Source organism: Streptomyces sp. NPDC052079 (assembly GCF_040680275.1).
GTDB lineage: Bacteria > Actinomycetota > Actinomycetes > Streptomycetales > Streptomycetaceae > Streptomyces.
Window position 1 is genome coordinate 869,218 of sequence record NZ_JBFAWL010000001.1, and the last position, 44,738, is coordinate 913,955.

Genomic DNA, 44,738 nt, shown 5'->3' on the forward strand with positions numbered 1-44,738 from the left:
CCATGTCCCGCCAGCCGAGGGCGGTCGACAGTTTGTTGCGGACGTCGCCGTGGTGGGCGACGTAGGCCTGGGGGTCGACGTGCACGGGCCGCTGCGGGGTGATCGGCACCTCGAGCACCCCTCCGTGGGCCATCACGGCGACGGAGCCGTGCCCCTTCAGCGACGTGGTGAACAGCCCCTGCCCGGTGACCTGCCCCCGGACCATGCCCATCACCCCGCCCTGGGAGCCGAGGAACACCGTCCCCTGCTCCAGCGTGCCCTCGAAGGCCAATAGCCGGTCGGCCTCGACGTACAGCGTGTCCCCGGCGAGGTGGATCACCTGGATATGGTGGCCGCCGTGCCCGAACAGCACGGTGCCGCTGCCCTCGACGGTCATCAGGGGCGTGTCCTCGTTGGCCACGCGCCGGCCGATCATCGACATCACTCCGCCCTGGCCGCCGCGCAGGTTCGGGGTGAAGCTGACCTCGCCCCGGTACGCGAGCATCGCGCCGCGCTGGCTGAACAGCCGCTGACCGGGCGCCACGGTGGCCTCGATCATCTTGGGGTTGATCTCCCGGAAGCCCATCTCAGACGTCCCCCGCGATCGTGTTGCGCTCACTCGGCTGGACGTAGACCACCCCGTCGCCCTCGAAGCGGATCTGGAAGGCCTCGCCGCCGCCCTCGCCCATCAGCGTGCGGAAGGTCACACCCGACTGGAAGGACTGCCGCAGATTCCCCTGATGGGCCACATAGGCTCCCGGGTCCACCGTCAGCGGGTACTGCGGGCTGACCCGGAGCAGCACGGCCGGACCGTCCGACATGATCGCCGCCTGGCCGTGCCCCTCGATCGTGGTCGTGAACAGCCCGTTGCCCTGCGAGGCCCCACGCAGACCGGTGAACGTCGTCCCGGTACGCAACCCCCCGTCGGTCGCCAGCAGATTGCTGGACTCCACGTACAGCTTCTCGCCCTGCAGCCCCACCAGATTGATCTCCGAGGCCCGGTCCGCGAAAAAGCAGGTCCCGTGCCCCTTCACCTCCATCAGTGTCATCTGCTCACCCGTGAGCCGCCGGGTCACCATCCCCCGCAGGCCCTCACCGCCACCGCTGAGTTTCTTGAAGGCCATCTCGCCGTCGTACGCGACCATGGAGCCGTTCTTCGCCTTCACGGCATCCCCGGTCATGTCGACGGCGAGCACCTTGCTGCTCTGAAGTCGGAACATCGCCACGCTTGCGACGGTAGCGGCCCCTTTGCCCCGCCGACAGATCCTCAAGGCGGAGTCACACCCCGAGGAAACCCCGATGGCCCCCCTTGCGGACCCCCTCCCGTGATCGCGTACGGGGTTTGCCACAATGGACGCGCGCTTGTGCGTGTGTTCACAAGCCGTCCCAACCGTCGACGCCGACGTCTCTCCCACCGAAGGTGACCCGTGGACATCAAGACCGCCACCGCCCTCCGCCGACTCCGCCTGGTCTCGGGCCCCGAAGCGATCTCGTTCCTGCTGCTGCTCGTCTGCTCGGTCCTGAAGCGGACCACGGAGTTCAACGCCGTCCCGGTGATGGGCGCGGTCCATGGTTTCCTCTTCGTCCTGTACGTGCTCTTCTGGGCGGACGCCTGGAACCGCGCCAAGTGGCCGCTGAAGACCGCCGCGTTCTACTTCCTCATGGCGGTCCTGCCCACCGGCGGCTTCTTCGCCGACCGCCGGCTCAAGCGTGAGGCCGAGGACGCGGTGATCGCCTCCCGCGCGCGCACCGAGGGAGTGGTGAACGCGTGATCGTCGCCTTCTCCGTGACGCCGCTCGGCGTCGGCGAGGACGTGGGGGAGTACGTCGCCGACGCCGTTCGGGTGGTCCGCGAGTCCGGGCTGCCGAACCGCACGGACGCCATGTTCACCTCGGTCGAGGGGGAGTGGGACGAGGTGATGGACGTCGTGAAGCGCGCGGTGGCCACGGTCGAGGCACGCGCGCCCCGCGTCTCACTGGTCCTGAAGGCCGACATCCGCCCCGGCGTAACGGACGCCCTGACGTCCAAGGTGGAGACGGTGGAACGCCATCTGGCCGAGTAGCCGGCTGCGGGGGGCATCCGTGAGACCCAGGGCACCGGTGTCCGGTGCCCTGGGTCTCGTCGTGTGCCCCGGCGTCGTCGGCCGGACTCCGTGCCCGCCGAGCGTCCGATCGTGCGGTCTCGACCAGTTCGGCCTTGAAAACGTCGGCCAGTCGCGACGCTCGGGGTATGGAACTCGATCGCTCCGTTCCCGTCTGGCCCCAGGTGGCCGCCGACCTCCGTCGACGTCTGGATGCAGGTGAGTGGAAGGCCGACGAGCGCTTCAGAAGGCCGTTGTCGCCCTTCGGGAGGAGGGCCGTCTGCGTACGGTTCTGGGGGCGGGGAGCTACGTCTTGCGGTGACGGGCGTCCGGTCCATGGTGAGCCGGTCCCGCCGACCGAAAGGCGAGACGGGGCTGACCGATATATGACCGGCCGGTAGGGTCGGCTCCGTGCCGAAGCCGCTCAGTCTCTCGTTCGATCCCATCGCCCGCGCCGACGAGCTCTGGAAGCAGCGCTGGGGAAGCGTGCCGTCGATGGCCGCGATCACCTCGATCATGCGGGCGCATCAGATCCTGCTGGCCGAGGTCGACGCGGTGGTCAAGCCCTACGGGCTCACGTTCGCGCGGTACGAGGCCCTGGTGCTGCTGACCTTCTCCAAGTCGGGTGAGCTGCCGATGTCCAAGATCGGCGAACGGCTCATGGTGCATCCCACGTCGGTGACGAACACCGTGGACCGCCTGGTGCGGTCGGGTCTGGTGGCCAAGCGCCCCAACCCCAACGACGGCCGCGGCACCCTCGCGACCATCACCGACAAGGGCCGCGAGGTGGTCGAGGCCGCCACCCGCGACCTGATGGCGATGGACTTCGGCCTGGGCGCCTACGACGCCGAGGAATGCGCCGAACTCTTCGCGATGCTCCGGCCCCTGCGGCTCGCGGCGGGGGACTTCAAGGAGGAATGACCCCCGCCAAGATCTCCCGGAACGGCCCGTTACGCTCGACTCCATGAAGAAGAGCGTGCTCACCCGCTACCGGATCATGGCCTATGTCACCGGTGTCCTCCTCGTCGCGCTGACCTTTGGCATGATCGGCAAGTACGCGCTCGACATGGGCGGGGCCGCCGACTTCACCCAGGTGGTCAGCATCGCCCACGGCTGGCTCTACGTCGTCTACCTGATCTTCGCGTTCGACCTCGGTTCCAAGGCGAAGTGGCCGGTGAAGAAGCAGCTCTGGGTGCTGCTGGCCGGCACGGTTCCCACGGCCGCGTTCTTCGTGGAGCGCAAGGTCAGCCGCGAGTTGGAGGCCAAGGTCGCCGACGAGGCCCCCGCGGTCGCGTAACGCCTCTCACCGCCGTACGGAGCAGCGTGCGGCGGTCTCCCATCGACAGGTACTTGGACGTCCTAGTAAATTTGAAGCATGGACGCTGACGCCATCGAAGAAGGCCGCCGACGCTGGCAGGCCCGCTACGACGCCGCACGCAAGCGCGACGCGGATTTCACCACGCTCTCGGGCGATCCCGTGGAGCCGGTGTACGGTCCCCGGCCCGGGGACACCTATGAGGGGTTCGAGCGGATCGGCTGGCCCGGTGAGTACCCCTTCACCCGCGGTCTGTATCCGACCGGCTACCGGGGGCGGACGTGGACCATCCGACAGTTCGCCGGGTTCGGCAACGCCGAGCAGACCAACGAGCGCTACAAGATGATCCTCCGCAACGGCGGAGGCGGCCTCTCCGTCGCCTTCGACATGCCGACGCTCATGGGCCGCGACTCCGACGACCCGCGCTCGCTGGGCGAGGTCGGCCACTGCGGGGTGGCGATCGACTCGGCGGCCGACATGGAGGTGCTGTTCCGGGACATCCCGCTCGGTGACGTCACCACCTCGATGACCATCAGCGGGCCCGCCGTGCCCGTCTTCTGCATGTATCTGGTCGCCGCCGAGCGCCAGGGCGTCGACCCCGGCGTGCTCAACGGCACGCTGCAGACGGACATCTTCAAGGAGTACATCGCGCAGAAGGAGTGGCTGTTCCAGCCCGAGCCGCATCTGCGCCTCATCGGCGACCTGATGGAGCACTGCGCCGCCGGCATCCCCGCGTACAAGCCGCTGTCGGTCTCCGGCTACCACATCCGCGAGGCCGGGGCGACGGCCGCGCAGGAGCTGGCGTACACGCTGGCGGACGGCTTCGGGTACGTGGAGCTGGGACTCAGCCGCGGGCTGGACGTCGACCTCTTCGCACCCGGGCTGTCCTTCTTCTTCGACGCGCACGTCGACTTCTTCGAGGAGATCGCCAAGTTCCGTGCGGCGCGCCGGATCTGGGCCCGCTGGATGCGCGACGTCTACGGCGCGAAGAGCGAGAAGGCGCAGTGGCTGCGCTTCCACACCCAGACCGCCGGCGTCTCCCTCACCGCCCAGCAGCCGTACAACAACGTCGTACGGACCGCCGTCGAGGCGCTCGCCGCGGTACTCGGCGGGACCAACTCCCTGCACACCAACGCCCTCGACGAGACCCTCGCCCTCCCCAGTGAGCAGGCCGCCGAGATCGCCCTGCGCACCCAGCAGGTGCTGATGGAGGAGACCGGCGTCGGCAACGTCGCGGACCCGCTGGGCGGTTCCTGGTACGTCGAGCAGCTCACGGACCGAATCGAGGCGGACGCCGAGAAGATCTTCGAGCAGATCAAGGAGCGGGGCCTGCGCGCCCACCCGGACGGCAAGCACCCGATCGGGCCGATCACCTCCGGCATCCTGCGCGGCATCGAGGACGGCTGGTTCACCGGCGAGATCGCCGAGTCGGCATTCCGCTACCAGCAGGCCCTGGAGAAGGGCGACAAGCGGGTCGTCGGCGTCAACGTCCACACCGGGTCGGTCACCGGCGACCTGGAGATCCTGCGGGTCAGCCACGAGGTGGAGCGCGAGCAGGTCCGGTTGCTCGGCGACCGCAAGGCCGCCCGCGACGACGCGAAGGTGCGCGACGCGCTGGACGCCATGGTCGCCGCCGCCCGCTCCGGCACCAACATGATCGAGCCGATGCTCGACGCCGTACGCGCGGAGGCGACGCTCGGCGAGATCTGCGGCGTGCTGCGCGACGAGTGGGGCGTGTACACCGAGCCGGCCGGCTTCTGAGCCCCGGCCACACCCGCACGGCAACCCGGCAGGCACGGTGTCGACGGACACGGTGCCTGCCGGCGGCGTTGTGGGAGGGCAGGGGCTCCCGGCGCACGCCGGAGTGGCCTGTGTACGTCGCCCGATGGGGGCCGCCGTTGCCCGTCGTGGGGCGGTGTCCGTCACGGCTTGCGGGCCACTGCCCCGTACAGCGAGATCACGGCGTCGGCGTCGGTGCTCTCGTCGAGGGCGAGCTCGGGATGCCAGTCGGTCACCTGGACCAGACCGGGCTGCACGAGGTCCAGCCCCTCGAAGAAGCGGGCGATCTCCGCGCGGTCGCGGGGTGCCAGAGTGACGCCGCCCGCCCGGTACAGCGCGACCCCGCGGCCGACCGCCTCGGGGTCGAAGTCGGCGGTCAGCTGGGACAGCACCAGGTAGCTGCCGGAGGGAAGGGCGCCGACGAGGCGCGCCACCAGGGCGTGCGGGTCGTCCTCGTCGCCGAGGAAGTGCGTCAGCGCCACGAGGGACAGGGCCACGGGCCGGGCGAGGTCCAGGCTCTCGCGGGCCCGGCGCAGGATGAACTCCGGCTCGCGCACATCCGCCTGGACGTAGTCGGTGACGCCCTCGGGGGTGCTGCGCAGCAGCGCCTCCGCGTGCTTCAGCACGATGGGATCGTTGTCGGCGTAGACCACGCGGGACTCGGGCGCGACGCGCTGGGCCAGCTGGTGCAGGTTGGGTTCGGTGGGGATGCCGGTGCCGATGTCCAGGTACTGCCGCACGCCCGCCGGGCCCGCCAGCCACCGGGTGACGCGCTGCATGAACCAGCGGTTGGTGCGCGCGATGTGCCGGGCCGTGCCGTCGAGGCTCATGATCTGCCGGCCCAGTTCCTCGTCGACGGGGTAGTTGTCCTTGCCACCGAGGAACCAGTCGTAGACCCGGGCGGGGTGCGGCCTGGAGGTGTCGAACCGTGCGGTGACGGGTCCGGTTCCGGTCATGCGCGCCCTCCCTGGCCGCTCGGTGTCCCGTATGTCCCGGTGGGGATGATCAGGATCCTCGCAGGGCGCGGAGGGCAGCGACAGGCAACTACCGGCCGACCGTGCCCGGGTCAGGGCCTGTCCGGCAGATCATGCCGGGGACGCGGGGTGTGGCGCCGCCCCTTTCCCCTGACTTGATCCGCCGGACAGGCCCTTGTGGCCTCGCGTGTCAGACGGCGCCGGATGCGGTGGCGAGGCCTGACAGCAGGACCCGGGTGAAGTCGTGCGCCCACTTCTCGTCGGCCGGCTGCGCGCTGACCAGCGTGCGGTGGACCACCGCGCCGGCCACCATGTCGAAGATCAGGTCGACCGTGCGGGCCGCCGCGTCCGGGTCGGGCTGGGCCGGCAGCTCGCCGCGCTCCTGGGCGCGGGCCCGGCCCTCGAGGACGAGACGTTTCTGCCGTTCGACGATCGAGGCGCGGATGCGCTCGCGCAGAAGGTCGTCCCGGGTGGCCTCGGCGACCACCGCCATCAGTCCGCTCCTGGCCTCCGGACGGGCCAGGATCGCGGCGAACTGGAGCACCACGCCCTCGATGTCGGCGGCCAGGGAGCCGCGGTCGGGCAGGCTCAGCTCGTCGAAGAGTTCCGCGACCGCGTCCACGACCAGTTCGTTCTTGCCCGCCCAGCGACGGTAGAGGGTGGTCTTCGCAACCCCGGCGCGCACCGCCACGTCTCCCAGGGTGAGCTTGGACCAGCCGAGTTCGACCAGAGCCTGACGGGTCGCGGCCAGGATCGCGGCGTCCGCTGCGGCGCTGCGCGGACGCCCGGTGCGACTGGCTGGGGTGCGGCTCTGCATGACACGACCATAACCGGCGGTTACCGGGCGGCCGGTGGTGAGGGAGATCACGGAGGCGGGGTGTCACGGGAGCCCCCGTCGGCATTACGCTACGGCTCGTAGCGAAAGCACGCGTGACCGGCGTGCCCGAGCGACGACCACCGGCGCGGGGTGGGGACCCCGCGCCAACACCACACGTATGCCTGGGTTTCCCGGGCGCTTTTCACACACACGCGCAGTACGGGGGAGGATAGGCGCATGCAGCCACGGAACATGTCCATGAGCGGAGTCGTCGACCTCGCCGCGGTGAAGGCGGCCCAGGAGGCCAAGGCGAAGGCGGAGCAGGCGCGCGCCGAAACGGCCCGGCAGGGGGGCGGGGGTGCCGTCTCCCCGGCCGATCTCGTCATCGACGTCGACGAGGCCGGCTTCGAGCGCGACGTTCTGCAGCGGTCCACCGAGGTCCCGGTCGTCATCGACTTCTGGGCCGAGTGGTGCCAGCCCTGCAAGCAGCTGAGCCCCCTCCTGGAGCGGCTCACCGTCGAGTACAACGGGCGCATCCTCCTCGCCAAGATCGACGTCGACGCCAACCAGATGCTGATGCAGCAGTTCGGGATCCAGGGGATCCCGGCGGTCTTCGCGGTGGTGGCCGGACAGGCGCTGCCGCTCTTCCAGGGGGCCGCGGACGAGGCGCAGATCCGCCAGACCCTCGACCAGCTGGTGCAGGTCGCCGAGCAGCGCTTCGGCCTGACCGGTCTCACCGTCGACCCCGAAGCCGAGCCGGGCGGGGCCGCCGCCGCCCCGGCCGAGGCCGCCGGGCCGTACGACGCCCTGCTGGAGGAGGCCGTACGGGCCCTGGACAGCGGTGACCTCTCCGGTGCGGTCCAGGCGTACAAGAACGTGCTCGCCGACGACCCCGGCAACCCGGAGGCCCAACTGGGTCTCGCGCAGGCCGAACTGCTCCAGCGGGTGCAGGGCCTGGACCCGCAGAAGGTGCGCCAGGAGGCGGCCGAGAACCCGGCGGACGGTGCCGCACAGATCGCCGCGGCCGACCTGGACCTGGTGGGCGGTCATGTCGAGGACGCCTTCGGCCGGCTCATCGAGACGGTGAAGCGCACCGCGGGCGACGACCGCGAGGCCGCACGCGTACGGCTGCTGGAGCTGTTCGAGGTGGTCGGCGCCGAGGACCCGCGGGTGATCGCCGCGCGCCGGGCGCTGGCGCGGGCCCTGTTCTGAGCGGCCCGGGCGCGGGTGCCTGATTCGGGCGGTTTTGCCGTCCGGCCGGGTGCGTGGTGCCCGAGTTGCGGATTCGCTCACGGAGGCCGATGCGGCCGCGCTTTACCAAATCTTGGTCATCGCGGCCGCTGTTACTGCAAGTAAGTGACAGGCGTTGATCTGTCGGATTCTGTCCAGTGATCAATAGTTTTGTACGGCCCCTTCGGTGCACCGAGCGTCGCTGAATGGGGCCAAGCGGTCGTCGCATGGTTATCCGGCCGTTACTAGCCAGTAACGAACCCCCTTGTGCGGGCGGCGAGAATGCACCACGATCGGCGACGCTCGGTCCATTAACCCGTGCCCCGACAGCCGGTCGGGCCGCGGGCACTCCTGGGTCCCCACCGAGCAGAACCGGCGGCAATGGCGCCGGTTCTTGGACAGGGGGGTCTTCGTCCACCCGGCGAAGCCTGTCCAGCAGGGTTGTGCGTGATGCGTGTCAGGCGCGACCAGTGGTTGTCGCTCGGGGGTGATCGCCGGTGATTCGAGCGCGTTGTACGTGTCGTCGAGTTCGGGCGCTCTCCTTCCCGAGGACGTAGCACTTCTCCCATCCCTGCCCGGCCGGTCCGCCGTTCATGGCGGCGAGTCAGGACAGGAGATGTACGTCCGAGAAGGAGGAAATATGGAGTCCCAGGTGCGTGGCGGGACCAGATGGAAGCGGTTCGCTGTGGTCATGGTGCCCAGCGTTGCCGCCACGGCTTGCATAGGCGTCGCTCTCGCGCAGGGCGCCCTCGCGGCGTCGTTCAGCGTGTCGGGCCAGTCGTTCAAGGTCACCACGGATGAGCTCGTCGGTACGGGCTTCTCCCAGTACGGTGCCCTCGACGAGGGGTACACCCTCTCCGGCAAGAAGACGGTTCACCCCGTCGCGGTCTCGGCGTTCAAGTCCGCGAGCATCAAGAACATGTGTCAGTCGGTCGTCACCCCGAACATTCCGGTGTTGGGGAACGTCAGCCTGATGCTGCATGCCGGACAGAGCAAGCCGGTCGAGGCCAAGAACCTGTACATCGACGTCGCCGACCTGAACGCCGATGCGACGTTCACGAACATCGACATCGGTGTGGCCGCCAAGGACGCCAACAAGGGTCCGGGCATGAAGGGCGGCGGCGAGCAGGCCAACCCCTACGGGTTCGCCCAGCAGGCGGACAAGGCCGTGCTGACGGACGTGAAGCAGACGGCGTGGGCGACCACCGCCGGAACCTTCAAGCTCAGCGGTCTGAAGATGTCGCTGTCGACAGGTGTCAAGGAGTGCTACTAAGCACTCGCTGACGGGCGGGGGAGCCGGTGGCGCCCCCGCCCGTCCACCTTCCCGCCGCGCCTTCACGCGCGGCGCACATCACCACCACAGCAAAGCCGTACCAGGGAGCTGTTTTCCATGAGCGCCGAGACTCCTGCCGCCTTCGGCCAGTTCACCCGCCGCAGGCAGCAGTTCCGCGCCTGGCGGGGCGCGCGGCCGTTCTGGGCCGGGCTGTTCGTCATGCTCGGCGGACTCCCCATCGCCTACTTCCCGTACGCGAACCTCCAGATCGGGCATCTGACGCTGGCCATGGCGACCACCGCGGGCGCCGGGTCCCTGATCATCGGTGTGCTGCTCGTCGTCCTCGGCGTCAGCCTCTGGTTCCAGAAGCACGTCCGGGTCTTCGCGGGTGTCGCGGCGATCCTGCTGGCGCTCGTGTCCATCCCTGTGTCCAACATCGGCGGCTTCCTCATCGGCTTCCTCTTGTCCCTCGTGGGCGGAGCGATGGCCGTGTCGTGGGCGCCGGGCGTCCCGCCCGCCGGGGAGTCCCCGGCGGACGGCGACGGCCACGGTGGGACACCGGAGGGCGCGACCGCCGACACCACGGTCCTGGACCCCGTAGACGGCACCGCGCCGATGGGCGATGAGGATCACTCCCAGGCCCCGAAGGTGCTGGGAGAGAACGATCTGTCAGGAACGAGCCCGGCGAACGGGGCGAACGGGAGGCACAGTGCCGGCTGACGAGGTGACCCACGGGACTGATGTGGACGAGTCCCGTGTGAGAACCGGGCCGCGCCACGCGGCACCCAAGAAGCCGCTGTTCACCAGGTTCCACATGCCCGCCGGGAAGGCGATAGCCATCGCGGCGATGCCGACCGCGGTCCTCATGGGGATGGGCTTCACCCCGACGCTCGCCCAGGCCGACGACCAGCCGTCGTCCAAGAACCTCACGGCCGACGAGTTCAAGGAGTGCCTCGAGGCCATCGAGAAGGCCGAGAAGGACGGCAAGGACGGGAAGAGGGACGCCACCGCGTCGCCCACACCGTCCGCCACGGCGAGCGACACGGCCTCGCCGGACGAGAAGCCCTCGGCGCAGCCCGCCCCCTCGGCCCCCGCGCAGGAGGCCCCGGACGCGGGAGCGGACAAGGGAACGGACAACGGCTCGGACTCTTCGCCGGATTCAGGTTCCGACGACAAGCCCGAGCCCGCGCCGACCCCCTCCGCGACCGCGGGCGGCCAGGCCGCCGAGGAGCCCGCGCCGGCCCCCTCGGAGACCGACAGCGGTCTGCTGGAGGGCGTCGGGGAGGCCATCAAGGACGCCTTCACCCCCGGAGACCAGGAGGAGGCGGCCCCGAGCCCCGCCCCGTCCGCCTCCGCCCCGTCCGCCGGCGACGCCGGCGAGACGGCCGCCGAGGCCGGGGAGACCGCCGGGAAGGCGGCCTCCGAGGCGCCGGAGGACACGGCGAAGGACGTCGTGCAGGACGCCGGCGACAAGGCGTCGCAGGCGGCCGAGGAGGCCGGGAAGCAGGCCGAGGAGCCCGCCGCGGAGGTGACCGGGACTCCGGGAGCCACCGCCTCGCCGAGCCCCTCAGAGACGCCCGGCGCCGAGCTCGAGGACTGCCCGGTCGCGACGGACGCCGAGGGCGGCGTCGACAACAAGGTCCCGCTGCCCGACGACCCGTGGTTCCTGAACGCCAGTTCGCTGCTGCTGAAGGGCGCCGACTACAAGGGCATCGTCAAGGTGCGGACGGCCAACGGCAGCGTCAAGAAGGTGCTCAAGTACGTCGTATCCGACGGAACCGACATCGGGGACCTGCACCAGACGGTCAAGGACGACCAGTCCGGCAAGACCTACCACGTGCAGGCCGCCAAGGGGTCGACGTCCACCATCCGCGGCGGCGACACCGTGATGTACACGGAGAGCATCTCCGGCAACCTGCTCGGACTGATCCCGATCACGTTCGACCCGGAGCACCCGCCGCCGCTCAACATCCCGCTGATCTACTTCACCAACGTGAAGGTGCAGCAGGCCGGCCAGTTCGGCGGAACGCTGCACGTGCCCGGGCTGCACCAGTTCACCACCGACTGAGCACCCGTCAGGCCCGTTCCGGGAGCCGCAGCGCCGAGGGCGCCCCCAGTCCGCTGGGGGCGCCCTCGGTGTCGTACACGCGCGGTGCGGGTCAGGTGGTCGCCTCGCCCAGGTGGTGCACCCGGACCATGTTGGTCGTGCCCGGGACGCCGGGCGGCGAGCCGGCCGTGATCACCACGATGTCGCCCTCGATGAACCGGCTCAGCCGGACCAGCTCCTGATCCACCAGCGCGACCATCTCGTCGGTGCTGTTCACGAACGGCACGACATGCGGCTCCACGCCCCAGCTGAGCGTCAGCTGGTTGCGGGTGGACTCCTCGGTGGTGAACGCCAGGATCGGCTGGGCGACGCGATAGCGGCACAGCCGCCGGGCCGTGTCGCCCGACTTCGTGAAGGCGACCAGGCCCTTGCCGCCGAGGAAGTCGGCGATCTCGCAGGCGGCGCGGGCCACCGAACCGCCCTGCGTACGCGGCTTCTTGCCCGGCACCAGCGGCTGGAGACCCTTGGACACCAGCTCCTGCTCGGCCGCCTGGACGATCCTCGACATGGTCCGCACGGTCTCGACCGGGTACGCGCCCACGCTCGACTCGGCGGACAGCATCACCGCGTCGGCGCCGTCCAGGATCGCGTTGGCCACGTCGGAGGCCTCGGCGCGGGTCGGCCGGGAGTTGGTGATCATCGACTCCATCATCTGGGTCGCCACGATCACCGGCTTGGCGTTGCGCCGGCACAGCTCGATCAGGCGCTTCTGCACGATCGGGACCTTCTCGAGCGGGTACTCGACGGCGAGGTCACCGCGGGCGACCATCACACCGTCGAACGCCATCACGACGTCCTCCATGTTCTCCACCGCCTGCGGCTTCTCCACCTTGGCGATGACGGGGACCCGGCGGCCCTCCTCGTCCATCACGCGGTGGACGTCGGTGACGTCCTTGGCGTCCCGGACGAAGGACAGGGCGACCAGGTCGCAGCCCATCCGCAGGGCGAACCGCAGGTCCTCGACGTCCTTCTCGGACAGCGCGGGCACGTTCACGGCGGTGCCGGGCAGGTTGATGCCCTTGTGGTCGGAGACGACGCCGCCCTCGATGACCATCGTCCTCACCCGGGGGCCCTCGACGTCCACGACCTTCAGCTCGACGTTGCCGTCGTTGATCAGGATCTGGTCACCGCGGGAGACGTCACCCGGCAGGCCCTTGTAGGTCGTCCCGCAGATCGTCTTGTCGCCCGGGACGTCCTCGGTGGTGATGGTGAACTCGTCACCGCGCACCAGCTCGACGGGACCCTCCGCGAAGGTCTCCAGACGGATCTTCGGGCCCTGGAGGTCGGCGAGGGCGCCGATGGCCCTGCCCGTCTCCTTGGCGGCGGCACGGACCCGGTCGTACCGGCCCTGGTGCTCGGCGTGCGTGCCGTGGCTGAAGTTGAAGCGGGCCACGTTCATGCCGGCTTCGATCATGGCGACAAGCTGCTCATGGGAGTCGACCGCGGGGCCGAGAGTACAGACGATTTTCGAACGGCGCATGGGGCGATCCTATCGGTTTGTTTCGCTACGGAATATTCCGTCTGGCGGAATATACAAATGAGAAAGTCCCTGCTCAGTTGTTCTTTCCGACCAGTGCGTAAGTCTGCTGTGCGATCTCCATTTCCTCGTCCGTCGGTACCACCGCGACCGTGACCCGCGCACCCTCGGGCGAGATCAGCCGCGGCCCGCCGCCGTGTACGGCGTTGCGCTCGTCGTCCACCGCCAGGCCCAGCCCCTCCAGGCCCGCCATGGCCGCCGCCCGCACCGGAGCGGCGTTCTCGCCGACCCCGGCCGTGAAGGCCACCGCGTCCACCCGTCCGAGAATGGCGTAATAGGCGCCGATGTACTTCTTCAGACGGTGAATGTAGATGTCGAACGCCAGCTCCGCCTCTTCGTCGCCCTCGTCGATCCGGCGCCGGATCTCCCTCATGTCGTTGTCCCCGCACAGTCCGACCAGACCGCTCTTCGTGTTGAGAAGAGTGTCGATCTCGTCGGCGGACATATGGCCGACACGCATCAAATGGAAGATGACGGCCGGATCCATGTCTCCCGACCGCGTACCCATCACCAGCCCCTCCAAGGGGGTCAGCCCCATGGAGGTCTCCACACAGCGGCCGCCCCGCACGGCCGAGGCGGACGCCCCGTTGCCCAGGTGCAGCACGATGACGTTGACCTCCTCGGGTGCCCTGCCCAGCAGCTTGGCGGTGGCCCGGGAGACATACGCGTGCGAGGTGCCGTGGAAGCCGTAGCGGCGGATGCGGTGCTTGTCGGCGGTGTTGACGTCGATCGCGTAGCGGGCGGCCGACTCCGGGATGGTGGTGTGGAAGGCGGTGTCGAAGACGGCGACCTGCGGCAGATCGGGACGCAGCGTCATGGCCGTGCGGATGCCGGACAGGTTGGCCGGGTTGTGCAGCGGCGCCACCGGGATCAGCCGCTCGATCTCCGCCAGCACCCGCTCGTCGATCACCGTCGGCTCGGTGAAGCGCTGCCCGCCGTGCACCACCCGGTGTCCGATCGCGGCCAGCTCGGGGGAGTCGAGGCCCAGTCCGTCGGCCGCCAGCTCCTCGGCCATCGCCTTCAGCGCGGCGTCGTGGTCGGCGATCTGCCCGGTCCGCTCCCGGGTGTCCCCGCCCGGCGCGAGCGGGGTGTGCCGCACCAGCGAGGTCCGCTCGCCGATCCGCTCGACCAGCCCGCCGGCCAGCCGGCTGCTGTCGTCCATGTCGAGCAGCTGGTACTTCACCGACGAGGAGCCGGAGTTGAGGACGAGGACACGGGACGGGCTCACGGGGCGGCTGCCTTCTCGCTCGGGGAACTCGGGGAACTCGGGTCCGGGGACTGGGCCTGGATCGCCGTGATGGCGACGGTGTTGACGATGTCCTGGACCAGGGCGCCCCGGGACAGGTCGTTCACCGGCTTGCGCAGACCCTGGAGCACCGGGCCGACGGCGATCGCGCCGGCCGAGCGCTGTACGGCCTTGTACGTGTTGTTGCCGGTGTTCAGGTCGGGGAAGATCAGCACGGTCGCCTGCCCCGCCACCGGAGAGCCGGGCAGCTTGGTCGCCGCGACCGACGGCTCCACGGCCGCGTCGTACTGGATCGGCCCCTCGATCAGCAGGTCGGGTCGGCGGGAGCGCACCAGCTCGGTGGCGGTGCGCACTTTGTCGACGTCGGCGCCGGAGCCGGACGTGCCCGTCGAGTACGACAGCATCGCGATCCGCGGCTCCACGCCGAACCGGGCGGCCGTCGCCGCCGACTGCACGGCGATGTCGGCGAGGTGCTCGGCGTCCGGGTCCGGGTTGACCGCGCAGTCACCGTAGACCAGCACCCTGTCGGCCAGGCACATGAAGAAGACGGAGGAGACGATCCGCCCGTCCGCACGGGTCTTGATGATCTCGAAGGCCGGCCGGATCGTCGCGGCGGTGGAGTGCACCGAGCCGGACACCATGCCGTCGGCGAGGCCCTCGTGCACCATCAGCGTGCCGAAGTAGTTCACGTCGGAGACGACGTCGTACGCCGGCTCCACGGTGACGCCCCGGTGGGCGCGCAGGGCCGCGTACTGCTCGGCGAAGGACTCCCGCAGCCCGGAGGTGGCGGGGTCGATCAGCTGGGTGTCGCCCAGGTCGACGCCGAGGTCGGCGGCCTTCTTGCGGATCTGGTCGACGTCACCGAGCAGGGTCAGCTCGCACACGCCCCGGCGCAGCAGCACCTCCGCCGCGTGCAGCACCCGCTCCTCGGTGCCCTCGGGGAGCACCACCCGGCGCAGATCGGAGCGGGCCTGTTCGAGCAGCTTGTGCTCGAACATCATCGGGGTGACGCGGTCGCTGCTGGGCGCGGAGACGCGCTTGGTGAGGTCCGCGGTGTCGGCGTATCGCTCGAAGAGGCCGAGCGCCCGCTCCGCCTTGCGCGGGGTGGCCGCGTTCAGCTTGCCCTCCAGGGAGAACAGCCGCTCGGCGGTGGGGAAGCTGTTGCCCGGCACCGAGAGCACCGGCGTGCCGGGCGCGAGACGGTCGGCGAGGGTGAGGACGCGCTCGCCGGGCACCTCGTCCAGGGTCAGCAGCACCCCGGCTATCGGCGGGGTGCCGGCGCTGTGCGCGGCCAGCGAACCGACGACCAGGTCGGCGCGGTCGCCCGGCGTGAGGACCAGGCAGCCCGGCGTCAGGGCGGCGAGGAGGTTCGGCAGCATGGCACCGCCGAACACGAAGTCCAGGGCGTCGCGGGCGAGCCCCGAGTCGTCGCCGAGCATGACCTTCGCGCCAAGGGTGTGGACGATCTGGGAGACGGTCGGGGCGGAGAGCGCCGGATCGTCGGGCAGCACGTAGCAGGGCACGGGCAGCCGGTCGGCGAGCCGCCCGGCGATCTCGTCCCGGTCCTCGCGGGCGACCCGGTTGACCACCATGGCGAGCACGTCGCAGCCCAGCGTGTCGTAGGCGCGGTAGGCGTTGGTGGTCTCGTCGCCCACCGACTCGGCGGTCTGCTTGCGGCCGCCCACGACAGCGATCACCGAGGCGCCGAACTCGTTGGCGAGGCGGGCGTTCAGGCTGAGCTCGTCCGGGAACTGGGTGTCGGCGTAGTCGGTGCCGAGGACGAGGACGACGTCATAGTCGCGGGCGACCCGGTGGAACCGGTCGACGAGGGTGGACACCAGTTCGTCCATCCCCTGCTCGGCCTGGAGCGCGGACGCCTCGTGGTAGTCGAGGCCGTAGACGGTCGCCGGGTCCTGGCTGAGCCGGTAGCGGACCCGCAGCAGTTCGAAGAGCCGGTCCGGACCGTCGTGCACCAGGGGACGAAACACCCCCACCCGCTCGACCTGCCGGGTCAGGAGCTCCATGACCCCGAGTTCGACGACCTGCCGGCCGTCGCCGCGATCGATGCCGGTCACGTACACGCTGCGGGTCACGCGCGCTCTCCGTTTCGTCGGGGCCGCAAGAGTCGCCGGCGGGCCGCATGGGCCATCCTGTGGCCACAAAAATCGCCCACCTGGGTGAGCAGATCTTTCTTGACAATACCTCTGGCGCTGGCTAAAAGGCCGGACCTTCCGGCCTCCGCACCGCTGCGGCGAACGTGAAACAATCGGCACTGGCTCACCGGTATCGACAGGGACCAGGAGACACAGCACGATGCGTATCGGAGTTCTCACCGCAGGCGGCGACTGCCCCGGGCTGAACGCAGTGATCCGGTCGGTCGTGCACCGAGCGGTCGACAATTACGGCGACGAGGTCATCGGCTTCGAGGACGGCTACTCGGGCCTGCTGGACGGCCGCTACCGCCCCCTCGACCTCGACGCGGTCAGCGGCATCCTGGCCCGCGGCGGCACCATCCTCGGCTCCTCCCGGCTGGAGCGCGACCGGCTCCGCGAGGCCTGCGACAACGCCTCCGACATGATCCGTGACTTCGGCATCGACGCGCTGATCCCGATCGGCGGAGAGGGCACACTCACCGCGGCCCACATGCTGTCCGACGCGGGCCTGCCGGTGGTCGGCGTCCCGAAGACGATCGACAACGACATCTCCTCCACCGACCGCACCTTCGGCTTCGACACCGCGGTCGGCGTCGCCACCGAGGCGATGGACCGCCTGAAGACGACCGCCGAGTCCCACCAGCGGGTGATGGTCGTCGAGGTCATGGGTCGGCACGCCGGCTGGATCGCCCTGGAGTCCGGCATGGCCGCCGGCGCCCACGGCATCTGCCTGCCGGAACGTCCCTTCGACCCGGCCCAGCTGGTCAAGATGGTCGAGGAACGCTTCGCCCGCGGCAAGAAGTTCGCGGTGATCTGCGTCGCCGAGGGCGCGCACCCGGCCGACGGCAGCATGGACTACGGCAAGGGCGAGATCGACAAGTTCGGGCACGAGCGCTTCCAGGGCATCGGCACGGCCCTGGCGCACGAGCTGGAGCGCCGCCTCGGCAAGGAGGCCAAGCCGGTCATCCTCGGCCACGTCCAGCGCGGCGGCGTACCGACGGCGTACGACCGTGTCCTCGCCACCCGCTTCGGCTGGCACGCGGTGGAGGCGGCGCACCGGGGCGACTTCGGCAGGATGACGTCCCTGCGGGGGACCGACATCGTGATGGTCCCGCTGGCGGAGGCGGTCACCGAACTGAAGACGGTCCCGAAGGAGCGGATGGACGAGGCGGAGTCGGTCTTCTAGGACGGCAGGGGCTCGACGGCGACGAAGTGCGTGGTGTCCTCGGGGACACCGGTGCGTTCCACGCCGTCGTCCTCGCGGTAGTGCCAGGCGAACGGCATTCCGCGTGCCGTCATCACGTCGGGGCCGTCCATGAGCTGGAAGTGCAGGTGCGGCTCGGACGAGTTGCCGGAGTTGCCGCACTCGGCGATCCTCTGGCCCGCCGACACCCGGTCGCCCACGGCCACGTGCAGCGAGCCGCGCCGCAGGTGCGCGAAGGCGGCGTACACGCCGTTGCCGAGGTCGAGGACGATGTGGTTCCCCATCAGGTGGCTCGGCCGGCCGAGACTGCGGACGAAGCCTTCCAGGTAGAGGAAGAGGAAGGCGGGGAGGGACATGCGCGACAGATGGTCCCGCTGTCGTTGCGCCGTCGCGACGACCACTCCGTCGGCGGGTGCGAGCAGCGGCCTGCCGTAGGTGGGGTAGCGGCGGGGACTTCTGGCGAGCGGCCAGAACCAGCGGAAGGGCGGGGCCGACGGCACGGCCCCTTCTTCGTCACCGTCCTCGGCGGGCACGTACTTCAGATCGATGGCGTACGTCTGCGCATGGCTGTGGGTGTGACTGGGGACCTTCGTGGCCGGTCCGTTGAGCGCCAGCCAGCGCCCGGTGACGGGAACGCGGAGGAGCACCGGTTCACGGTCCAGGGGCGGACGCTGGGTGCGGATCAGCGTCACACGCATGGTCTGACCGACGATCAGCAGCGCCACGCCGGTGTACCACAGAGGGCCGATTCCCTGCGCGTTCACCACAATGCACAGGGCGCCGGCGGCGAACACCAGGCCGTAGCGTTTCCACAGCATCGTGAGTATGTGCATGCGTACCTCTTCGCTGGCGGTTGTGGGGGTGTCCGCATCCTGTCACGCCGCAGCTGCGGGCTCCGGGGCGGCCGTCAGGAGGTGCCGACAGGGGTCAACTGCTGGCTGGCCAGGCGCCGGTAGGTGGCATCGCTCTCCATCAGCTCCGGATGGCTGCCGCGGGCCCTCAGCCTGCCGTCCTCCATGACGAGGATGTCGTCGGCGCTCGCGGTGGTGGAGATGCGATGGGCGATCGTGAGCACCTGACAATGGGCGCCGATGGTGGTGAGGGCCGAGCGCAGCGCCGTCTCGGAGTCGGAGTCGAGGTTCGAGGTGACTTCGTCCAGGAGGAGCACGGCAGGGCGGGTCAGCAGGGCACGGGCGATGGCCAGACGCTGCCGCTGACCGCCGGAGAGCCCGATGCCGCCCTCCCCGAGATCGGTGTCGAGGCCGTCCGGAAGGGCGGCGACGACGTCGGTGAGGTGGGCCGCCTCCAGCGCCCGGGTGATCTGTTCCGCCGTGGCGCCGGGCCTGGCGTAGACGAGGTTCTCGCGGACCGTGCCCCGCATGAGCGGGGAGTCCTGCTCGACCAGACCGATGCGGGAACGGAGCTCGGTCAGCGGCAGGCGGGACACGTCCTCGCCCATGATCCGGATCTGTCCCCCCTCCGGGTCGTGGAAGCGCTCGATCAGCTGGAACAGCGTGGACTTGCCCGCGCCCGACGGCCCGACGATCGCGGTGACACCGGTGGCGGGGAGCGTGAACGTGACGTCGTCGAGGGCGAGGGGCGCGGCGCCGGAGTAACGGAAGGTGACGTGGTGGAACTCGACGGCGGCGGTGCACTCCGCCCTGTCCCTGTCCCGGGCCGCCGCGGGTGCTGCCGGGGGCTCGACGGTCTCCTGGTCGATGACGGCGAGGTCGCTGACGCGGTCGATGGCGGCCCGGCCCTGCTGGAACTCGCCCAGCGACATGAAGAACATCACCAGCGGGGAGACGAGATAGAAGAGGTACATGATGAACGAGGTCAGGTCCGCGGCCGGGAGGGCTCCCGTGGCGGTACGGGCCATCCCCCAGGTGATCACCACCGCGAGGGACACCTGGGTGCCCACGTTCATCGCGGGCATCAGCATCGCCGACAGCCGGGTCACCCTGATCCCGCTCCCGCGTGCGGCCTCGGCCAGGGCCCCGATCCGTTCGGCCTCACGGCCCTCGGCGCCCGAGGCCTTGACTGTGGTGAGCGCGCCGAGGACCCGCAGGAGTCCGGAACCGTAGGCGCTGGTGTCCTCGCGGTTCTGGACGGCCGCCTTGCGGACCGCGCGGGCCAGGAACAGCGCGAGTGCGGAGGCTGCGCCGAGACAGCCCGCGGTGACCAGCAGCAGCCGCCAGTCGAGCCAGAGCATGACGGCGACGCAGCCGACCGTGGTGAAGCCGGCGGTGATCATCTGGGCGACGGACGAGGAGAGGGCGATCCGGGCGAGAGAGGTGTCCGACACGGTACGGGTGAACACGTCACCGTGCTCGAGCTTGTTGAAGGCCCGTATCCGGGAGTGGAGCAGACGCCCCGTCAGCGTCGAGCGCATGTCGAGGACGATGTTCTCGCCCGCCTTGCCGATCAGGTAGAAGTGCGTGGCGGCGAGCACCGCGTCCGCGACGAACAGGCCGGCGATGGACAGGATCGGCCAGGCCACCGACTCGTCGAGGGCGACGGCCTCGATCAGGTCGCCGATGAGGAGCGGCTGTACGAGGGTCGCGGCTGTGCCGCCGAGACCGAGGAGGATGCCGACGGCGAGGAGCAGCCGGTGACGTCCGACGATGGCGGAAAGGTTCATGACGCGCCCCGGCCGACGGCGATGGCCACGATCACCGCGATGCTCGTGGCGAAGACGATGCCCAGGGCCATCGCTCGTCCGGTGAGCCGTCCGTGCTCGCGGAACACCGCGGACATGCCCGGTGCGGCGATGGCGAACGCGACCGCGAACCACACCACGCGGTTAGCCGTCAAGACTGGTTCCTCCTTCGAACTGCTTGCTCACCTCTGCGGTGACGTCAGGCGCTCTTGGTGTACGTGGTCACGAACATCGGGTACTGCTCGGCGTAGGGGGTCAGGTTCCAGTCCGCGTAGCGGCCTTCGGGAGTGAGCCCGGCGGCCGTGGCGTATGCGTCGACCTCGTCGGGGACCGTGAGGCGTGCCAGTTCGGTGCCCACACGGCTGGTGCCGTCGGACTCGTACCAGATGTGGGAGCACTGCCATATCTCGGGAGTGAGCGTGGAATGGGTCTGGAGCCCCGTCCCCGGTTCGGGGTACGGCGTGAAGAGGGTGGTGCGCAGCCGGCCCTCGTGGAGCGTCTCCACCGCGGGCCGGTTGCCGGTCTCCACCACCAGCCGGCCGCCGGGGACGAGCAGATCGGCGGCGCGGCGCACCGCCTCCCGCTGGTCCTCGGGAGTGAGCAGCATCGACAGGGTCCCGCACACCATGTACACGAGGCCGTAGGCGCGGGTGTCGGTGTAGGTGCGGATGTCCGCGTGCACGGGGACGACCTCCTCGTTCCCCGGGGCAGCGGCCAGCTGGGCGAGCATTTCCGGGGACGAGTCGACGCCGGTCACCCGACCGGTCTTCCGGGAGAGCGGGACGGCGATGCGTCCGGTGCCGACTCCGAACTCGAGGGTTCCGGCGTCGGGGTCGGGGTGCAGGCCGGCCAGGGCGTCCGCCACGGCCTGGCCGGCGGCGCCTTTGGGAAAGACCCGGTCGTACCACTGCGCGAACTGTGTGCCGTAACCGATGTCTGGGACGTCGCTGGTCATGCGGGGTCTCACTTCCCTTTGGCGGAGTGCGGGTGCGGCGGGCCCGGGCGGTCAGGTGGGCCAGTAGCCGCTCTTGGTCTGCATCACGGAGCGGAGGAGCCGCACGCGTCCGTCGTCGGCGAACTCCCCGAAGGTGAAGACCTCCATCTCCCCCGCCCGGCGTCCCTGCGGTGAGGGCACCATGGAGTAGCGGGCCGCGAAACGGTTGCCCTGGGTGAGCACCGCGTGGATGTCCAGGGCGTAGTCGGGTCCGCGGCCGCGGGCCGCAGCGAGGGACTGCAGGACGGCCGGGCGCTGCATCGGCGTGCCGTTGATGTACTGGACCGAGTCGGGGGTGTGGAACCGGTCGAAGGCCTCTTCGAGGGGCACGTCCGGGTCGTCGGCCAGCTCGGCGAAGGTCGTGAGGTAGGCCGCGGGGTCCGTCGGCGCACCGTTGGGTGTGCCCGCGGACCCCGCGTCGCTGTCCCAGGTGGGGGAGTCGGAGCCGCCCCATCCGTAGGTCGACCGCGCGGTGGTGACGGTGGACGCGACACGTCCGTCGTCGGCGAGGTCGGCGAACATCACCGATTCGGTGTTGTGCCGCACCTGCATCACCAGGGGCTTGCTGATGGTGTAGCGGGCGGCGGCGCGGTTGCCGTCGACCACCACCTCGTGGATCCACAGCTCGTACGGCGTCCGGTCCGCACGCCACTGCTCGAGGTTCTTCAGTACGGTCGCCCGGTCGCACTGCTTCCGGTTGACCAGGTGGGTGGCGTCCGGGACGTGGTAGCGGTCCCAGACGTCTTCGAGGTTCTGCGTGGCGGCGAAGGCGTCGGCGGTGTAGGTGCGGAGATAGCCGGCGAAGTCGTCGGCGGGCCTCGGGGCGATGGTCATGGTGCGTTCTCCCACACTGGTGCTGGATGGTGCTCGGCGTGACGGCGGTGCTCAGGCCGGAGTGAGGTGAGGGCCGGCCGGGCGCATCGGGGTGTACGGGGAGATGAACAGGGGCTCGGGGTCCTCGCTGGTGTCATGCCCCGCGGCTCGTACGACCGCGAACTGGAAGCCTTTGACGTGTTCCGCGCCCCGCCGCTCCCGGACCGTCTTGCGGATGAACTCGGCGAGGACCCGGTAGGAGGAGGTCTTCTGCACCTCCGTCGCCCCGGACTTGGTGGCCTGCTGGAGGATGGCGGTGCACAGGTCGAACACCGACTTCTCCGGGCGGCGGGTGGCGAACCAGAACGCCTGGTACATCCTGCGGGGCTCGATCATGTCGATCTCGCTCCACTCGGACGTCCCGCCGGCGTGGTCGAGGGTGCGGTAGACGTAGTGGAAGTCGTGAGTCGCCGGGTTCGGGGCGAAGAACTTCCAGTTCGGGACGAAGGAGAACAGGTCCCTGGAGCGGACCCGGTCGAACGCCGGGTGCGGGTGCTGCGCGGCCACGGTCGCCACCAGCATGCCCGCGCCCACGATGCGCGCCAGGGAACCGGGACCGGTGAACGTGTCCTTGAACAGGGCCGTCGGGTTCACCTCTGTGCTCCTTCCCCGTCGGCGACGGACTCGCTGTGCCCGCTGCCGGTGGCGCGCAGGAAGTCGGTCATGTGCTGCACCGTCTTGTAGGCGAACAGCACATCGGTCAGCAGGGAGTCGTGGTCGGCCCCTTCGACGATCCTGACGTCACCGCGCCGATGGACCCGGGCGAGCTCGTTGTACATCAGAAGCTGCTCGGGGTCCTGGTCGACGGTCTGCTGAGCGGCGACGATCAGCGCAGGCGCCGCCACCTGCGGCATGTCGCCGTCGAAGGACCTGAAGTCCTCCTCCACCGCGGCCCATTCACGCTTGCCGGCCTTCCAGAGCCGGGCGTCGGTGTACTGGGCGAACACCTTGTCCCGGTAGTTCACCGGGAGCCTGTCGAGCCAGGCGGGGCGGCTCATGAGGATGCCGGTGCCCAGGGAGATGTAGCGGGCGGCGTGCGCGATGTTGTCCCGCAGATCCTTGGCCCCCTCGCTCTGGCGCTCGGAGCGCTGCAGTTCGGCGGGGTGGGACGGGTCGAGGTAGACGAGGCCGGCGATCCGGTCCGGGATCCGGGCCGAGACCCGGCGGATCAGCTCTCCGCCCAGGGAGTGGCCGACCAGGACCGCCTTGCGGTGCCCGGGCACCGTGGCGCGGATCAGGTCCTCCAGGTCGTCGACCGACTCGTCCAGCGTGAAGGGCGCGGTGGTCCGGCGGACGCTGCCCGCGTACCCGGCTCGCGCGTAGGAGAGGACCGCGCAGTCCGAGTCGTTCACGAACCGCTCGGTGATCCAGGCGAAGTGCTCGGAGGTCGAGGTGAGTCCGGCGCAGAAGACCAGCACCGGGGCGTCCGTCCCGTCGTCACGGCCGCCCGTCTCGTACACCAGCTCGTTGCCGTGCCGGGTGACGAATTTCCGTGAGGTGGGCCAGCCTTCGCGGACCACGGCGCGGCGCTGGGCGGCGACCACGGCGGCGGCCGCGACGCCCCCGGCGAGCAGGAGGGCGGCGGCCTTCACCGCGCGGTCGTCGCGTCCCGCCACCAGCGGGTGCGACCTGGGGGCCGTGGTGTAGGCGACCATGGGGTGCATGGCGGGGAACGCCGTCATGAAGCGCCCGAGCCCCATGACGAAGCCGTTGGCGACGTGGAAGCCACCCGCTGCCGCGATCATCGGGCGGGCGAGCCTGCCGCCGGCGAGGTATACGACGGGGAAGAGGCACTCCATCGCGAGCACGCTGTGCTGCAGGTACTTGGCGCTCCGCGGGTAGCGCTGGGTGAGCCGGTAGGCGCTCTCGAAGCCGTAGGTGCGGGTGCGCATCACCCCGGGAAGCGCCGAGCCGTCACGCCATTTCTCACCGAGGAGTTTGACCCAGCCGGAGGCCGCGTAGGACAGACTCGCCTGCATTCCCACGTACCAGAGGAACGCGTCCTTGGTCTGCGGATTCTTGGAGAGGCGAGCGAGGCCGGTGGCGGTCTGCACCAGATTGGCCACCTGGTCCGAACCGTCCGTGCCATAACGGTGGCGGGTCTGCAGCAGGGAGGTGGAGGCGGTGAGGAAAAGGCTTCCGGCCCCGCGCCATTTGCTGTTTCCCGGTGCCAGGAGTCCCACACTCACAGCCGCCCGGGCGGCGTGTATCGCCACCGTCACCTTTTTGCCGCTGACGGCCTCGGTAATTCGGCGGATCGTCGGATTCTTGGTCTCCGGCGCCTCCTTCATGATCTCCCAGTCGTTGAGACCACCGGGATCCATCTGCTTGTGCTGGTGTAGATATTCAAGGGAGGAAGAGAGGGTGGTGAGCGCGGAAAGTCGCTCGGATATGGCGAGGGCGCGGTCCCGGGATATGGGTACCGGGGAGAAAAGCGCCGAGACAAGTTTCTTCATTCGTCTCACAGGAGGTTCCTCACGATGAACCATGGGGTGAGCTAATATGTGAAAGCTGTCGGGCCGCGATTGCGGCGCGGCCCGACAGCTCGCCCGATGCCCGCAGATTTTCGCTCTCCGGGCGGGTTCAGAAGCCCACGCTCATGTCAGGGGCTGCTGACGGTGTTCCTACTTGCCGCCGGCGGCCCGGCCGAGCTCGTAGGCGCCGACCACGGCGGCGCCGGCCGCGAGTCCACCGCCCGCGTACGGGCAGGTGACGAGAACGGCGGGAGTGAAGGCGACGGGCATGGTGCGGGTGACCCGGTCCTTCTGGCCCTCGGTCAGAGCCGGCTCCGTGATCGCACGCACACTGTCGATGATGTGAGTCATCCTGATCCCCTCTTCGAATATTGTCGAAAGGCCTGGTGGCCGCTAGTTGACGACCCGGCCGGCGACGTACGCGCCCACCGGGACGGTGAAGGCGACGATGCCGGCCGTGATCTTGACGCAGACCGGCACCGCGACGGCCGGGGTGGCCATGACGGGAACACCGTTGGTGTTCGTCATACCGTCCTCGAGCGAGCCCATCTCCTGCTGGTTCATAAACGCAGCGATCTTGCCCATTTCATTCCTCCCGCTGATTCCAGTCGGATAAGGGGTAGGCTCACGAAAGGCCGCCCATGAAATGGGCGGGGCGCGAAATTCGCTGCCCGGCCGTTGCCTCGCCGGCGATCGATTGACTCCCCCTGATGGGCATCACTATACGAATATCCTGAAGCTTGGGATCAAGCACATTTCATGTGGCGTGCATCACACGGTGGCGCAAGACGGCGATGACATAAGTCATGCTTTTCTGCGCTGACCAGTGAGAACAAAGGTGGGGGTAAGGAATTCGGGTGGGTGTCTCTGGCTCAGGTATTTCGGTCAGGATTCAACCATGACAAGCGGGCGTACGGCTCAGGGCACCCTTGACCGCCGACGTCACGGCTGACGCGTAGGGAGAAAAGTCCGTTATTGTCGTGGGTTCAATTGCCGCTGTGCGGGCCCAGCGGCGGGGGCACACGGATGCCGTGCTCGTGACGCAGTGCGGAGAGCGCGGCCAGATAGCCGGACATCCCGTGCACGCTGGGACCCGGCGGAGTGGATGCCGAGCACAGGTACAGGCCGGGCAGCGGGACCCGGTAGGGATCCCATTGCGCGGCCGGCCGCAGCAGCGACTGGCGGACGGTCATGGCCCCGGCTCCGATGTCGCCGCCGACGTAGTTGGGGTTGTACGTCTCGTACTGCGCGGCGCTGACGCCGCGCGCGGCGATGACGGTGTCGCCGAAGCCGGGTGCGTACTGCTCGATCCGGCGACGGACGAGGTCGACGGGGTCCCGCGGGTCGCCGTGAGGAACGTGGGCGTAGGCCCAGATCGGACGCTTGCCGCCGACGGCCCGGCCGGGATCGGTCGCTGCGGGGTCGACGAGGAGCACGAACGGCTCGGGGTCCTGGATTCCGCGCGCGGCCGCCGACTCCGTGCGGAACATGTCGGCGCGGGTGCCGCCGAGGTGGACGGTGCCCGCTCGGCCGGTCGCGGGGTCGGTCCACGGGATGGGTCCGGACACCAGGAAGTCGACCTTGGACGCCCCGGGGCCGTACCGGAAACGCTCGAGGGCCCGGCGGTAGCGCCCGGGGAGCCGGTCCCCGGCGAGTCGGAGGAGCCCCTTGGGGCTGGTGTCGAGCAAAACCAGAGGCACGTCGCCGAGTTCGCGGAGGTCCTTGATCGGCTGTCCGGTGTGGATGCGGCCGCCCCGCGCGGTGATGTCGGCCGCGAGGGCGTCGGCGATGCGGGCGCTGCCGCCCCGGGGCAGCGGCCATCCCGTGGAGTGGGCGAGGTGCCCGAGGAGCAGCGCGACGGCGCCGGCGGCGAGCGAGGGGAGTCTGCCGACGGAGTGCGCGGCGACACCGGTGAGCAGGGCACGCGCCCGCTCGGTACGGAAGGGCAGCCTGGTGGCATGGGCGAGGACTCGGGGCGCCATCAGCAGCGGTGCCACCAGATCGCCGGGAACGGCGCGCTGACCGGACAGGATCAGATCGACCACGCCCTGACTGTGTGCGGCGAGCGGCGCCATGAGCCGCCGCCAGCGTTCGCCGTCCACGCCGAGTCCGGCGCTGGTCCGGGCGAGATCGCGGTGGGCGAGAACGGTGTCCTCGCCGGGGAGCGGGTGGGCGTAGGGGATCTCGGGCTGGAGCAGGTCGACACCGCGCGCGGGCAGATCGAACTCCCGGAAGAAGCGGGACGCGGCCGCCATGGGGTGCACGGCCGCACAGATGTCGTGCACCACATCGGCGTCGAAGAGCGGCTCGGTGCGCAGACCGCCGCCGTACGTGTCGTGCGCCTCGTACAACTCGACGCTCAGGCCCGCCCGCAGCAGCGTGACAGCGGCGGAGAGCCCGTTGGGGCCCGTGCCGACGATCACCGCGTCCGTCATGCGACACCTCTTCCGCCGGTCTCACGAAGACTCGGGCACAGGCCTCCGTCGGTTACACGCAGTGGATACAAACAGCCGCCGGGAGTCACCGATAGGGTGCGGATCACACCGGCAATCGGAGTTCCGCGTTCCGAACCGCTGACATCCGTCACCGTTCCCCCATGACGGTTGCCATCATGGCCCGTGGGGCAGTTGCCCGCCTCGATCCGCGCATCCGCCGCCGGAACCGGTGCGCGGGTGCGACCGGCCGGAGAAGTGTGATCGACGTCACGCCGTCTCGAGAGGCCACGCAAGGTCAGATCCAGCCCTGTTTCCGGGCCACATGGGCGGCCTCATGCCGGTTGGCCGCCTTCAGTTTGCCGGCGATCCTCGACAGGTGGTTGCGTACGGTCCCGGGCGTGAGGACCGCGCGCCGCGCCACCGTGTCGATGGGGGCCCCGTCCGCGGACAGCGCCAGAACGTCCGCCTCCCGCCGGGTCAGCGGGGACTCTCCCGCCGCGAGCGCCTGGGCGGCCGCGTCCGGATCGACGTAGGAGACGCCGCGGTGAACCGTCCTGATGATGTCGGCCAGTTCCTTCGCCGACGTCGTTTTCGGCACGAAACCCCGGGCTCCCGCGGACAGGGCCGAGGTGAGATAACCCGGCGCCGTATGGGAGGTGACCACCAGGCACCGCACGGAGGGCCGGGTCAGCCGCAGGTCGCGGATGACGCTGATTCCGCTCTTGTCGGGCATGCTCAGATCCAGGACGCAGACGTCCGGGACGAGATTCCTCGCCAGCTCGGCCGCTTCCACGCCACCCGCGGCCTCACCGACCACGTCGATGTCGTCCTCGGCCGCCAGCAGCACCGAGAACGCTCCCAGGACCAGTTTCTCGTCGTCCGCCAGGAGAACTCGAATGCTCACGCCGCCCTCCCCCGCGCGAGGGGAACGGTGACCACGAGGCGGTACGTGCCGCGCGGTCCGGGGCCGTGCTCCAGCCGTCCTCCCAGCGGTGCGACGCGTTGCGCCAGTCCGTCCATGCCCGTACCGGATCCCGGACGCGGGCCCGGAACATCGCGCACACCGTCGTTCACCACGCGCAAGGCGCACTCGTCCGCCTCGCCCGCGCCGGACCTGGTGAGCGTGATGGTGCAGGCCGTGGCCTCGGGGGCGTGCCGCATGATGTTCGTGGCCGCTTCCCGCACGGCCCAGCCGAGCGACTCCTGCACCTCCGGGGGCATGCTCGGGCCGCGGTTCTCCCAGGTCACCCCGCACCGGATGCCGCAGGCCCCGAGCAGGGAGCGCGCGCCGTCCAGCTCGTCGTCGAGCGACGTGGTCCGCGCGGCGTTCACCACCGCCCGCAGCTCGCTCTGCGACGCCCTCGCCAGCACCTGCAGCTGCTCTATCTCCTCCAGCTTTCCGGTGTGCGCGATGAGCTCGGACTTGATCGCGATGACGGCCAGATGCCGTCCCAGTGTGTCGTGCAGATCGCGGGACATCCGCAGCCGCTCGTCGGCCACCGCCTGCTGGGCGGCCACGTCCGCGGCGATCTCCAGCCGGGAGATGACGGTGACAGGCCGCATCGCGCTGCGAACGGCGGCGACGACGGCCAGGAACACTCCGCCGACGGTCAGGGCCGAGGCCATTGGCGCGTGCGGGGTGACGGCGGCGGCCACCGCGAGACACACGGCCACGGTGGCCGACCGGACGCGCAGCGAAGATTCGGCCACCACGAGGGCCACGGGCACGACGGCCATTCCGGCGAGCGGGACGACCTCCGTCCGTGCGAACGCACCGGTGTAGGGGAGCAGCCAGAGGCAGGCCAACCACAGGAAGGCGGGGGCGAGCAGGACGAACGGCGTGACCGGGTACGGGTGTCCGGTCCACACCGGACGCAGCAGCGCTCCCAGGTGAAGGGCGTAGAGGACGGACGCGAGGGCGAGGACGGGGTGCGGGTCGGGTACTTCCGCGAGCAGGATGAAGGCCAGAGGAGGCGCGGTCAGGCACACGGCAAGTCGCCGCCGGGTCTGTCTCGTGAGCTTCTCGGCGTCCTGCCGCATGGCGCGCAGTTGCGCGGAGCCCGGCGTAGGCCGGTGCGCCCCTCGGTGGGAGGGTGCGGCGGGCGGTGTCGTTGTCGTCCCGTGTGCCGGAAGGCCGTGGTGGGGGGAGTCGGGAGTCTCCGCGGGCGGGTGCCCCGAGGACTCGGAGAGGTAGGGCACGATGAGCCTCACAAGCTGGGTGCAGCGTGCAGGTACGTTTCGGCCGCCTCGCTGCGGCGACTGCGGGCAGGCAGTCGCCTACTCGGCTCCGGAGGCTGTGAGAGGCGTAGGGCCGCTCGTCCTGCAGCTGGGGGGAGGGTGGGGGGAGACCCCGCGGGCCGGCCGGTCGGCTCAACCGTGAGGAGGAACGGGCCGTGGTGGGACCGGCTGCGGCGCGGTGGTGCACAGGTGCGCCGACGGGTGGGAACGGCACCTCGGACAGGGCCCTCCGGTCTCGCGAGTCCGCGCCGCACGCAGCTCGCGAGTCGGAAAATTGCGTGCGGCCGTGCACGTTCGATTCGCATCATGCCCCCGTAGCGTCTGGACACCTGTGGTCTGGTCAGGGTCGCGACACAAATGATCCTAAGGCGGCCCGTCGACGCCGGACATGGGGGTGAACCCTTTGGCTGATTACCGACGTTGACCCGAGCGGCGAGTTCACCGGCTGGGGTCCTCGACCGCCGTCCAGAAGTGGTCGACGATGCGGTCGAGGAACTCGCGGCCGCTGTCCCCTGCGTCCCCGCGCCCGCCGCCCCAGCTGAGCGTGGCGGCCATGTGTCCCTGATAATCCTGGTGCAGGCGGTGCAACGCCTCCTCCAGCACGCGTCGTTCCAGCGAGGCGATCTTCGACACCGGACGCACATACGCCTGCCAGCGCGTCGTCGCCGCGCTGCGGAGCAGCTCCGCGAGCCGGTCCTCGCGGCCCGTGACGGTGATGACGTCGGCCAGGGAGAGGGCGAGCATCCGGGCCAGGGCGGCCGACTGCCGCTCGGTGCCGTGCCACTGGCCCGTCTCCTCCATCCGCAGATACGCGTGCAGTTCGTGGCCGACCGCGCGGGCGACGTCCTCGGGCGCCAGACCGCGCGCGACGCGGTGCTCGCGCAGGGTGCGCGGCCGCCCGATGAGGTCACCGGGCGAGCACCACAGCGCACCGGCCAGGGCGGTGAGTTCGGGATGGGAGGGGGCGGCGGTCCCGCGCTCCCAGGCGGCGACGAGCGCGGGGGTGACGTACGGCAGTCCGTACGAGCCGCGCAGGGCGCGGGCGACATGCTCCGGGCCCATGCCCAGGGCGGCCCGCAGCCGGCGGGCGGCGGGGGCGTTGAACGGCGGGGGTGGATGGCGGTCGGTGCGAGTGGAGGGTCGGTGCACGTCCCACAAGCTAGGCCCGGGCGCAGGGGGTGACTACGGTCTGTTCGGCCAGGATCACTGATTGTAGGAAGGTACGGCTACCGGCGAGTCGGTTCGCAGGGCGCCACCTTGCGGCGGGCGCGGGCCGGAAGATCTGGTACAGCTGCGTGCCCACGACGACTTCGCCGATCCCGACGTCGTCCTTCAGGCTGCCGGCGACCCGACGAAGAACACGGCCTCGGGACGGAGCCAGTTGATGAGCTGGGTGGTGAGGGCGGCGGCCCGGTCGGCGCCCATGCCGAGTTCGGCCAAGGCGACGTGCCAGGGAGTGCCGGGTAGTTGGCCCTGCTCGACTCGGGTTCCGTCGCGGTGCACCAGTTCCTCCCGCTCCTCGACGTGCGCGCGAACAGCGGCATATCGAGCGGAAGCGCGGTGAGGACCAGAACAGTGGGCCGGGTCTCCTGGATAGTCGTAAGTTACAACTGTGGGAAGGGGATCGAGTGGCGGAACAGGACCTCACCGTTGGGCAGTTGCTGCTCGCCGAGTACCAGACCGTGAAGGACGAGCAGAAGGCGAGGATCGGGTTCCGGGACAACCTCCTCTACGTGACGCTGGCCGTCGTGGCCGCCGTCATCGCCGCCGCGGCCCAGGCCAAGCAGCCTTCGATGCTGCTGGCGCTGCCCCCGGTGTGTGTGGTGCTCGGCTGGACCTACCTGGTCAACGACGAGAAGATCTCGGCGATCGGCCGCTACGTCCGGGACGATCTGGGGCCCCGGTTGGCCGCGCTTGTGCCGAGCGGGGGCGGTTTCACCACCTTCGGGTGGGAGGCGTACCACCGGACCGACACCCGGCGCCGGGCCCGCAAGACCGTTCAGACCGTGATCGACCTGACGGCGTTCTGTGCGGTACCGCTGGCCGCCCTGGTCGTGTTCTGGGTGAACGGCGACGGCGGCGGGCTGATGATCACCCTGTCGGTGCTGGAGGCGCTCGCCGTGGCGGGGCTTGGCTCACAGGTCGTGTGGTACGCGAAGGTTGCATGAACGTGCAGCGCAGGGATGCAGCGTAGGGAAGCGGCACACTGGCGGCCCTGGTCGAGGACGCGGAGACGAAGCCCCCAGGCGCGCACCTGGGCCGCCCAACCGGCCACCGCTCCCTTTCAACCGCCCTTCTCCACCCCCCGAACCCACCGGTACTGCAACTCCGGCCGTCCCACCGTCCCGTACTGCGGGCGGCGGGCCGCGCGGCCGGCATCGACCAGGTGTTCCAGGTAGCGGCGGGCCGTGATGCGGGAGATGCCGACCGCCTCCGCGACGCCGGCGGCCGTCAGACCCTCCCCGGCGTCGCGCAGGGCCACCGTCACCCGTTCCAGGGTCGGTGCGCTCAGGCCCTTCGGCAGGGCGGCCGGGCCGGGGGCGCGCAGGGCGGCCAGCGCCCGGTCCACCTCCTCCTGGCCGCTGGCCTCGCCCACCGCCGCGTGGAACTCCGCGTACCGCACCAGACGGTCCCGCAGGGTCGCGAACGTGAACGGTTTCAGTACGTACTGCACGACGCCCAGGGACACCCCCTCGCGGACGACCGCCAGGTCCCGCGCCGAGGTCACCGCGATCACATCGGCGTGGTGGCCGGCCGCCCGGAGGGAGCGGGCCAGCTGGAGACCGTGCACATCGGGCAGGTGCAGGTCGAGGAGGAGCAGGTCGACGGGTGTGCGCTCCAGCGCGCGGCGGGCCTCCGCCCCCGTGTGCGCCTTGCCGACCGCGACGAACCCCGGCACCCGGCCGACGTACATCACATGGGCGTCCGCGGCGACCGGATCGTCCTCGACCACCAGCACTCTGATCGGCTTGGCGGTCATACGACGCCTCCCGGACCCTCGGCGACCGGCTCCCCGGCGACCGGCCCCACGGAGGTCCGGTGCACGCCGACGCCCCCCGGGCCGGACGCTGCGGCCCGTCCGGCAACCGCGCCCAAGCCGGTGTCGCCGTCCCCCCGAGTGCCGTTCGCCGCGCCGCCGTTCCCGAGCGGCAGCCGTGCCTCGAATACCGCGCCGCCCTCCTCGCCCGAGGTCACCGACAGCGCGCCGCCGTGCCGGGTCACCGCCTGCTGCACCAGGGCGAGGCCCAGGCCCCGGCCGGCCGGGCCGGACGGCTTGGTCGTGAAGCCCCGCCGGAAGACCGCCTGCGCGTGGTCCGGGTCCACTCCCGGGCCGGTGTCGGAGACCCGCAGGATCAGCTCCGAGCCGTCCTCTCCCGTTTCCGTTAGTGCTGTCACCGTCACCCGGGACCGCAGCCCGCCCTGCGCCGCGTCCACGGCGTTGTCGATCAGGTTGCCGAGGATGGTGACCAGGTCCCGGGCGGGCAGGGTGTCCGGGAGGAGGCCGTCGTCCAGGCGGCTGTCCGCCGACACCACCAGCTCCACGCCTCGCTCGTTTGCCTGCGCGGTCTTGCCCAGCAGCAGCGCCGCCAGGACCGGCTCGCTCACCGCCGCGACCACCTGGTCGGTGAGCGCCTGCGCCAGCTCCAGCTCGGCCGTCGCGAAGTCCACCGCCTCCTCCGCCCGGCCCAGCTCGATCAGCGAGACCACGGTGTGCAGCCGGTTCGCCGCCTCGTGCGCCTGTGAACGCAGCGCCTGCGTGAAGCCGCGCTCCGAGTCCAGCTCGCCCATCAGCGACTGGAGCTCGGTCACGTCCCGCAGCGTCACCACCGAGCCGCGCCGCTGGCCGCCGGTGACCGGCGAGGTGTTCACCACCAGCACCCGGTCCGCCGCCAGGTGCACCTCGTCCACCCGGGGCTCCGAGGCGAGCAGCGCGCCCGTCAGCGGCGCCGGAAGGCCCAGCTCCGCCACCGACCTGCCCACCACGTCCTCCTCCTGATCCACGCCGAGCAGCTCCCGGCCGCCGTCGTTGATCAGCGCCACCCGGTACTGGCCGTCCAGCATCAGCAGCCCCTCGCGTACGGCGTGCAGCGCGGCCTGATGGTAGTCGTGCATATGGCTGAGCTCGGTGGCGTTCATGCCGTGGGTGTGACGGCGCAGCCGGGCGTTGATGACGTACGTGCCGACCGCGCCCAGCCCGAGCGCGCCGGCCGCGACCGCGAGCAGCGCGGTCAGCTGTCCCCGGGCGCGCTGGCTGATCTCCTCGACCCTTATACCGGCGCTCACCAGACCGACGATGCGGTCGCCCTCCCGGATCGGGGTGACGGCTCGCACCGACGGGCCGAGGGTGCCGGTGTAGGTCTCGGTGAAGGTGCGGCCGCGCAGTGCCGGGGCCGTGTGGCCCCGGAAGAGCAGCCCGATCTGGTCGGGGTTCGGATGGGTCCAGCGGATGCCCCGCGGATCCATGATCGTGACGAAGTCCACGTCGGTGTCGCGCACCACCGCCAGCGCGTACGGCTGGAGCCGCGCCGACGGGTCGGACGTACGGATCGCCTCCCGCACGGACGGCGAGTCGGCGACCGAACGGGCCACCGCGGTCGCCTGGCGGCCCGCCGCCTCCTCGGCCTGGCTGCGGTCGCCGACGTAGGTGAACAGCGCGTACCCGGCCACGACCACCGCGATGAGCACGGCCTGCATGGCGAACAGCTGCCCCGCGAGGCTGCGGGGCCGGGGGAGGGGGATGCGCATGACGTCAGTCTGCCTGGCGCTTCGACGATGAACTAAATGAACAGAAGGGTGACCGCGCTCACAAGGCACGACATAGTCACGGCAGTCCCCAGGGCCCGTCCGCCGGCCCTGACCGCCATCTCCCCGGACGTGAGCCGCACGCCGGTGATGCCGACGACGTCGTCAAGGAGAGCCGCCGTGACCAGCACTGCCGCTACGGCACCTGCCGCACCCCCAGCCAAGCGGGACCGCACGCACTATCTCTACATCGCGGTCATCATCGCGGTCGCCCTCGGTATCGCCGTCGGTCTGATCGCACCCGACTTCGCCACCGAGCTGAAGCCGCTCGGCACCGGATTCGTGAACCTGATCAAGATGATGATCTCGCCGATCATCTTCTGCACCATCGTGCTGGGCATCGGCTCCGTGCGGAAGGCCGCCAAGGTCGGCGCCGTCGGCGGTATCGCCCTGGGCTACTTCCTGGTGATGTCGGTCGTGGCACTCGCCATCGGCCTCGTCGTCGGCAACATCCTGGACCCGGGCACGGGCCTGGCGGTGACCGACGCGGTCAAGGAGACCGGCCAGGCGCAGGTCGACGCGGAGGCCAAGAGCACCGTCGACTTCCTGATGGGCATCATCCCGACCACGATCGTCTCCGCCTTCACCGCGGGCGAGGTCCTGCAGACCCTGCTGATCGCCCTGCTCTGCGGCTTCGCCCTGCAGGCCATGGGCTCCGCCGGACAGCCCGTGCTGCGCGGCGTCGAGCACATCCAGCGGCTGGTCTTCCGCGTCCTGGCGATGATCATGTGGGCGGCCCCGATCGGTGCCTTCGGCGCCATCGCGGCGGTCACCGGCTCGGCCGGCGTCGACGCGCTCAAGAGCCTGGCCGTGCTGATGCTCGGCTTCTACCTCACCTGCGTCCTGTTCATCTTCCTGGTGCTGGGCACGCTGCTGCGGGTCATCGCGGGCGTGAACGTCTTCTCGCTCCTGAAGTACCTGGGCCGCGAGTTCCTGCTGATCCTGTCCACCTCGTCCTCGGAGTCGGCGCTGCCGCGCCTCATCGCGAAGATGGAGCACCTCGGCGTCAGCAAGCCGGTGGTCGGCATCACCGTCCCGACCGGCTACTCGTTCAACCTCGACGGCACCATGATCTACATGACCATGGCCTCGCTGTTCATCGCCGACGCCATGGGCACCCCGATGTCGATCGGCGAGCAGATCCCGCTGCTGCTCTTCCTGCTGGTCGCCTCGAAGGGCGCCGCCGGTGTCTCCGGTGCGGGGCTCGCCACGCTGGCCGGCGGTCTGCAGTCGCACAAGCCCGCCCTGGTGGACGGCATCGGCCTCATCGTGGGCATCGACCGCTTCATGAGCGAGGCCCGCGCCCTGACCAACTTCGCGGGCAACGCCATCGCCACCGTCCTGATCGGCACCTGGACCAAGGAGATCGACCGGGACCGGGTGGACGAGGTCCTCGCGGGCCGTGCCCCCTTCGACGAGCAGACGCTCCTGGACGACCACGGCGGCGCGGGCGACGCGGACGGCTCCGCAGCCGAGCAGGCCGAGCCGGGCGGCGAGAAGGAGCTGGCCAAGGCCTGACGGCCCGCACCGCTTCCCGCAGACCCCGGGCGGCAGGGCGCTCCCCCGTAGCCCTGCCGCCCGGCACCGGAGGCCCGGCATGACCCTGCCGAGCCTCCCCCCACGGCCGGGCGGCCGGGCTCCTTCCCCCGTGAGCCCGACCGCCCGGCCCTTCGCTTCCGCTGAATGGGGGCGCCAATCCCGATACGACGCATGCGGACACGATTCCGACACAAATAAACCCCCGGCTAATTGCGCCCGGGGGTTTTCTTTGCGTATATTTACTGGTTCGCGACTTCGCAAGAAAGAAGTCACGGTGAAGTTCAGTGAGCACAGTATATCCGGGCGGGAGCGGAATTGTCAAACACCGAATTTCCGGACGATGAATTGCGGCAGGAACAGGAATTCATCGACGGACTGTACGCACGCGTGGACGCCCTGCGCGATGACGCCGAGGCCGGCGTCACGGACGCGCTCGCGCAGGGCCACACCCCCCGGCAGGCCAGGCTGGAGCGGGACATCCTGGTCGCCGAGCGCTCCGGGCTGCTCGCCGCGCTGAACGCGGTGGACGGCTCCCTCTGCTTCGGCCGGATCGACCTCACCTCGGGCGAGACCCACCACATCGGCCGCATCGGACTGCGCGCCGACGACGCCGAGCGCACGCCGATCCTCATCGACTGGCGCGCCCGGGTCGCCCGACCCTTCTACCTGGCCACCGGGCACACCACGATGGGGCTCAGGCGCCGCCGGCACATCGCCACCGAGGGGCGCAGGGTCACCGCCCTGCACGACGAGATCCTCGACCTCGGCGACGAGACGCGCACCGGACACGAGGACCCCACCGGCGACGCCGTCCTGCTCGCCGCCCTCAACTCCGCGCGCACCGGCCGGATGAGCGACATCGTGCGCACCATCCAGGCCGACCAGGACCGCATCATCCGCGCCCCGCACCGCGGGGTCATGGTCGTCGAGGGCGGCCCCGGCACGGGCAAGACCGCCGTGGCCCTGCACCGCGCCGCGTTCCTGCTCTACGAACACCGCGAGCTGCTGGCCCGCCGCGCCGTCCTGATCGTCGGCCCCAACCCCGCGTTCCTCGGCTACATCGGTCAGGTGCTCCCGAGCCTCGGCGAGACCGGGGTGCTGCTGGCGACCGTCGGCGAGCTGTACCCCGGGGTGAAGACCACCCGCACGGACACCCCCGAGGCCGCCGCCGTCAAGGGCGGGGCGCGGATGGCCGACGTCCTCGCCGACGTCGTACGCGACCGGCAGGCGCTGCCCGATCCGGTGATCGCGATCGAGCACGACCGCGAGATCCTCATGCTGGACGACGGCCTGGTCAACGTCGCCCAGGAACGCACCCGGGCCGCGAAGCTGCCGCACAACGTGGCCCGGGAGCACTTCGAGGGCCACATCCTCAACGCGCTCACCGACATGCTTGCCGAACGCATCGGCACCGACCCCTACGACGGCAGCAATCTGCTCGACCCCAGCGACATCACGCAGATCCGCGACGAGCTCGCCGACAACCCCGAGGTCTGGTCCGCCATCGACCAGTTGTGGCCCCGGGTCACCCCGGAGCGTCTGGTCGCCGACTTCCTCGCCGCCCCCGAGGGCTATCTGCCCGATGAGGACGCCGCCGCGATCCGCCGCCCCGTCACCCGGCACTGGACCGTCTCCGACGTGCCCCTGCTCGACGAGGCCGCCGAACTCCTCGGCGAGGACGACCGGCTCGCCCGCGAGCGCGCCGAACGCGAGCGGCAGAACAAGATCGCCTACGCCCAGGGCGTGCTGGACGTCTCGTACGCCTCCCGCACCTACGAGTTCGAGGACAAGGAGGATGACGACCCCGACTCCTCCGAGGTGCTGTCGGCGCACGACATCATCGACGCCGAACGCTTCGCCGAACGGCACGAGGAGGACGACCACCGCAGCGCCGCCGAACGCGCCGCCGCCGACCGCACATGGGCGTTCGGGCACATCATCGTCGACGAGGCGCAGGAACTGTCCCCGATGGCCTGGCGGCTGCTCATGCGGCGCAGCCCCACCCGCTCGATGACCCTGGTCGGCGACCCGGCGCAGACCTCGGAGGCGGGCGGGGTCGGCTCCTGGGCGGACATCCTCACCCCCTACGTCGAGGACCGCTGGAAGCACACCCGGCTCGGCGTCAACTACCGCACCCCGGCCGAGATCATGGACGTCGCCGCCGCGGTGGTACGCGCCGAGCACCCGGGGTTCGAGCCGCCCGGCTCCGTTCGCTCCACGGGCGTACGCCCCTGGGCCCGGGCCACCGACGACCTGCCCGGCGCCGCCGCCAAGGCCGTCGCGGAGCTCACCCCCGCCGAGGGCCGTCTCGCCGTCATCGCCCCGCGAGAGCTGCACAGGGCGCTGGCCGCACCGCTGGAGGGGGTCACGGCCGGCGCCGAGCCGGACCTGACGCAGGACGTCGTCCTGCTCGACCCGCGCCAGGCCAAGGGGCTGGAGTTCGACTCGGTCCTCGTCGTGGAACCGGGCCGCTACGGCACCAGCGACCTGTATGTGGCGCTCACCCGCGCCACCCAGCGGCTCGGCGTCCTGCACACCGAGCCGCTGCCGAAGCCGCTGGCCGAGGCCCTGGGCTGAGCCGAAGCCGCCGGCCGAGGGCCTGTCCTGAGCCGGAGCCCGCGCCTCAGGCCGGGCGCAGCCATACCGTCGCCAGGGGCGGCAGGGTCAGCCGGATGCTCGCCGGGTAGCCGTGCCACCCCTGCGGCTCCGGCTTGACCGGGTCCGGGTTCGTGATGTCACCGCCGCCGTAGCGGCCGGCGTCGGTGTTCACGGCCTCGTGCCAGGCGGGCAGGTCGTCGGGCACCCCGATCCGGTAGTCCTGCCGGACCACCGGCGCGAAGTGGGACACCGCGAGCAGGGGGGAGCCGTCGGCGTCGTACCGCAGGAAGGCGAACACGTTGTCCTCCGCCGCGTCCCCGGTCACCCACCGGAAACCGGACGGCTCGGTGTCGCCCCGCCACAGCGCCGGGGTGTTCCGGTAGACGGTGTTGAGGTCGCGCACCAGGTCGCGCACCCCGCGGTGGTCGGCCTCGGCACCGTACTGCGGGTCCAGCAGCCACCAGTCGGGGCCGTGCGCCTCCGACCACTCCGCTCCCTGCGCGAACTCCTGCCCCATGAAGAGCAGTTGCTTGCCGGGGTGGGCCCACATGAAGGCCAGGTAGGCGCGCAGGTTCGCGCGCTGCTGCCACCAGTCGCCTGGCATCTTCGACACCAGGGACCGCTTGCCGTGCACCACCTCGTCATGGGAGATCGGCAGCACGTAGTTCTCGCTGTAGGCGTACACCATCGAGAACGTCATCTCGCCGTGGTGGTACCGGCGATGGACCGGCTCATGGCTCATGTACTGCAGCGAGTCGTGCATCCAGCCCATGTTCCACTTCAGCCCGAACCCCAGCCCGCCGAAGCCGCTCGGGCCCTTGTGGTGGGTGGCCCGGGTGACGCCGTCCCACGCCGTGGACTCCTCCGCGATCGTCACGACCCCCGGCACCCTGCGGTACACGGTCGCGTTCATCTCCTGCAGGAACGCCACCGCGTCCAGGTTCTCCCGGCCGCCGTGCTCGTTCGGCGTCCACTGGCCCGGCTCCCGCGAGTAGTCCAGGTAGAGCATCGAGGCGACCGCGTCCACCCGCAGCCCGTCGATGTGGAACTCCTCGCACCAGTACAGGGCGTTGGCCACCAGGAAGTTGCGCACCTCGCGCCGGCCGAAGTCGAACTCCAGGGTGCCCCAGTCGGGGTGCGCGGCCCGCAGCGGATCCTCGTGCTCGTAGAGCGGCCGGCCGTCGAACTCCGCCAGCGCCCACTCGTCGCGCGGGAAGTGCGCGGGCACCCAGTCCATCAGTACCCCGATGCCGGCCCGGTGCAGGGCGTCGACCAGGTATCGGAAGTCGTCGGGGGTGCCGAGCCGGGCCGTGGGCGCGTAGAACCCGGTGACCTGGTAACCCCAGGAGCCGCCGAAGGGATGCTCGGCGACCGGCATCAGCTCGACGTGGGTGAAGTCGAGGTCCTTGACGTAGGCGGGGAGTTGCTCCGCCAGCTGACGGTAGGTCAGACCCGGTCGCCAGGATGGTAGATGGACCTCGTACACCGAGAACGGCGCCCGGTGCGCGGGCACCTCCGCCCGCCGCTCCAGCCACTCCGCGTCGCCCCACTCGTACGTGGAGGAGGTGATGACCGACGACGTCGCCGGCGGCACCTCGGTGCGGCGGGCCAGCGGGTCGGCGCGCAGGGTCCGGGAGCCGTCGGGGCGGGTGATCTCGAACTTGTACAGCTCGCCCTCGCCGATCCCCGGCACGAACAGCTCCCACACCCCCGTCGAGCCCAGCGACCGCATGGGAAAGCCGGTGCCGTCCCAGAAGTTGAAGGAGCCCGCCACCCGCACTCCGCGGGCGTTCGGCGCCCACACCGAGAAGCGGGTGCCGGTGACCCCTTGGTGCGTCATCGGGTGCGCGCCCAGCACCGTCCACAGCTCCTCGTGCCGGCCCTCGCCGATCAGATGCAGGTCGAGCTCGCCGAGCGTCGGCAGGAAGCGGTAGGCGTCCTCGGTCTCCTGGGTCGTCCCCTCGTACGACACCAGCAGCCGGTACGCCGGGACCTCCCGCAGCGGCAGCAGAGCCGAGAAGAACCCGTCACCGTCGTCGTGCAGTTCGACGGTCAGTCCCCCGGAGAGCACGGTCACCGCCAGGGCGTACGGCCGGAACGCCCGGAAGACGACCCCGCCGGGCACCGGATGCGCGCCGAGCACGGAGTGCGGGGCGTGGTGGGTGCCGTTCAGCAGCCGCTCCCGGTCGGCGGCGTCCACGGCGGGGGAGACGGCGATCTGTGTCGCCCGCTTCGTCGCCTTCTTCACCGCCTTCTTCACCGTCGTCTTCTCGGTCGCCGCCTTCTTGGCCGTGGCCTTCGCCGCCGCGGCGCTCTTCTTCGCCGGGGTCTTGTGCGCACTGTCCTTCTTCACGGCTGCCTTTTTCCGTGCGGGCGCCGGCGGCTCGGTGAGCCGCTGCTCGGCCGGCTGCTCCGGATGCGAACCGCTGGACTCGGGGCGGGGGGTCACTGGGCGAAGCCTCCTGGACGAAGGACGGATCGGATCGGATCGGGTCAGGTCAGGGAAGGTCGGCCGCGGCCAGCCGCCGCACCGCGGCCATCGGGACGGGGAGCCAGTCGGGGCGGTGCCGGGCCTCGTAGACCACCTCGTACACCGCCTTGTCGGTCTCGCACGCGCGCAGCAGCACCGGCTCCGTGCGCGGATCGCGGCCCGCGGTCTCCGCGTACCCGGAGCAGTACGCCGCCCGGCAGTGCTCGGCCCACTCCGGCTGCGGCGGGTCCACCGAACGCGCCGCATAGTCGAAGGAGCGCAGCATTCCGGCGACGTCGCGCACCGCCGGCTGCGGCATCCGCCGCTCGGCCAGCGGCCGGTCCGGCTCCCCCTCGAAGTCGATCAGCGACCACTCTCCCGCCGGGGAGCGCAGACACTGCCCGAGATGCAGATCGCCGTGCACCCGCTGGGCCGTCCAGGTGTGGCCCTCGGCGGCCAGGTCGTCCAGCGCCGTGTACGCGGAACGGAGCCCGTCCGCGTACGGCCGCAGCGTCGGCACCGCGTGCATCGCCGCGTCCAGCCGCGCCCTCATGCCGTCGACCATGGAGCGGAGCTGGGTGTGGCCGAGCGTGACCGTCGGCAGCGCGCGGGCCAGCGCGATGTGCACCTCGGCGGTGGCCCGCCCCAGGGCCCGCGCCTCGGCGACGAAGTCCTCGCCCTTGGCGAGCTCCCGCAGCGCCAGTTCCCAGCCGTCCGTCGCACCCTGCACATACGGCTGGAGCACCCCCAGGACGTACGGCTCGGCCGAGGGCGGCGCGCCGGGAGAGACGTCCGGGTCCGCGACCATCCAGGCCGTCGGCGGCGGCACCCGGGAGCAGCCCTCCCGGGCCAGCACCAGCGGCAGCTCCAGGTCGGGGTTGGTGCCGGGCACGATCCGGCGGAACAGCTTCAGAATGAACGTATCTCCGTAGACGACCGACGAGTTGGACTGCTCCGCGGTCATCAGGCGCGGTACCAGGCCGGGGCGGATCTCCTGGTGCGGGTCCCGCTCGAAGCGAAGCCCGCCGATCCGGGCCTGGGTGCGCAGGGCCTCCAGGAGCAGTTCGGCGGGCCGGGTGTCGTGCAGGGCCTCGTAGACCGTCCGTCCGGCCAGCGGGCCCCGGGTCATATGGCCGATCAGCGCGGGCGCCAGCCGGGGTGGCAGCGCCTCGCGCACGCCTATGAGCAGCTGGTAGCAGTTGCCGGGCCACTCATGGCCGCCGTGGCCGGGCTGGAGCGGCTGGTGGGCGCGCACCAGCAGGTGGTACAGGCCCAGCTTGGCGGTGGACGGCAGCAGTTCGGTGGCCGCGACCAGGTCGAACCCGGTGACTGGGCGGCCCTTGCCCGCGAACCAGCGCTGCCGCGGCAGCCACTCCCTCAGCAGTGGATCCAGTGACGCAAGGAGGCCGGGCGGTGTCGTGGCGGTGCGTGTGACGGCTTCCGACATGGCGTCGCGTCCTCTCCCCTCTTTCGGCGCGCCGCAGGGGGCGCCGCCGGTGGGCGGGGTGTTACTGATGCGTGCCCAGGGCGAGCCGGTGAAAACCGTCCCGCCCGGGTTCTACGCGGCGTCCTTGCGGAGCCGGAACCAGTAGAAGCCGTGCCCCCCGAGGGTCAGCAGATACGGCAGCTCGCCGACGGCCGGGAAACGCACCCCGCCGAACAGCTCGACCGGGTGCCGCCCCGCGAAAGCGCTGAGATCCAGCTCCGTGGGCTGTGCGAAGCGTGAGAAGTTGTTCACGCAGAGCACCAGATCGTCCTCGTTCTCCCCGTTCGGCGGGGCCTCGCGCAGGAAGGCGAGGACCGCGGGGTTGGAGGAGGGCAGCTCGGTGTAGGAGCCGAGGCCGAAGGCCGGGTTCTGTTTGCGGATCTCGATCATCCGCCGGGTCCAGTGCAGCAGGGACGACGGGGACGCCATGGACGCCTCGACGTTGGTCACCTGGTAGCCGTAGACCGGATCCATGATCGTCGGCAGGAAGAGCCGGCCCGGGTCGGAGGAGGAGAATCCGGCGTTGCGGTCCGGGGTCCACTGCATGGGCGTGCGCACCGCGTCGCGGTCACCGAGCCAGATGTTGTCGCCCATGCCGATCTCGTCGCCGTAGTAGATGATCGGCGACCCCGGCAGGGACAGCAGCAGCGCGTTGAACAGCTCGATCTGGTTGCGGTCGTTGTCCAACAGTGGGGCGAGCCTGCGCCGGATGCCGATGTTGGCGCGCATGCGGGGGTCCTTGGCGTACTCCGCCCACATGTAGTCGCGTTCCTCGTCGGTGACCATTTCCAGGGTCAGCTCGTCGTGGTTGCGCAGGAAGATGCCCCACTGGCATCCCGAGGGGATGGCCGGGGTCTTGGCGAGGATCTCGGAGACCGGGTAGCGGGACTCGCGCCGTACGGCCATGAAGATGCGGGGCATGACGGGGAAGTGGAAGGCCATGTGGCACTCGTCGCCGCCGGCGGCGTAGTCGCCGAAGTAGTCGACGACGTCCTCCGGCCACTGGTTGGCCTCCGCCAGCACCACCGTGTCCGGGTAGTGGGTGTCGATCTCCTTGCGGACCCGCTTCAGGAACGCGTGGGTCTTCGGGAGGTTCTCGCAGTTCGTCCCCTCCTGCTGGTACAGGTACGGCACCGCGTCCAGCCGGAAGCCGTCGATCCCCAGGTCCAGCCAGAACTTCAGCGCGGAGATCATCTCCTCCTGCACCGCCGGGTTGTCGTAGTTGAGGTCCGGCTGATGCGAGAAGAAGCGGTGCCAGTAGTACTGCTTGCGTACGGGGTCGTACGTCCAGTTGGACGCCTCGGTGTCGACGAAGATGATCCGCGCGTCCTGGAACTGCTTGTCGTCGTCGGCCCAGATGTAGTAGTCGCCGTACGGTCCGTCGGGATCGTTTCTCGACTCCTGGAACCACGGATGCTGGTCGCTGGTGTGGTTCATGACGAAGTCGATGATCACGCGCATGCCGCGCTGATGGGCCGAGTCGACGAAGTCGACGAAGTCGGCGAGGTCGCCGAACTCGGGCAGGACGGAGGTGTAGTCGGCGACGTCGTAGCCGCCGTCGCGCAGCGGCGACTTGAAGAAGGGCGGCAGCCATAAGCAGTCGACGCCCAGCCACTGCAAATAGTCCAGCTTGGCGGTCAGGCCCTTGAGGTCGCCGATGCCGTCACCGTTGCTGTCCTGGAAGGAGCGGACCAGGACCTCGTAGAAGACGGCTCGTTTGAACCAGTCGGGGTCCCGGTCCTTGGCGGGGGTGTCCTCGAAGGTGTCCGGAACGGGCTCGTTGACGATCATGTGGTGGGTGACCCTCCGATCTGCGGGGTGGACGGTCGCAGAACCCTGCCGTGCTCGTCGGGGAGCCCTTCCCCGGACCCCTGGCCGACGACGAGTACATGTGCCCCGCCCGGGCCGAGACGCACATAGTTGGCCCTGCCCCATGAGTAGGTCTCGCCGGTGAGCTCGTCGCGCACCGGTGCCGACTCATGCCAGTCCAGGCCGAGTTGCGGCATGTCCAACGAGACCGTGGCCTCCTGGGTGTGGTGGGGGTCGAGGTTGGCGACCACCAGAACGGTGTTCGAACCCTTCCGCTTCGAGTACGCGACGACCGCGTCCTGGTCCGCGTGGTGGAAGTGGAGGTCGCGCAGTTGCCGCAGGGCGGGATTGTCCCGGCGGATGGTGTTGAGCCGGGTGATGAGGGGGGTGAGGGTGCGGCCCTGGCGTTCGGCGGTGTCCCAGTCGCGGGGGCGGAGCTGGTACTTCTCGCTGTGGAGGTATTCCTCGCTGCCTTCGCGCAGGGGGGTGTTCTCGCACAGTTCGTAGCCGCTGTAGATGCCCCAGGAGGGGGAGAGGGTGGCGGCCAGGACGGCGCGGACCTCGAAGGCGGGGCGGCCGCCGTGCTGGAGGTAGGCGTGCAGGATGTCGGGGGTGTTGGTGAAGAAGTTGGGCCGCATGTAGGAGGCGGCGTCCCCGGTGAGTTCG

General features: G+C 70.4%; 39 protein-coding genes and 1 pseudogene (1 of these 40 running past the window's edge). 13 read left to right on the forward strand and 27 right to left on the reverse strand.

What is annotated here, in order from left to right; all coding sequences use genetic code 11:
* Together AB0L56_RS04225 and AB0L56_RS04230 are read right to left on the reverse strand one after the other, a co-directional pair.
* Window positions 1-565, reverse strand: the 5' portion of a protein-coding gene (locus AB0L56_RS04225) for an AIM24 family protein (protein ID WP_365418699.1). 86 nt of this gene lie to the left of the window's left edge; 565 of the gene's 651 nt are visible here — the first part of the coding sequence; it begins with the start codon at window positions 563-565; its stop codon lies off the left edge, out of view.
* A gap of 1 nt (window position 566) precedes the next feature.
* Window positions 567-1,199: an AIM24 family protein gene (locus AB0L56_RS04230; protein WP_361029230.1), complete on the reverse strand. Its 633-nt coding sequence runs from the start codon at window positions 1,197-1,199 to the stop codon at window positions 567-569.
* A 207-nt stretch (window positions 1,200-1,406) separates the two neighbouring features.
* Here AB0L56_RS04230 and AB0L56_RS04235 point away from each other — a divergent pair, with 207 nt between their 5' ends.
* The 5 genes from AB0L56_RS04235 to AB0L56_RS04255 all read left to right on the forward strand — a co-directional run bounded on the left by AB0L56_RS04235 (window position 1,407) and on the right by AB0L56_RS04255 (window position 5,135).
* Window positions 1,407-1,751: a DUF3817 domain-containing protein gene (locus tag AB0L56_RS04235; protein ID WP_361028692.1), complete on the forward strand. Its 345-nt coding sequence runs from the start codon at window positions 1,407-1,409 to the stop codon at window positions 1,749-1,751.
* Complete coding sequence (locus AB0L56_RS04240; RefSeq protein ID WP_361028689.1) at window positions 1,748-2,041, forward strand: MTH1187 family thiamine-binding protein; 294 nt, start codon at window positions 1,748-1,750, stop codon at window positions 2,039-2,041. Before AB0L56_RS04235 ends, AB0L56_RS04240 begins: the two co-directional genes overlap by 4 nt.
* 429 nt (window positions 2,042-2,470) lie before the next feature.
* Entirely contained in the window at window positions 2,471-2,980 is a 510-nt protein-coding gene (locus AB0L56_RS04245; RefSeq protein WP_361028683.1) for a MarR family transcriptional regulator, read from the forward strand.
* A 43-nt stretch (window positions 2,981-3,023) separates the two neighbouring features.
* On the forward strand, window positions 3,024-3,356 hold the full coding sequence (locus AB0L56_RS04250; protein ID WP_365418703.1) for a DUF3817 domain-containing protein: 333 nt from the start codon (window positions 3,024-3,026) through the stop codon (window positions 3,354-3,356).
* Window positions 3,357-3,434: 78 nt separating this feature from the next.
* Complete coding sequence (locus AB0L56_RS04255) at window positions 3,435-5,135, forward strand: methylmalonyl-CoA mutase family protein (protein WP_365418706.1); 1,701 nt, start codon at window positions 3,435-3,437, stop codon at window positions 5,133-5,135.
* A 161-nt stretch (window positions 5,136-5,296) separates the two neighbouring features.
* Here the strand turns inward: AB0L56_RS04255 and AB0L56_RS04260 are convergent, their stop codons facing one another.
* Complete coding sequence (locus AB0L56_RS04260) at window positions 5,297-6,109, reverse strand: SAM-dependent methyltransferase (protein WP_365418709.1); 813 nt, start codon at window positions 6,107-6,109, stop codon at window positions 5,297-5,299.
* 208 nt (window positions 6,110-6,317) lie between these two features.
* The gene (locus AB0L56_RS04265; protein ID WP_365418711.1) at window positions 6,318-6,944 is read right to left on the reverse strand and encodes a TetR/AcrR family transcriptional regulator; all 627 of its coding nucleotides are present in this window, start codon (window positions 6,942-6,944) and stop codon (window positions 6,318-6,320) included.
* Between the two features lie 237 nt (window positions 6,945-7,181).
* Here AB0L56_RS04265 and AB0L56_RS04270 point away from each other — a divergent pair, with 237 nt between their 5' ends.
* The 4 genes from AB0L56_RS04270 (at window position 7,182) to AB0L56_RS04285 (ending at window position 11,515) form a co-directional block, all read left to right on the forward strand.
* The gene (locus tag AB0L56_RS04270; RefSeq protein ID WP_365418714.1) at window positions 7,182-8,156 is read left to right on the forward strand and encodes a tetratricopeptide repeat protein; all 975 of its coding nucleotides are present in this window, start codon (window positions 7,182-7,184) and stop codon (window positions 8,154-8,156) included.
* Window positions 8,157-8,814: 658 nt separating this feature from the next.
* Window positions 8,815-9,447 (forward strand): DUF6230 family protein, encoded by a 633-nt coding sequence (locus tag AB0L56_RS04275; protein ID WP_361028665.1) that lies wholly within the window; start codon window positions 8,815-8,817, stop codon window positions 9,445-9,447.
* A gap of 117 nt (window positions 9,448-9,564) precedes the next feature.
* Window positions 9,565-10,167: a DUF6114 domain-containing protein gene (locus AB0L56_RS04280; protein ID WP_365418717.1), complete on the forward strand. Its 603-nt coding sequence runs from the start codon at window positions 9,565-9,567 to the stop codon at window positions 10,165-10,167.
* Window positions 10,157-11,515, forward strand: a complete 1,359-nt coding sequence (locus tag AB0L56_RS04285) for a hypothetical protein (RefSeq protein ID WP_365418720.1) — start codon at window positions 10,157-10,159, stop codon at window positions 11,513-11,515. Before AB0L56_RS04280 ends, AB0L56_RS04285 begins: the two co-directional genes overlap by 11 nt.
* Window positions 11,516-11,606: 91 nt before the next feature.
* Here AB0L56_RS04285 and pyk read toward each other — a convergent pair whose 3' ends face one another.
* The 3 genes from pyk to pta all read right to left on the reverse strand — a co-directional run bounded on the left by pyk (window position 11,607) and on the right by pta (window position 16,430).
* Complete coding sequence (gene pyk, locus AB0L56_RS04290) at window positions 11,607-13,034, reverse strand: pyruvate kinase (RefSeq protein ID WP_361028655.1); 1,428 nt, start codon at window positions 13,032-13,034, stop codon at window positions 11,607-11,609.
* A gap of 73 nt (window positions 13,035-13,107) precedes the next feature.
* Window positions 13,108-14,319 carry an acetate kinase gene (locus AB0L56_RS04295; protein WP_365418724.1) on the reverse strand — a complete coding sequence of 404 codons (1,212 nt, stop codon included), beginning with the start codon at window positions 14,317-14,319 and terminating at the stop codon, window positions 13,108-13,110.
* A complete protein-coding gene (gene pta / locus AB0L56_RS04300; RefSeq protein ID WP_365418727.1) occupies window positions 14,316-16,430 on the reverse strand; it encodes a phosphate acetyltransferase in 2,115 nt (704 codons plus the stop codon). Before pta ends, AB0L56_RS04295 begins: the two co-directional genes overlap by 4 nt.
* Before the next feature lie 220 nt (window positions 16,431-16,650).
* Here pta and AB0L56_RS04305 point away from each other — a divergent pair, with 220 nt between their 5' ends.
* Window positions 16,651-17,676, forward strand: a complete 1,026-nt coding sequence (locus AB0L56_RS04305) for an ATP-dependent 6-phosphofructokinase (protein ID WP_365418729.1) — start codon at window positions 16,651-16,653, stop codon at window positions 17,674-17,676.
* Here AB0L56_RS04305 and AB0L56_RS04310 read toward each other — a convergent pair.
* From AB0L56_RS04310 to AB0L56_RS04375, 14 genes are all read right to left on the reverse strand, one after another.
* On the reverse strand, window positions 17,673-18,521 hold the full coding sequence (locus AB0L56_RS04310) for a M23 family metallopeptidase (protein ID WP_365418876.1): 849 nt from the start codon (window positions 18,519-18,521) through the stop codon (window positions 17,673-17,675). The two genes, AB0L56_RS04305 and AB0L56_RS04310, sit on opposite strands and share 4 nt — an antisense overlap.
* A gap of 80 nt (window positions 18,522-18,601) precedes the next feature.
* Entirely contained in the window at window positions 18,602-20,335 is a 1,734-nt protein-coding gene (locus tag AB0L56_RS04315) for an ABC transporter ATP-binding protein (RefSeq protein ID WP_365418732.1), read from the reverse strand.
* Window positions 20,332-20,508 (reverse strand): hypothetical protein, encoded by a 177-nt coding sequence (locus AB0L56_RS04320; RefSeq protein WP_190161675.1) that lies wholly within the window; start codon window positions 20,506-20,508, stop codon window positions 20,332-20,334. The genes AB0L56_RS04315 and AB0L56_RS04320 overlap by 4 nt, the downstream gene beginning before the upstream one ends.
* A 44-nt stretch (window positions 20,509-20,552) precedes the next feature.
* Entirely contained in the window at window positions 20,553-21,308 is a 756-nt protein-coding gene (locus AB0L56_RS04325) for a class I SAM-dependent methyltransferase (protein WP_365418735.1), read from the reverse strand.
* Between the two features lie 51 nt (window positions 21,309-21,359).
* The gene (locus AB0L56_RS04330; RefSeq protein ID WP_361028636.1) at window positions 21,360-22,181 is read right to left on the reverse strand and encodes a nuclear transport factor 2 family protein; all 822 of its coding nucleotides are present in this window, start codon (window positions 22,179-22,181) and stop codon (window positions 21,360-21,362) included.
* A 51-nt stretch (window positions 22,182-22,232) separates the two neighbouring features.
* Window positions 22,233-22,814 (reverse strand): hypothetical protein, encoded by a 582-nt coding sequence (locus AB0L56_RS04335; RefSeq protein WP_365418738.1) that lies wholly within the window; start codon window positions 22,812-22,814, stop codon window positions 22,233-22,235.
* Window positions 22,811-24,544, reverse strand: coding sequence for an alpha/beta fold hydrolase (locus tag AB0L56_RS04340; RefSeq protein WP_365418741.1), 1,734 nt, complete (start codon window positions 24,542-24,544; stop codon window positions 22,811-22,813). Before AB0L56_RS04340 ends, AB0L56_RS04335 begins: the two co-directional genes overlap by 4 nt.
* A gap of 300 nt (window positions 24,545-24,844) precedes the next feature.
* Window positions 24,845-25,045, reverse strand: coding sequence for a hypothetical protein (locus tag AB0L56_RS04345; RefSeq protein ID WP_361028626.1), 201 nt, complete (start codon window positions 25,043-25,045; stop codon window positions 24,845-24,847).
* 42 nt (window positions 25,046-25,087) lie between these two features.
* Entirely contained in the window at window positions 25,088-25,279 is a 192-nt protein-coding gene (locus AB0L56_RS04350; protein ID WP_190161680.1) for a hypothetical protein, read from the reverse strand.
* Between the two features lie 401 nt (window positions 25,280-25,680).
* A complete protein-coding gene (locus AB0L56_RS04355) occupies window positions 25,681-27,129 on the reverse strand; it encodes an NAD(P)/FAD-dependent oxidoreductase (protein ID WP_365418744.1) in 1,449 nt (482 codons plus the stop codon).
* 295 nt (window positions 27,130-27,424) lie between these two features.
* Window positions 27,425-28,033 carry a response regulator transcription factor gene (locus tag AB0L56_RS04360; protein WP_361028617.1) on the reverse strand — a complete coding sequence of 203 codons (609 nt, stop codon included), beginning with the start codon at window positions 28,031-28,033 and terminating at the stop codon, window positions 27,425-27,427.
* Entirely contained in the window at window positions 28,030-29,169 is a 1,140-nt protein-coding gene (locus AB0L56_RS04365) for a histidine kinase (protein ID WP_365418747.1), read from the reverse strand. Before AB0L56_RS04365 ends, AB0L56_RS04360 begins: the two co-directional genes overlap by 4 nt.
* A gap of 636 nt (window positions 29,170-29,805) precedes the next feature.
* Window positions 29,806-30,525, reverse strand: a complete 720-nt coding sequence (locus AB0L56_RS04370; RefSeq protein WP_361028611.1) for a helix-turn-helix transcriptional regulator — start codon at window positions 30,523-30,525, stop codon at window positions 29,806-29,808.
* A gap of 174 nt (window positions 30,526-30,699) precedes the next feature.
* Entirely contained in the window at window positions 30,700-30,870 is a 171-nt protein-coding gene (locus tag AB0L56_RS04375; RefSeq protein ID WP_365418750.1) for a hypothetical protein, read from the reverse strand.
* 125 nt (window positions 30,871-30,995) lie between these two features.
* On the opposite strand from AB0L56_RS04375, the gene AB0L56_RS04380 reads away from it, so the two are divergent.
* Window positions 30,996-31,535 (forward strand): hypothetical protein, encoded by a 540-nt coding sequence (locus AB0L56_RS04380; RefSeq protein WP_365418752.1) that lies wholly within the window; start codon window positions 30,996-30,998, stop codon window positions 31,533-31,535.
* 116 nt (window positions 31,536-31,651) lie between these two features.
* Here the strand turns inward: AB0L56_RS04380 and AB0L56_RS04385 are convergent, their stop codons facing one another.
* The gene (locus AB0L56_RS04385) at window positions 31,652-32,347 is read right to left on the reverse strand and encodes a response regulator (RefSeq protein WP_361028602.1); all 696 of its coding nucleotides are present in this window, start codon (window positions 32,345-32,347) and stop codon (window positions 31,652-31,654) included.
* Window positions 32,344-34,113: a sensor histidine kinase gene (locus tag AB0L56_RS04390; protein WP_365418755.1), complete on the reverse strand. Its 1,770-nt coding sequence runs from the start codon at window positions 34,111-34,113 to the stop codon at window positions 32,344-32,346. Before AB0L56_RS04390 ends, AB0L56_RS04385 begins: the two co-directional genes overlap by 4 nt.
* Before the next feature lie 177 nt (window positions 34,114-34,290).
* On the opposite strand from AB0L56_RS04390, the gene AB0L56_RS04395 reads away from it, so the two are divergent.
* Entirely contained in the window at window positions 34,291-35,688 is a 1,398-nt protein-coding gene (locus AB0L56_RS04395) for a cation:dicarboxylase symporter family transporter (RefSeq protein WP_361028596.1), read from the forward strand.
* A gap of 366 nt (window positions 35,689-36,054) precedes the next feature.
* Entirely contained in the window at window positions 36,055-38,286 is a 2,232-nt protein-coding gene (locus AB0L56_RS04400; protein ID WP_365418879.1) for an ATP-dependent DNA helicase, read from the forward strand.
* Between the two features lie 46 nt (window positions 38,287-38,332).
* On the opposite strand, the gene glgB is transcribed toward AB0L56_RS04400, so the two are convergent.
* The 4 genes and pseudogenes from glgB to AB0L56_RS04420 all read right to left on the reverse strand — a co-directional run.
* The gene (gene glgB / locus AB0L56_RS04405; protein WP_365418758.1) at window positions 38,333-40,756 is read right to left on the reverse strand and encodes a 1,4-alpha-glucan branching enzyme; all 2,424 of its coding nucleotides are present in this window, start codon (window positions 40,754-40,756) and stop codon (window positions 38,333-38,335) included.
* Window positions 40,757-40,805: 49 nt separating this feature from the next.
* A complete protein-coding gene (locus AB0L56_RS04410; RefSeq protein ID WP_365418761.1) occupies window positions 40,806-42,224 on the reverse strand; it encodes a maltokinase in 1,419 nt (472 codons plus the stop codon).
* 111 nt (window positions 42,225-42,335) lie between these two features.
* The gene (treS, locus tag AB0L56_RS04415; protein ID WP_365418764.1) at window positions 42,336-44,054 is read right to left on the reverse strand and encodes a maltose alpha-D-glucosyltransferase; all 1,719 of its coding nucleotides are present in this window, start codon (window positions 44,052-44,054) and stop codon (window positions 42,336-42,338) included.
* Window positions 44,051-44,738 (reverse strand): annotated as a pseudogene (locus AB0L56_RS04420) (alpha-1,4-glucan--maltose-1-phosphate maltosyltransferase); the annotation flags it as partial. The gene treS and the pseudogene AB0L56_RS04420, both read right to left, overlap by 4 nt.

Coding starts and splice junctions, on each gene's coding strand:
- AB0L56_RS04230 (WP_361029230.1), bottom strand. CDS start 1,199: ATGTTCCGACTTCAGAGCAGCAAGGTGCTCGCCGTCGACATGACCGGG.
- AB0L56_RS04250 (WP_365418703.1), top strand. CDS start 3,024: ATGAAGAAGAGCGTGCTCACCCGCTACCGGATCATGGCCTATGTCACC.
- AB0L56_RS04255 (WP_365418706.1), top strand. CDS start 3,435: ATGGACGCTGACGCCATCGAAGAAGGCCGCCGACGCTGGCAGGCCCGC.
- AB0L56_RS04260 (WP_365418709.1), bottom strand. CDS start 6,109: ATGACCGGAACCGGACCCGTCACCGCACGGTTCGACACCTCCAGGCCG.
- AB0L56_RS04265 (WP_365418711.1), bottom strand. CDS start 6,944: ATGCAGAGCCGCACCCCAGCCAGTCGCACCGGGCGTCCGCGCAGCGCC.
- AB0L56_RS04270 (WP_365418714.1), top strand. CDS start 7,182: ATGCAGCCACGGAACATGTCCATGAGCGGAGTCGTCGACCTCGCCGCG.
- AB0L56_RS04275 (WP_361028665.1), top strand. CDS start 8,815: ATGGAGTCCCAGGTGCGTGGCGGGACCAGATGGAAGCGGTTCGCTGTG.
- AB0L56_RS04280 (WP_365418717.1), top strand. CDS start 9,565: ATGAGCGCCGAGACTCCTGCCGCCTTCGGCCAGTTCACCCGCCGCAGG.
- pyk (WP_361028655.1), bottom strand. CDS start 13,034: ATGCGCCGTTCGAAAATCGTCTGTACTCTCGGCCCCGCGGTCGACTCC.
- AB0L56_RS04305 (WP_365418729.1), top strand. CDS start 16,651: ATGCGTATCGGAGTTCTCACCGCAGGCGGCGACTGCCCCGGGCTGAAC.
- AB0L56_RS04315 (WP_365418732.1), bottom strand. CDS start 20,335: ATGAACCTTTCCGCCATCGTCGGACGTCACCGGCTGCTCCTCGCCGTC.
- AB0L56_RS04325 (WP_365418735.1), bottom strand. CDS start 21,308: ATGACCAGCGACGTCCCAGACATCGGTTACGGCACACAGTTCGCGCAG.
- AB0L56_RS04330 (WP_361028636.1), bottom strand. CDS start 22,181: ATGACCATCGCCCCGAGGCCCGCCGACGACTTCGCCGGCTATCTCCGC.
- AB0L56_RS04340 (WP_365418741.1), bottom strand. CDS start 24,544: ATGGATCCCGGTGGTCTCAACGACTGGGAGATCATGAAGGAGGCGCCG.
- AB0L56_RS04345 (WP_361028626.1), bottom strand. CDS start 25,045: ATGACTCACATCATCGACAGTGTGCGTGCGATCACGGAGCCGGCTCTG.
- AB0L56_RS04350 (WP_190161680.1), bottom strand. CDS start 25,279: ATGGGCAAGATCGCTGCGTTTATGAACCAGCAGGAGATGGGCTCGCTC.
- AB0L56_RS04355 (WP_365418744.1), bottom strand. CDS start 27,129: ATGACGGACGCGGTGATCGTCGGCACGGGCCCCAACGGGCTCTCCGCC.
- AB0L56_RS04365 (WP_365418747.1), bottom strand. CDS start 29,169: ATGCGGCAGGACGCCGAGAAGCTCACGAGACAGACCCGGCGGCGACTT.
- AB0L56_RS04385 (WP_361028602.1), bottom strand. CDS start 32,347: ATGACCGCCAAGCCGATCAGAGTGCTGGTGGTCGAGGACGATCCGGTC.
- AB0L56_RS04390 (WP_365418755.1), bottom strand. CDS start 34,113: ATGCGCATCCCCCTCCCCCGGCCCCGCAGCCTCGCGGGGCAGCTGTTC.
- AB0L56_RS04410 (WP_365418761.1), bottom strand. CDS start 42,224: ATGTCGGAAGCCGTCACACGCACCGCCACGACACCGCCCGGCCTCCTT.
- treS (WP_365418764.1), bottom strand. CDS start 44,054: ATGATCGTCAACGAGCCCGTTCCGGACACCTTCGAGGACACCCCCGCC.